Below are 47,411 nucleotides of genomic sequence, written 5' to 3' on the forward strand. Positions count from 1 at the left end.
CAGGGGAGCGCGGGCGTACGAGGCGAAGGGCCCCGTGTCCCGTCGGCGGGTGTCCGGCGTCGCGGGTCGCTCCGGGACACCGGGCACGCCGGGCGCGGGCGCCGGGGGCAGTGCGGAGACCCATGGCGGACGGCTCGGCGCGGGTGCCTCCGGCGGTTTCGGCGGTCAGGTGAGCACGGGCGCCTCCGACGGGGGTTTCCGCGGTCAGGCGAGCACGGGCGCCACGGGCCCCTCCGACAGTTACGGCGGTCCGGCGAGCGCAGGCCGCACGGGCGCCACCGACGAGGGCTTCCGCGGTCAGGCGAGCACGGGCGGCCCCGCCGCGTCCGGCACCGCCTTCGACGACAGGGCAGCCGCGAGCGGCCACCCCGGTCCGGGTGGCGCTCCGGCCTCCGGCGGGCTGCGCGGTGGTCCAGCGGTGTCCGGCGGGGCTTCCGGCTCGCGTGGGCCTTCCGACTCCGGCGGAGTTCCGACGCGCGGTGGCACCGCCGACCCTCGCGGCATCGGCGCGGCCGGCGGGGCCTTCGGTTCCGGGGACGCCCTCGCACCCGGAGGGACGTCCGGTTTCCGCTCCACCTCCGGCCACGGCGCATCGAACGACTCCGTACAAGCCTCCGCGGCCACCGACCCCGCACAAGCCTCCGCCGCCCCCGACTCCACCCCCGGCGACGAACACACCCGCGCCACCGACCCCCCGCCCGGCACCCGCCGCAAAGGCACCCCCCTGCGCGGCACCGACATCCCGCAGGGCGTGCGCAAGCGTGGCGGCCTCGGTGCGTGGGCGCGGAAGCTGACCGGCGGACGCGGTGAGCAGAGCGCGGCGCCCGGGAGCGAGGCGTACGACGAGGACGTGGCCGACGTCCCGCCCGCCCCCTCGGCCGTCACCCCGCAGCAGCCGGAGACCTGGCCCGACCCGGCGGCACTGCTGCTGACCGCGCTGGGCCCCGGACCCCGCCTCTGGGAGCGCGGACCGGACCACCCGGAGGCGCTGACGGTACGGCTGGGCACGGCGGACCGGGCGGCACCCGACGGTTCGGGACTGCTGCCCGCGGTGCCGGTGACCGCCGATCTGCGCGAGGTGGGCGCGCTGGGGCTGGCCGGCCCGCGTGCGCGGCTGGCCGGGCTGGCCCGCGCGGTGGTGGCCCAACTCGCCGCCCTGCACTCCCCCGACACCCTTGAGATAGTCCTGATCAGCGCCGACCGCTCGCGCCCCCTGGCCGAGCGCACCGCCGAGTGGTCCTGGCTGGGCTGGCTCCCGCATCTGCGCCCGGCGCACGGCCAGGACTGCCGCCTCCTCCTCGCCTACGACCGCGAACAGGCGACAGCGCGCACGGAGGAACTCCTGCGACGCCTGGACGAGACACCGCAGACATCGCAGACACCACGGGCGGCAGGGTCCAGGAGCCGACCGGGTCGCCCGGCTCAGGGACCGGGCGGCGAGGGGTCGGCGCGGCAGGACCAGGGGCGGCACACGCCCCACGACGGCCGAGGCGACACCCCGGCCGGGACCCGCGGCGCGACCCGGCGGCCCTCCTGGGCACGCGACGACGACGGTGCCGACCAGGCGCCCGGCTTCGAAGGGCCGTACACCGTCCTCCTCGTGGACGGCGACCCCGGCGGCGCCGATGTGCGCGAGGCCGTGGCGCGGCTGGCGCTGGAGGGCCCGCGGGCCGGGATCCATGCGGTGTGTCTCGCCGAGACGGCACCGGCCTCGCCCGCGTCGCCGGTGACGGAGACGTACGAGACAGCGTGCGCGGCGTCCCCGGCGTTCCGGGAGTGCGGCGCGGTCGCGCTGCTCAGCGGGGACGTGGCGACGGCGTTGCGGCTGCTGCGGGTGGCGCGGGGCGGGGCTCCCGGCGCCGAGGGCACCGTCGTGCTCAGCTCCGACAGCACCCTCTCGCCCGGCCGGACTTCCGGCCCCGCCGGCCACCCCACCCCCCAGACCCGCACCACCGGTCCCGTCGGCCATGGCACCGTCGCCGCCGTCGACGCCGTCTCCCCCGCCTGGGCGGAGCGGTTCGCGCGGGCGCTGGCACCGTTGCGCACGGACGGCGCGGGTGGTGAGCGGCAGGCGCGGGTGTCGGCGCCGTTGCCGCAGATGGCGCGGTTGCTGGACGAGTTGGGGCTGGCGCGGGCCACCCCGGCGTCGCTGATGACGCGTTGGGCGGACGCGGCGGACGACACGGAGGCGCTCGGCGGACGGGCCTGGGCCGTGCTCGGCGCCGGTCCGCGCGGCCCGGTCTGCGCGGACCTCGTGGCCGACGGCCCGCATCTGCTGATCGAGGGACCGGCGGGCAGCGGCCGTACGGAACTGCTGCGGGCGGTCGTCGCCTCGCTGGCCGCCGCCGAGCGGCCGGACCGGCTGAGCATCGTCCTGATGGACGGCCGGGACAGCGTGGGCACGGGCGGCGGCGGCCACGGCGAGGGCCTGCGGGTCTGTACGGACGTACCGCATGTCACGACCCATCTCACCGCCAACGACCCTGTGCGGATGCGGGAGTTCGCCCAGTCCCTGAGCGCCGAGCTGAAGCGGCGGGCCGAGCTGCTGGGCCGCTCCGACTTCTCGGAGTGGCACACCGGACGGGAGCTGTCGGGCCGTATGGTCACCCAGCGCGGACCCTCCGCGGGGGCCGGTGACCTCGACGCCCCGCCCAGTTCGACCATTCGTCTGCGGCCCGCCGCGGCCCGTCAGCAGACCGAGCCGGCACCGCCGTTGCCCCGCCTCGTGGTGGTCGTCGACGACCTGGACGCCCTGGTCTCCCCGGCGCTCGGCTCGCCGGGCCGGCCCTCGGCGGGCTCGGTGATGCGCGCGCTGGAGGCCGTGGCGCGGGAGGGCGACCGGCTCGGCGTCCACCTGGTGGCCGCGGCGGCCTCCGGCGGTCGTACGGCGGAGTCGGAGGCGGCCAGGAGGGCGGCCCTGCGGGTCACCCTGGACCTCCCGGCACCCGGCCCGGACGAACCGGCGCCGGGGCGCGGCCGTCTGACCTTCGCGGACGGGCGTGTCACACCTCTCCAGGCCGGGCGGGTCACCGGACGTATCCCCCGCACGGCGACCCTGCGCCCGACGGTGGTCCCCCTGGACTGGCACCGCATGGGCGACCCGCCGACCCGCCGCCCGGTGCGGGAACTGGGCAACGGCCCGACGGACCTGGCACTGCTGGCGAGCGCGCTGGAGCGGGCGGCACGCGAGGTGGCGGCCACGGAGGTCCCCTCACTGCTCTAGTTCCGGCTCGCAACGCCGGTGTCCCGTTACGACGGGGTCACGATCCCCCGCTTGACACCGCACGCGGTCTTGCCGACCCCAGGCCCCCGGCGTAGACCAGAGCCCACGGGACAGCGCTCGACGTTCGACGAGGAACGAAGAACGGGGCAGTGATGCGCAGCACGAGCAGCACCTACCGGACACGAAGGGTCACCGCGACAGCAGCCGCCCTCCTCGCGGGAGCCCTGACGCTCACCGCGTGCGGTGGCGACGACGACAGCGGCAGCGACAACGCGACCAACGGCACGGAGACCGGCGGCACCTCCGTCACGCTCCCCAAGCTCGACGGCCAGACGCTTGAGGTAGCCGCCGTCTGGACCGGAGCCGAACAGGAGAACTTCACCAAGGTCCTCAACGAGTTCACCAAACGCACCGGCGCCAAGGTCAAGTTCGTACCGACCGGCAACAACACCTCCACCTTCCTCGCCGCCAAGATCGAGGGCGGTCAGCCGCCGGACGTGGCGTTCCTGCCGCAGGTCGGTGTGTTGCACCAGTTCGCGGAGAAGAAGTGGCTCAAGCCCCTCGGCACCGAGGCCAAGGCGCAGTTGGACAAGAACTTCTCCCAGGGATGGCGTGATCTCGGGGCGGTCGACGGCCAGCAGTACGGCGTCTACGCGAAGGCCGCCAACAAGTCCCTGATCTGGTACAACACCGCGGCGTTCGAGGCGGCCGGGATCACCGAGACGCCCAAGACGTGGAAGGAGTTCATCTCCACCGCGCAGACGCTGTCCGACGCCGGCTCGCCCGCCGTCTCCGTCGGCGGCGCGGACGGCTGGACGCTCACCGACTGGTTCGAGAACGTCTATCTGTCCCAGGCGGGCCCGGAGAAGTACGACCAGCTCGCCAAGCACGAGATCAAGTGGACGGATCCCTCCGTCAAGGCCGCCCTCTCCACGCTCGCCGAGCTGTGGGGCAAGGACGAGCTGCTCGCGGGCGGTCGAAAGGGCGCGCTGGACACGGAGTTCCCGAAGTCGGTCACCCAGACCTTCACCGGTGACACCCCGGCCGCGATGGTCTTCGAGGGCGACTTCGTCACCGCGAACATCAACGCCGACACCAAGGCGAAGGTGGGCACGGACGCCAAGGTCTTCCCGTTCCCGGCGGTGGGCTCCGACTCCCCGGTGGTCAGCGGCGGCGACGTGGCCGTGGCGCTGAAGGACAGCAAGGGCGCCCAGGCGCTGCTGACCTTCCTCGCGTCGACGGACGCGGCCGAGGTCTGGGCGGCGCAGGGCGGCGTCCTGTCCCCCAACAAGGAGATGGACCAGAGCACGTACAAGGACGACGTGACCCGGCAGATCGCCAAGGCGCTCATCGACGCGGGTGACGACTTCCGCTTCGACATGTCCGACCAGGCGCCCGCGGCCTTCGGCGGCACCCAGGGCACCGGCGAGTGGAAGGACCTCCAGGACTTCCTCAGCAACCCGAGCGATGTCGCGGGCGCCCAGCGCAAGCTGGAGGCCGACGCCGCCAAGGCGTACGGGGCAAGCTGACGCCATGGCCTCCGTGGCGAATTCGACGGAGGGCGCCGGCGCACTGCCGACGCCCTCCGTGTCTCCGCGCAAGAGCGTGACGAGGACGCGGTTGTGGGTGGCGGTGCTGTTCCTGCTGCCCGCGCTGGTCCTTCTCGGCGCGCTCGTGGTCTACCCGATCGGGTGGTCGGTCTGGCGCAGTCTCTACGACGCCGGCGGCTCCAGCTTCGTCGGCCTGGACAACTACGGCGACATCTTCAGCAACGACGCGACGCTGACCGCGGTCAAGAACACCGCGATCTGGGTCGCGGTCGCCCCCGCGGTGGTCACGGCGCTCGGTCTGATCTTCGCGGTGCTGACCGAACGGGTGCGCTGGGGCACGGCGTTCAAGCTGATCGTCTTCATGCCGATGGCGATCTCCATGCTGGCCGCGGGCATCATCTTCCGCCTGGTGTACTCGGCGGACCCGGACCAGGGCGTGGCCAACGCGGTGGTGACGACCGTGCACGACACGTTCGTGGACTCCTCGGTCTATCCGAAGGCGCGGCCGAACGCGGCGGTGAGCGATCTGAAGGCCTCGGGCGGCGGCTCGTTCACCTCGACCGACACGGTGCGGGCGGGCACGCCGGCGCTGCTCCCGCTCGTCGGCATCGCCCCCACCAAGCTCCCCGGCACCCCCGAGGACGCCAAGGCGGCCACGGGTGACGGCGTCACCGGCACCGTCTGGCTGGACTTCAAGCTGGGCGGTGGCGGCACGAAGGGCCAGATCGACCCCGGTGAGAAGGCGCTGGAGGGCGTGAAGATCGAGGCCGTGAAGGACGGCAAGGTGGTCGCTTCCACGAAGAGCGGCGCCGACGGCACCTTCAATCTGCCCGGCGAGGCCGACGGGGCCCAACTGCGGCTGCCCGGCTCGAACTTCGCGGCGCCCTACAACGGCATCGACTGGCTCGGCCCGACACTGATCACCCCGGCGATCATCGGGGCGTACGTGTGGATGTGGGCGGGGTTCGCGATGATCCTGATCGCGGCCGGCCTCGCGGGGGTGGACCGCAACCTCCTGGAGGCGGCCCGGGTCGACGGCGCCAACGAGTGGCAGGTGTTCAGAAAGGTCACGGTGCCCATGCTGGCGCCGGTCCTGGTCGTCGTCCTGGTCACGCTGATGATCAACGTGATGAAGATCTTCGACCTGGTCTACATCATCGCCCCGCAGCCCAGTCAGGACGACGCCAACGTGCTGGCGCTGCAACTGTTCCAGTCGTCGTTCGGCGGCGGCGCCAGTTACGGCATCGGCAGCGCGATCGGCGTCATCCTGCTGCTGCTGGTGCTGCCGGTGATGTGGGTCAACCTCCGACGGCTGCGGAAGGAGCGTGAGCGGTGACCGTTCTCGACACGACCGTGCGCGCCAAGCGCTCGCTCGCCGCCCGGGTGGCGAGCGGGGCGGCCGGCGGGGTGATGCGGGTCTTCCTGATCGTCATCGCGCTGGTGTGGCTGGTGCCGACCTTCGGACTGCTGGTCTCCTCGTTCCGCGATCCGACCGACATCGCCACCTCGGGCTGGTGGAAGGTGTTCACCGCGCCGGGCCAGCTGACCGCGAACAGCTACGAGACGATCCTCAAGAACGACACGATCACCAGCTCCCTGTTCAACACGATCTGGATCACCGTCCCCTCGACCCTGCTGGTCGTGATCATCGGCGCGATGGCGGGATACGCCTTCGCGTGGATGGACTTCAAGGGCCGTGACACGTGGTTCATGGTCGTGGTGGGGCTGCTCGTGGTGCCGGTGCAGATCGCGCTGATCCCGCTGACCTTCCTCTTCCGCGACATCGGGATCTTCGGCGACATCATCGCCGCCATCCTCTTCCACGTCGCCTTCGGACTGCCGTTCGCGATCTTCCTGCTGCGCAACTTCTTCGCGGAGATCCCCCGGGAACTCCTGGAGGCGGCGCGCCTGGACGGGGCGGGCGAGGCGCGGCTGTTCGCGACGGTGGTCATGCCGCTGGCGGCACCCGCGCTGGCCTCGCTGGGCATCTTCCAGTTCCTGTGGGTGTGGAACGACATGCTGGTGGCGCTGGTGTTCACCAACGCCGACTCCCAGCCGCTGACGGTCGCCCTCCAGCAGCAGGTACGGCAGTTCGGCAGCAACATCGAGATCCTGGCGACCGGTGCCTTCATCTCGATGGTGATCCCGCTGGCCGTGTTCTTCGCGTTCCAGCGGCAGTTCGTGACCGGGGTGATGGCGGGAGCGGTCAAGTAGCCCGTACGACAGGCAGATTGAAGGGGCGGACCGGTCCGCCCCTTCACATCTCCCAAGAATCCCCCGTATGCAGCACAGCACGTAACCAAGTCACATCACCGGCAGTTCCCGGGCCGAACGCCCGCGCCGACTCTTGGATGTGCCGTGCCCAGGTTCAGTGTCATCGTCCCCGCATACAAGGTTCAGGCGTATCTGCACGAGTGCCTGGACTCGGTGCTCTCCCAGTCGTACACGGATCTGGAACTGATCGCCGTCGACGACTGCTCGCCGGACGCCTGCGGTGCGATCGTCGACGAGTTCGCGGCCCGGGACCCGCGGGTGCGGCCGGTGCACCTGGCCGGGAACCAGGGGCCGGGCGGCGCGCGCAACGCCGGTCTGGCGGTGGCCGGCGGTGACTACCTGGTGTTCCTGGACGGCGACGACACCCTCACCCCGGACGCGCTGCGGGCGATCGCCGACCGGCTCAAGGAGACGGGCGACCCGGACGTCCTGGTCCACGACCACGCGCTGATCGACTGGACGGGCCAGGCGGTCCGCAACGGCCTGGCCGCGCAGCTCACCGAGCAGGGCCCGGCGCCCTTCCGGCTGGAGGACCGCCCGGGGCTGCTGCGTCTGCTGACGGTGGCCTGGAACAAGGCGTACCGCCGGGAGTTCGTGGAGGAGTCGGGCTTCTCCTTCCCACCGGGCCACCACGAGAACACGCCCTGGACCTATCCGGCGCTGATGACGGCACAGACCCTCGCGACGCTGGACCGGGTGTGCGTGCACCACCGCCGGCGCCGCCAGAGCGGCGTCCCCGGCACGGGCCGCGGTCACTTCGACGCCTTCAACCAGTACGACAGGGTCTTCGCCTACGTCGACCAGCACCCCGAACTCGCCCGGTGGCGCCCGGTGTTGTTCCGCCGCATGGTCGACCATCTGTCGGCGCTCTTCACCGACCGGCACCTGCTGCCGCGCCGCGCCCGCGCCGAGTTCCTGCTCAAGGCCCGCGCCCACTACCGCCGTTACCTCACCCCGGGTCAACCCGTCCCGCTGCGCGCCCGCCTCCGCCACACCCTGGTCCGCCTGGGTCTGCATCGCACCTACCGCGCCCTGGAGCTGGCCAAGAGGCTGGGCCGCCGGACCGCCCACCGCGGCGGCCGCCTCGCGAAGGCCCTGCGAGCCGGGGCCCTCCGGCTCCACTACCGCGTCCAGCGCCGCCTCCCGCTGCGCGAGGACCACGCCGTCTTCGCCGCCTACGGCGACCGCGGCCACGGCTGCAACCCGGGCGCCCTGGAGCAGGCGTTCCGCACCCACGCGCCGCACATCCGCACCGCGTGGATCGCCGGCGCCGAGCACCACCACACCATCCCCACCGCCACCCGCCGGCTGCGCCCCGGCTCGGCCGCGTACTGGACGGCGCTCGCCCGCTCCAAGTACCTGGTCAGCAACGTCGGCTTCGACCGGCGCCTGGTCAAACGCCCGGGCCAGGTCCTCGTCCAGACCCAGCACGGCACCCCCCTCAAGCACATGGGCCTGGACCTCCAGGAACGCCCGGCGGCCGCCCGCGGCACGGACTTCGCGGACCTCCTCGCCGACGTCGGCAAGTGGGACTACCTGCTGTCCGCCAACCGCCACACCACCCTGACCTGGGAGCGCGTCTACCCGGGCACATACACGACCCTCGAGTACGGCTATCCCCGCAACGACGTGTTCCAGCAGGCGACTTCGCAGGACGTGCGCCGGCTGCGCGAGTCGCTCGGCATCCCGGAGGGCACGGTGGCGATCCTGTACGCCCCGACCCACCGCGACTACCGCCGCACCCAGCGCTGCGCCCTCGACCTGGACCGCGTCCTGCGCCGTCTGGGCCCCCGTTTCGTCGTCCTGGCCCGCGCCCACCACCGGCACGGTGGCCCCCTCGCGACGAGCACCGGCCGGATCATCGACGTCACCGACCACCCAAGCGTGGAGTCCCTGTGCCTGGCCTCGGACGCGCTGGTGACGGACTACTCGTCCCTGATGTTCGACTACGCCAACCTGGACCGCCCGATCGTGATCCACTCCGACGACCGGGAGGCGTACGAGGCGGCCCGCGGCACCTACTTCGACCTGCGCGCCTTCCCGCCGGGCGCGGTCGCGCGCAGCGAGGACGAGCTGACCGACATCTTCGCCACCGGCCACTGGCGGGGCTCCCGCTCCACCCAGCTGCGCTCGGCGTTCCGCGAGCGCTTCTGCCCGTACGACGACGGACGCGCCGCCGAGCGGGTCGTACGCCATGTGGTGCTGGGCCAGACCGACCCCGCGCCGTTCCTGCCGCTCGCCGAACGCTTCCCGGTGCCGTCCGCGGCGGCGACGGCGGAACTGTCACCCCAGCCGACCGTGCCACACCCCGCGCCCCCGTCGCCCCTCACGGAAACCGTCTGACCCCCGTCCTCACCCAGGGAACCTCCCATGCCCTCCAGCCCCTCCCGCCCCACCCCGACCCGCCCCCACACCTGGCGCCCGTCCGGCCGCCCCGGCCGCTGAGACGCCGAACCCCTGCCGCGGGCACTGGGCTCGGCCCTCGGCCGGCGCTTCGGCGGCCGCAGTCGTGGCTGGTGATGTCGTCGGCGTCCCGGGCCGGGATGCGCGGCGGAGGGTGTACGCCGGGGTCGTGGCCGTAGCGGCCTGCCTCGGGCTGCTCACGTGGGCGACGTCGGTGGCGCCGCCGACGTACGAGTGGGCGGCGCGGCACGTCGGACGCGGTGAGGTGGTGCTCACGGCCGACCGCCACGCCGCCCTGGCGCTCGCGGGGTACGGGGCGAATCTCGTCCGGCCTGGCCCTTCGACTAAGGGCCCCGAGTACCGCGGTGCCGGCGCGGGTCGTCGGGCCGGATCAGGTTCCGGTTCCGGTGACTACTCGATGACGAGCTCGACCTCGATGTTGCCGCGGGTGGCGTTGGAGTAGGGGCAGACCTGGTGGGCGGACTCGACGAGCTTGCGGCCGGTCGCCTCGTCCACGGTGTCGGGCAGCTCGACGCGGAGGACGACGGCGAGACCGAAGCCCTCACCCTGCTTGCCTATGGAGACCTCGGCGGTCACCGCGGCGTCGCTGACGTCGACCTTGGCCTGGCGGCCGACGAGACCGAGGGCGCTGCCGAAACAGGCGGCGTAGCCGGCGGCGAACAGCTGCTCCGGGTTGGTGCCCTGACCGTTGCCGCCCAGCGCGGCCGGCGGGGCCAGCTGGAGGTCGATCTGACCGTCGTTGCTGACGGCGCGACCGTCGCGGCCGTGGGTGGCGGTGGCGACAGCGGTGTAGAGCGCGTCCATGGGTTCCATCCCTCTCAAAACGTGGTGACGGGGGTGGCCGGCCCGTTCTCTTCGGTCCGGGCCGTCTCACGGCCATAAGTAGAGCACACAATTCAGTTGTGCACAACTAAATGACGAGCAAGCGCTACCCTGGAGGCATGACCACGCCTCCGCCCACCACCGACTGGCTCCGCCTCGACCAGCAGATCTGCTTCTCCCTGAACGCCGCCTCGCGCGCCTTCGGCGGCGTCTACCGCGTGATCCTCAAGGACCTCGGACTCACGTACCCGCAGTACCTGGTGATGCTGGTGCTGTGGGAGCACGGCGACCTGCCCGTCAAGCAGCTCGGCGAGCACCTGCGCCTCGACTCCGGCACGCTCTCCCCGCTGCTCAAGCGGCTGGAGTCGGCCGGCCTGGTCCGCCGAGAGCGCAGCGCCCGCGACGAGCGTTCCGTGGAGGTCCGGCTCACCGAGGAGGGCGTCGCGCTGCGCGAGCGTGCGCTGGAGGTACCGCGCCGGATCGCCGCGGCGACCACCTTCGACGTGGACGAGATCCGCGAGCTGCGGGCACGCCTCGACGAGCTGACCACGGCGCTGGACTCGGCGCAGCTGGAGGAGAAGCCGTGACGTCTCTGACGTAAAGGCGGAGGGTCACACCGCCACGGCCGTACTCCCTCCGCGGCGTGAACTCCCGCCTCACGACGGCGAGTTTGGCCCGCTCGACCGGCTCGGCCGGGGACCAGCCGCGGGCGAGGGCGGGGCGTTCGAGGACGACCCAGATCCGGTCGACACCGGCCATCCGGTGACGCAGGGCGCGGGGGCCGATCTCCGTCCCGTACAACGTGCCCGACGCCGCCCCCGACTCTCGTAGCGCGATGTCCCACGCCCGCCGGTACGCCTGCGGATAGGCCGCCGCCGAGCGCCGCCCGATCGCCGGGAGGAACAACACGGGGTCGCCGGGCCGCAGTTCACGGGCGAGGAGGGCGGAGGACGCGGCGAGGTCGTCGGGGCGGTGGGCGGCCTCGCGGTCCTCGCGGTGGTGAGGGAGGTGGTGGAGGTAGAGAAGGGCGAGGGCCAGGGCTCCGGCCAGGGCTCCGGTCCGGGCGGAAACCCTCGTACGCCCCAGCACCCCGACCAGCCGATCGGCCCCCGCCGCCACCAGCAACGGCATCCCCGCCAGGGCGTACAGCACATACCGGTCGTCGTACATCGGCCGCATCTGCGATACGACCATCAGCAGCCCCGGCGGCACCACCAGCAACGGCACCGCGACCCCCGCCAGCCGCCGGCCCGCCACCGCACCCACGGCCGCCGCCCCCACGCACCCCCAGAACACCACCCCCTTGCGCGCCACGGCGAACCCCCGCACCACCCCCACCGCGTCCCGCCACCCCGGCTCCGCCAGCCACCCCACCTGCCCGGCCTGCCCCCACGACACGACCGCCAACGGCACCAGCGCGACGCCCACCGCACCCACCGCCCACGCCCACCGCACCCACGCCCCCCGCGTCACGGCCACCGTCACCGCGTGCGCGAACACCACCAGCGCCGCCATCTCGTGCAGCAGACACGTGACGGCGAGGACCACCCCGTACGCCCACCAGGCCCCCCGCACCAGCAGCAGCGTCGCCCCCGCCACCCCCGCCGCGACGAGCGCGTACGACCGTCCTTCCTGCGCGTAGTGCCCGGTCATCGGCGTGAGCGCGTACAGCAGTCCGGCCCACAGCCCCACCCTGGGCCGTCCGGTCAGCCGTACGCCGAGGGCCGCCACCAGTCCCGCCGTCACCGCCGCAGCGCAGACCGACGGGAGGCGGAGCGCGACCTCGTCGGGGCGGACGGCGAGGACGGCGTGGACGAGGAGGTAGTACAGGCCGTGCACCGCGTCGACACCGTGCAGCAGTCGCCAGATCTGCGGCACGGAACGCCGCGCGACCTGGAAGGTGACCGCCTCGTCCCGCCACATGCCGCCCCGGTCGAGCCCCCACAGCCCGATCCCGAGCATGACGACCACGGGCACGGCCACCGCGACACGGCTTCCCCTCGTCCTCACGGGGCCGATTTTGTTATGGAAAGCACCGATTAGTGGTGTTTCACGGCCTATGGACCCATCCACGGCATCCGCGCGGCTTACGATCCGCCGTGATGAAACGCCGCCTCCTCACGATCACCGCCACCTGGCTCACCACCCGCGCGCTGATGCTGTGGCTGCTCGCCCACGACGCGCTGCCCCTGCTGGGCGGCGGCGGGGTCACCCGTGAGGTGTGGTGGCTGTATGGCCACTGGTACGGCGTCCTCGCGCACGGCGCCTTCCCGGCGCACGACACGCTGTGGCAGTACCCGCCGGGCGCGGGCCCGGTGCTGGTGTCGCCCGGGCTGCTGCCGGGGCTGACGTACTTCCAGGCGTTCGTGGCCCTCACCCTGGCCGCCGACGCGGCGATCACGGTCGCGCTGTCCCGCGCGGGCGCGCGCCCCGGCCGCAGTCTGCGCGGGGCCGTCCTGTGGACCGGTGGCCTCCCCCTCCTGCTGCATGTGCCGCTCGCGCGGTACGACGTGCAGGTCACAGCCCTTGCCGTCATCGCCCTGTTGACGTTGCCTCGCTCCACGCGTGCGTGCGGCGCGTTCGCGGCGCTGGGCGCGCTGGTGAAGGTGTGGCCGGCGCTGGTGCTGCCCGGCCTGGAGAAGGGGCGCGCGACACGGTCGGCGTGGACGTGGGCGGCGGTGACGGGCGCGTCGGCGCTCAGCGTCCTCGCGGTGCTGTTCGACAATCCCTTCGCGTTCCTGCGCCAACAGGGCGGCAGGGGCGTGCAGATCGAGTCGTTCGGCGGCACGGCGCTCGGTCTGGCCACGCACGCCGGGTGGCCGGGGTCGGTCCGCTACCAGTACGGCGCGCTGGAGTACACCGGCCCGTACGTGTCCCTGGTCGCCCGCGCCTGTCTCGCGGCCACCGCCGTCGCCTTCGCGCTGCTCCTGCTGTGGCGGCTGCGGGCCCAGCGTTGGAGCGCGGCGACGCCGTACGACGCGGCGCTGACCGCCGTGCTGCTCTTCACCGTCACCAGCCGGGTGATCAGCCCGCAATACATGATCTGGCTGCTGGGCCTGGCCGCCGTGTGCCTGACCTCACGGCACACTTCACAGCGTCCCGTCGCCGCGCTGATCGTGGCGGCGACGGCCGTCAGCGCGGTCGTGTACCCCGTCCTGTACGACCAGGTCGCGGCCGCCACCTGGACGGGCTGCGCGCTGATGCTCGTACGCAACGGCCTGCTCGCCACGGCCGCCGCCCTGTCCTTCGCCCGCCTGTGGCGCTCCACGCGTCCCGCGCCCACGAAGGAACCCGACGCGGCTTCCCACCGTCTTCCGGATCGAGCGCTGACCGCTCCCTGACGCGCAGCCACCCGTATCCCCCGCTATTCCGGAACACGACGCCATGGACCCTCACGCCCCCCAGGCCTGTGCCGTCGTGACCGGCTACGACGACGCCCCGCGCGTGCGGGCCACCGTGCGCTCCGTGCTCGCCCAGGGGCTGGCTGACATCGCCGTACGTGATGTTCCTGGACGGCGGTGACGCGCTGCTGCCCGGCGCGGTGACCGCGCTGCTGGGGGCGCGCGCGGAGGTCGCGAGCGGGTTGTGCGCGCGGCCCGCGCAGCGCCCGCTCCTGGTGCACGACACCCTCTGCGGCAACAAGCTCTACCGCACCGCCTTCCTGCACGACCACGGCATCCGCTTCCCCGAGGGCCGCTTCGCCCACGAGAACGTCGTCTTCCACGCGCGCGTGCTGGCCGCGTGCCCGGACATCGCGCTCGTGCCGGAGCGGGTGTACGTGCCGCGCGCCGCTCGGGCCGCCGACGGCCCGGCGCTCACGGAGGCCTACCGGCTGGCGTACGACATCCTGCTGGCCGCCGGGCGGGAGGAGTTGGCGCGGGCCCTGCGCACGGGGCACGGAGCGGCGGAACCGGTACCGCACGCGGTGTCCCGCTCACGGGGAGTTGTCGCGGTTGTCCGCAGGGGGCTCCGGCGCCTGATTGACTGAAGACGGTGTCCGACCGCGCACCACACGCACATCTCGCTCCATCTGACGAGGGGACGGCCGTACATGACCTGGCTGATCACCGGCGGCGCCGGCTACATCGGGGCGCACGTCGTCCGGGCGATGACCGAGGCGGGCGAGCACGCGGTGGTGTACGACGACCTGTCCACGGGGATCGCCGAGCGCGTCCCGGACGGGGTGCCGCTGGTGGTCGGCTCCACCCTGGACGCGGAGCGCGTGGCGCGCGCCCTCGCGGACCACGCCGTCACCGGGGTCGTGCATCTGGCGGCGAAGAAGCAGGTGGGCGAGTCGGTCGACCTGCCGCTGCACTACTACCGGGAGAACGTCGAGGGGCTGCGCGTCCTGCTGGAGCAGGTGACCGGGGCGGGGGTGTCCTCGTTCGTCTTCTCCTCCTCGGCGGCGGTGTACGGCATGCCGGACGTGGACCTGGTCACGGAGGAGACCCCGTGCGTGCCCATGTCGCCGTACGGCGAGACGAAGCTGGCCGGCGAATGGCTGGTCCGCGCGACCGGCCGCGCGACCGGCCTGGCCACCGCATCGCTCCGCTACTTCAACGTGGCGGGCGCGGCGACCCCGGAGCTCGCGGACACGGGCGTCTTCAACCTGATCCCCATGGTCTTCGAGAAGCTGACCGAGAACGCGCCCCCACGCATCTTCGGCGACGACTACGCCACGCCGGACGGCACCTGCGTCCGCGACTACATCCACGTACTCGACCTTGCCGACGCCCACGTCGCCACGGCCCGCGCCCTGCGCTCCTCCCCCGGCCGCGACCTCACCCTCAACGTCGGCCGCGGCGAGGGCGTCTCGGTCCGCGAAATGATCGACCACATCAACGCCGTCACCGGCCACGACCGCCCCCCGACCATCACCCCCCGCCGCCCCGGCGACCCGTCCCGAGTCGTCGCCTCCGCCGACCGCATCACCACGGAACTGGGCTGGAAGGCCAAGCACGACATCCAGGACATGATCACCTCGGCCTGGGAGGGCTGGGTACGACTGCATCCGGAGGCGGCTCGGGGGTAGGAGGCTAGGACCGCGCGAGGCTGGTGTCGCCTGCATCCAGGGGTTGACCGGGACCGCACCCGGCGAGGGCCCCGACCGCCCACTCGCGAACCGAGCGCACCTCGGCGCCGGGCTCGCCGGCCTCACCGCGGCCCGCGACGGACCGATCCGGCCCGTCGGCGACGGACGTATCGAGGTGCTCGCCCCGGAGCTCCTCGGCCTGCGCGCGGTGCCGGGCGCCCGGCGGCCCGGACCGAAGACCGGCTACAGCGCCTTCAGCGCCGCGGCCGTCCCGCGCGCCAGCGCGTCCAGATACCCCTTCGGCAGCTTAGGGCTCCGGATCACCACGGACCGCCAGTACAGCGGTCCGGAGATCAGATCGAGCGCCAGCTCGTCATCGAGTCCTGTCCGGACCTCGCCCCGTTGCTCCGCCGCCACCAGGATCTTGCTGGCGACACCCTCCTGGCCGTCCCGCAGCGCCTTCTGCACCGCTTCGGCGATCTCGGGGTTACGGGCCGCCTCGGCCTGGAGGTCCGGGAGGATCTGCGAGGCCACGGGATGGCGCAGCGCACGGGACGTCACCTCGTACAGCAGCCGCAGATCGCTCTCCAGCGCCCCGGTGTCCGGCGCGGGCAGGCCCTGCACGGCGAGCGCCGACACCACGTCGAGGACGAGGTGCAGCTTGGAGCGCCAGCGCCGGTAGACCGCGGTCTTGCCGACGCCCGCCCGGCGCGCGATCCCCTCGATGGACATCCGCGCGTAGCCGACGACCGCGAGCTCCTCGAAGACCGCCGCCCGGATGGCCTCCGTCACGTCCTCCCGGAGCACGGCGGCTCCGGCGGGTGCCCGGCGGCGCGGACGGGTCTGCGGCTCGTCGGCGTTCGTCGTCATGCGGACCAGCATAGGGCGTTACGACGATACGGTCCCGTCCCCACGCGGAACGTCACGACGAAACGGCCCCGTCCTCACGGAACGCGTCACGACGAAACGGTTGCGTTCCGACGCCGACTCGGCCTACGCTCACGTTGCGACGATACGGTCCCGTCCCGACGTAAGAGAACGTGAAGAGAAGCGTAAGGAAACGTCGGGTGCCGGACACACCCCCCAACCGAAAGCAGCGGATGTGAGCCAGGTCCTCCACACACCGCCCCCGACGGCGGCACCCCTCCCCACGCCCGCCGAAGGCGACCTCGCGGCCCTCGCCGCCCGTCACGGCCTCTCGGTCAGCGGTGCCCGACCGACCCTGTCCGAGTACGTCCGTCAGCTGTGGGCCCGGCGCCACTTCATCACCGCGTTCTCGACCGCCAAGCTCACCGCCCAGTACAGCCAGGCGAAGCTCGGCCAGGTCTGGCAGGTGATGAACCCGCTGCTGAACGCGGCGGTGTACTTCTTCATCTTCGGCGTGCTGCTGGGCACCAAGAAGGGTGTGCCGGACTACATCCCGTTCCTGGTGACGGGCGTGTTCATCTGGACGTTCACCCAGAGCTCGATCCTCGCCGGCACCCGCGCCATCTCCGGCAACCTCGGCCTGGTCCGGGCCCTGCACTTCCCGCGGGCCGCGCTGCCCATCTCCTTCTGCCTCCAGCAGCTCCAGCAGCTGCTGTTCTCGATGGCCGCCCTGGTCGTGATCCTGCTCTGCTTCGGCGTACCGGTCTCGGCGTCCTGGCTGCTGGCCGTCCCGGCGCTGATCCTCCAGTTCACCTTCAACGCCGGCGTCTCGATGGTCATGGCCCGGCTCGGCGCCAAGACCCCGGACATCGCCCAGCTGATGCCGTTCGTGCTGCGCACCTGGATGTACGTCTCCGGCGTGATGTGGAGCATCGACCACCTGCTCAGCAAGCACAACGACCTGCCGTCCTGGGTCGGCCCGGTCCTCCAGGCCAACCCGGCAGCGGTCTACATCGACCTGATGCGCTACGCCCTGATCGACAGCTTCCACTCCAGCCAGCTGCCGCACCACGTGTGGGCGATCGCGGCGGGCTGGGCGCTGCTCGCCGGAGTCGGCGGCTTCATCTACTTCTGGAAGGCTGAGGAGACGTACGGCCGTGGCTGACAACTTCGAGAACACCGCACCCGTGACCGGCGGCCTCCCCGCCACGACCGGTCTGGTCCCCACCGTCGTCGCCGACAACGTCGACATCGTCTACCGCGTCAACGGCACCGGCGCGGGCCGCGGCTCCGCGACCGCCGCCCTCAACCGCATGCTGCGCCGCAAGCAGACCGAGAAGGCGTCCGGCGTCCGCACGGTGCACGCGGTCAAGAAGGTCTCCTTCGTCGCCTACCGCGGCGAGGCGATCGGCCTGATCGGCACCAACGGCTCGGGCAAGTCGACCCTGCTCAAGGCGGTCGCCGGTCTGCTGCCGGTGGAGAGCGGCGCCATCTACACCGACGGCCAGCCCTCCCTCCTCGGCGTCAACGCGGCCCTGATGGGCGACCTGACCGGCGAGCGCAACGTCTACCTCGGCGGCCTCGCGATGGGCATGTCCCGCGAGCAGATCAAGGAGCGCTACCAGGAGATCGTCGACTTCTCCGGCATCAACGAGAAGGGCGACTTCATCACCCTGCCCATGCGCACGTACTCCTCCGGCATGGGCGCCCGGCTCCGCTTCTCCATCGCCGCCGCCAAGGACCACGACGTCCTCCTCATCGACGAGGCCCTCGCCACCGGGGACCGCTCCTTCCAGAAGCGCTCCGAGCAGCGCATCCGCGAGCTGCGCAAGCACGCCGGCACGGTGTTCCTGGTCAGCCACAACAACAAGTCGATCCGCGACACCTGCGACCGCGTGCTGTGGCTGGAACGCGGCGAACTGCGCATGGACGGCCCGACCGAGGACGTCCTGAAGGAGTACGAGGCCTTCACCGGCGACAAGACGACGAAGCCGAAGCCCAAGCCGAAGCCGAAGGCCGCCGTCTAGGACCCTTCCTGCTGGAACACCCAGGTGCGGTAGACGAGGAACCGGAACGCCGACGCCAGCACGATCGACACGGCCTTCACGGCATTCGACTCCAGCGGACCGTGAAGGCCGAGGCCGTGATAGCCGACGTAGAAGAGCCCGCTCTCCATGGCCACGCAGATCGCGCTGAAGACGAAGAACAGCACGATCTGCTGATGAGTGCGCGCGTCCCGGTCCCGGTAGGCGAAAAAGCGGAAGCCAAGGTAATTCGTGCCCATGGCGACGAGGCCGGCAAGCGCCGTCGCCACCATGGCCCGCCATGCGAGGCCGTGCAGCAGCACATTGAAGACGGCGAAGTTCACCACGACGCCGCTGCCGCCGACGACACCGAAGTGCACCACTTCGCGGACGCCGACACGCTCCTCGACAAGGTTCACAGTCACGGCACAAGGCTTAGCCGCAAACGGTAAGCCTTCCCCTTGCCTTTGCCTAAGGCAGGCCAAGAAAAGGGCGCCCTGAGCCATCGCGGCTCAGGGCGCCCTTCTTGTCGTACGGCCTACGAATGCGTCCGCAGCAGCGTGCGCATGGTCCGCATCGCCACCGACAGGTTGGCGAGGTCGAACGACTCCGAGCCCTGGATCTCCTCCAGGGTCGAGCGCGCCCGGCCCAGGATCGCCGCGTTCTTCTCCTCCCACGCCTTGAAGCGCTGCTCGGGAGTCGAGGTGCCGTTGCCCACCGCGAGGACGTCCGCGGTCAGCGCCGAGTGGGCCGCGTAGAGGTCCTCACGGATGGAGGCACGGGCCATGGACTGCCAGCGGTCGGCGCGGGGCAGCTCGATGATGCGGTCCATGAGCTGGGTGATCCGCAGCCGGTCGCCGAGGTCGTAGTAGACCTCCGCGACATCCAGCGGCTCGCGGCCCATCCGGTCGGCCACCGAGACGATGTCGAGCGTCGGGAAGGCGGAGGAGAACCCGGCCACACGCGTGGCGAGTTCGTCCGGGACGCCGGCTCCGGTCAGCTCGTCGTAGATCCGCTGGTACCACTCCAGATCCGCGCCCCGCAGCAGCTTCGGCAGCTGCGACCAGACCTGCTCGACGCGCTCGGCGAAGAACTCGACGGTCTCGGCGAGCTGGAGCGGCTGCGGCCGGTTGTTGAGCAGCCAGCGCGTGCCGCGCTCGACGAGCCGGCGCGAGTGCAGCCGGATGCGGGTCTGTACGGCGGCCTCGACCTGGTTGTCGAGCGCCTCCACCCCGTCCCACACCACGGCCGAGCGGAAGATCGCGCGGGCCGCGGTCTGCGCCCGGACGATCTCCTCGAGGGAGGCACCGGTCTCCTCGCGCAGCCGGTGCAGATACGTCGTACCGCCCGTGTTGACCGTGTCGTTGACCAGCACGGTCGTGATGATCTCGCGGCGCAGCGGGTGGGTGTCGATGTGCTCGGCGAACTTCTCGCGCAGCGCGCTCGGGAAGTAGGCGTCGAGCAGACCGCGCAGATACGGGTCGTCCGGCAGCGAGGTGTGCAACAGCTCGTCGGAGACCGTGATCTTGGTGTACGCCAGGAGGACGGCGGTCTCCGGGCCGGTCAGGCCCTGTGCGGCGCCCAGGCGTTCACGGATCTGGCGGTCGGTGGGCAGGAACTCCAGAGCCCGGTCCAGCAGGCCCGCGCGCACCAGGTGGCGCAGATAGCGCTGCTGGGCGTGGAGCATGTCCTTGGACTGGGCGAGCGCGTTGGCGATGGCCGTGTTCTGGGCGTAGTTGTTGCGCAGCACCAGCCGGCCGACCTCGTCGGTCATCTCGGCGAGCTGCTTGTTGCGCTGCTTGACGGTCATGTCGCCGTCCGCGACCAGGCCGTTGAGCAGGATCTTGATGTTCACCTCGTGGTCGGAGGTGTCCACGCCCGCGCTGTTGTCGATGGCGTCGGTGTTGATCTTCCCGCCGGTGAGCGAGAACTCGATCCGGCCGAGCTGGGTGAGTCCCAGGTTGCCGCCCTCGCCGACGACCTTGACCCGCAGGTCGGCGCCGTCGACCCGGATCGGGTCGTTGGCCTTGTCGCCGACGTCGGCGTGCGTCTCGGTGGAGGCCTTGACGTAGGTGCCGATGCCGCCGTTCCACAGCAGGTCCACCGGTGCCTTGAGGATGGCCTTCATCAGGTCGGCCGGCGTCATCTTGGCGACCTTGCCCTCGATGCCGAGGGCCTGGCGGATGTGCGCGTTGACCGGGATGGCCTTGGCGCTGCGGGGGAACACCCCGCCACCGGCCGAGATGAGCTCGGAGTCGTAGTCGGCCCAGCTGGAACGCGGCAGCTCGAAGACGCGGCGGCGTTCGGCGTAGGAGGTGGCCGCGTCCGGGTTCGGGTCGATGAAGATGTGGCGGTGGTCGAAGGCGGCGACCAGGCGGATGTGCTCGCTGAGCAGCATGCCGTTGCCGAACACGTCACCGGACATGTCGCCGATGCCGACGACCGTGAAGTCCTCGCTCTGGGTGTCGACCCCCAGCTCCCGGAAGTGCCGCTTGACGGACTCCCAGGCACCGCGCGCGGTGATGCCCATGCCCTTGTGGTCGTAGCCCGCGGAGCCGCCGGAGGCGAAGGCGTCGCCGAGCCAGAAGTTGTACTGCTCCGCGACCCCGTTGGCGATGTCCGAGAAGGTCGCGGTGCCCTTGTCGGCGGCGACCACGAGGTAGGTGTCGTCCTCGTCGTGCCGGACCACGTCGGCGGGCGGCACGACCTCGCCGGCGACCATGTTGTCGGTGATGTCGAGCAGCGCCGAGATGAACGTCTTGTAGCTGGCGATGCCCTCGGCCAGCCACGCGTCCCGGTCCACGCCCGGGTCGGGCAGCTGCTTGGCGACGAAGCCGCCCTTGGCGCCGACCGGCACGATGACGGTGTTCTTCACCATCTGCGCCTTGACCAGGCCGAGGATCTCGGTCCGGAAGTCCTCACGCCGGTCGGACCAGCGCAGACCGCCTCGCGCGACCTTGCCGAAGCGCAGGTGCACGCCCTCGACGCGCGGCGAGTAGACCCAGATCTCGTACGCCGGGCGCGGCGCCGGCAGGTCCGGGATCATCTGCGGGTCGAACTTCATGGACACGTACTCGTGCGGCTTGCCGCCGAGCGCCTCCTGGAAGAAGTTCGTGCGCAGGGTCGCCTTGATGACGGTCAGGAAGGAGCGCAGGATGCGGTCCTCGTCGAGGCTCGCCACCTGGTCGAGCGCCGCGTCGACCTCTTCGAGGAGGGCGTCCACGATCTCGTGCCCGGCGCGCTGCCGGTCCGGCGACATCCGCGCCTCGAACAGGGAGACGAGCAGCCGGGTGGTGTGGACGTTGTTGCGGAGGGTGTCCTCCATGTAGTCCTGCGAGAAGGTCGAGCCCGCCTGCCGCAGGTACTTGGCGTACGCCCGCAGCACCGTCGCCTGCCGCCAGTTCAGCCCGGCGCTCAGCACGAGGGCGTTGAAGCCGTCGTTCTCCGCCAGGCCCGTCCAGGTCGCCTCGAAGGCCTCCTGGAAGCGCTCGCGGCCGTCGTCGCCCAGGTAGTCCCCGGCGCCGTTCTGCGACCTGGGCATGCGCAGCCCGAAGTCGTAGATCCAGGCGACGCTGCGGTCCGAGCAGCGCAGCTCGTAGGGCCGCTCGTCGATGACCTCGACGCCGAGCCGGTTGAGGACCGGCAGCACGGCGGACAGGGTGATCGCGGCGCCCTTGCGGTAGATCTTGAAGCGGCGCTCCTCGGGGGCGGCGCCGACCGGCTCGTACAGGCTCAGCGCGAAGTTGTTCTCCTCGGTGAGCTTCTCCAGGTGGACGAGGTCGGCGACCGCGGAGCGCGAGGTGTGGTCGGCCTTGTAGCCCTCGGGGAAGGCGTTGCCGTACCGGCGCAGCAGTTCGGCGGCGCGCTCCTCGCCGAGTTCGTTGTTGAGCGCGTCGGAGAAGCCGTCGGCCCAGGAGCGGGCGGCCTCGACGAGGCGGGCCTCGATGCGCTCCTTGTCGAGGTCGGAGAGCTCCGGCAGCTCGGTGCCCTGCGGGACCCGGACCACGAAGTGCAGCCGGGACAGGATCGACTCGGTGTTCCAGGCGGTGAAGTCGACGCTGATGCCGCCCAGTTCCTCCTTGAGGATGTCGATGATCCGCAGCCGGACACCGGTGGTGTACCGGTCGCGCGGCAGGTACACGAGCGCGGAGTAGTAGCGCCCGTACTCGTCCTGGCGCAGGTAGAGCCGCAGCCGTCGGCGCTCCTGGAGGTAGAGCACGGAGGTGACGATGGACTGGAGCTCGTCGGGCGGGGTCTGGAAGAGCTCGTCGCGCGGGTACGTCTCCAGAATCTGGAGCAGGTCGCGCCCGTCGTGGCTGTTGGGCGAGAAGCCGGCGCGCTGGAGCACCTCGTCGACCTTGCGGCGGATGACGGGGACCCGGCGCACGGACTCGGTGTAGGCGGCGGAGGAGAAGAGCCCGAGGAAGCGCCGCTCACCGACGACATTGCCCTCGGCGTCGAACTTCTTCACGCCGATGTAGTCCAGGTACGACGGCCGGTGCACGGTCGCCCGGCTGTTGGCCTTGGTCAGCACGAGGAGCTTGTGCTCGCGCGCCTTGGCACGGGCGTCGGCGGGCAGCCGCTCGAAGGAGGGGCTGACGGGGTGGCTCTCGTCGTCGGCGTGATGCGGGTCGGAGCGCAGGATGCCGAGGCCGGTGCCCGGCACGGCGGCGAGGGAGTCGTCGTCGCGGAGCTGGTACTCGCGGTATCCGAGGAAGGTGAAGTGGTCGGCGGCCAGCCAGCGCAGCAGCTCGCGGGCCTCCTCGATGTCCTGCTCGCGCAGGTCGGAGGCGACGGGCTCGGCGGGCAGCTCCTCGGCCATCCGCAGCGCCGCGTCCCGCATCTTCTCCCAGTCCTCGACGGCCTCGCGGACGTCGGACAGGACGCGCAGCAGATCGGCGGTGATCTGCTTCAGGTCCGCCCGGTCGGTCTCGCGGTCGATCTCGACGTGGATCCAGGACTCGGTGTGCGCGTCGTGCGGAAGCTCGCCGCTGGGCCGCTGGGCGAGCACCTCGATGAGCCTGCCGGTGAGATCGCGCCGGACGACCACCTGGGGGTGGATGACGACATGGATGCCGCGCCCCTGCCGGGTCAGCTCATTGGTGACGGAGTCGACGAGGAAGGGCATGTCGTCGGTGACGACCTCGACGATCGAATGAGTGCACGCCCATCCGTTCTCCTCCACGGTGGGCGTGAGGACCCGCACACTGGCCGTGCCCTGCGGCCGGTTCTCGGCCAGCCGATAGTGGGAGAGAGCGGCTCCGAAGACATCGATCGGGTCACGACCGGTGAGGTCCTCCGGGGCGGTGTGCAGGTAGTAGCGCTGGAGGAACGCGAGCACGGTCTCCCGGTCTGGGGTGCCCTCGTCCGTGGTCCCGGTCGGTAGGTGCCCCCCGACCGGGCTGTTCTCAGCTACCCGGGCGGCCCTCTCGAGCAGCTCGGCCTTGGCTTCGTCCAGCTTGGTCTGCATTGTCCTCTGGCTCCTGTCGCGCGCCGTTGCGTGACGTTGAAGGAAGTACGGTCTCTTCCCCTGGGACGTGACGCCGTGACGCGGGGTGTCCGGTCTGCTCCGACGCTATGCCGCAAGGTGAGATGAGCGGGGGGTTATCAGCCATTCTTGGCACGCCCGACGGGTGTGACGCTGCTCTCTGCGACGCCGCTCCAGGGGATGTGCGCGGCGCCCCGGGGGCCCATGTGCCCCCGCCCCGCCCGCGAAGACCAGCGACCGCCGCCCGGTCACGGATGTGGTCCGTGCTCTCCGGGCGCAGGGCAGGGGCAACGATGCCCCCGCGAGCTATCGCGCTGATCACGCCACCAAGGCTATCGCTCCTTACAGGGGGCCCGTCATGAGCCGTATGTGTACAAAACCGGGGGTAGAACTTTGACGTTCTGCACAGGGGCGGGGAGCGTCGCGCCGTGCGGTGGGTGTCATCCGGGGCGGTGCTGCCCGCGTCCTCGGGCCAATAGCGACCGGCCCCCTTGGCAAGGGCCCGCTCCGGATGCACGTTGCCGACATGACAGCCAAAATCCTGATCGTCACCGGCGACGCAGCGGAGTCACTGGAGGTCCTGTACCCCTACCAGCGCCTCCGTGAAGAGGGCTACGACGTCCATATCGCGGCCCCCGCCCGCAAGAAGCTCCGGTTCGTGGTCCATGACTTCGAACCCGGCTTCGACACCTACACCGAGAAGCCCGGCTACACCTGGCCCGCCGATCTCGCCTTCGCCGAGGTCGACCCCGGTCAGTACGCCGCGCTCGTCATCCCCGGCGGCCGCGCCCCCGAGTACCTGCGCAACGACCCGGAGCTCCGCAAGATCCTCAAGTCCTTCTTCGACGCGGACAAGCCGGTCGCCCAGATCTGCCACGGCCCCCTGCTCACCGCCGCGATCGACGGCCTGCGCGGCCGCCGCGTCACGGCCTACCCCGCGCTGGAACTCGACATGCAGGCGGCCGGCGCGACCTTCCAGGACGCCGAGGCGGTCGTGGACGGCACGCTGGTCTCCTCCCGGGCCTGGCCGGACCACTCCCGGTGGATGCGCGAGTTCCTGACGATCCTGCGGGCGAAGGCGCCGGTGACGTGAGGGGGCGCCGGTGAGGTAGTCGTCCGACCGCGGCTCGGTGTGAGGTCCTTGGACGGGCCCACTCCATGTAGCTGCGGGCAGTCGCGCCGCCCCGCAGCTACGCCGCCAGCCGCTCCGCCTCCACCACGGCTTCCGCCAGGGTGTCCACCACAGGCACCCCCACCGCCTCCAGACTGGCCCGGCTGTGCGAACCCCCCGTGTACAGCACGGCCCGCGCCCCCACATGCCGCGCCGCCACCGCGTCGTCGGCCGCGTCCCCGATCACCACGGTCCGAGCGGGGTCCACTCCCGCCGCCCCCGTCAGTTCCGCGAGGTGTCGCGTCATGTGCTCGGCCTTGCTGCCCCCGGAAGGCCCGGTCCGGCCGTCGACGCGTATGAAGTGCGCCTCGATCCCGAACCCCCGGACCAGCGGGACCAGTTCCTCGTGCCCGTACATGCTGAGGATCGACTGGCTGCGCCCCGCCGACCGCCACCCCGCGAGCAGCTCGGCCGCACCGACCGTGAGCCCGCAGCGGACCCGATGCTCGGTGTAGTACCGGTGGAAGGTCTCGTCCATGACGAGCCACTCGGCCTCGGTCGGCAGCCGCCCCAGCAGCCGCTCGTAGAACTTCGGCACCGGCACGCAGTACAGCGCCCGATACCGCTCCATCGTGATCGGCTCCAGCCCCAGCTCGGCGAACGCCGCGTTCGTCGCCCCGATGATCGCGTCATTGTCGTGGAACAGCGTCCCGTTCCAGTCCCACACAATGTGCGCGCCCGTTTGCTTCCCCATGCCAAAAAAATGTACCCGCCGCCACTGACAATCAAGAGGCCCACAGGTCACACAGGCACGGCCGGCCCCTCAGTCGCCCAGCCCGACCAGGTTCGGGATCTCCTGCGTGGCGAACCAGAGCAGTTCGTGGTCCTCGGCCCCGTCCACGACGAACTGCGCGTCGTCGTCCCCGCCGTCCGCCGCCGCGAGCGCCTCCGCGGCCGCGGTCACGTCCGGGCCGGCGTCACTCGCGTCGACATGCACGGCGGCCGCCTTGCCCAGCGGTACGGCCCGGTCGACCCGCACCTCGCCCAGCGCGGCCGGGTCGAGTCCTCGGTCGGGGTCGGCGACCGCCGCGCCGTCGGGCACGTCGACGGCGACGACGACCCGGCGCCGTACCGCCTCGGGGTCGGCAGCGAGCAGCCGCAGCGAGGCGAGCGCGGCCCGGTTCAGCGCCGCGTACTCCAGTTCCTCGATGTCGTCGGAGAGGTACCACTCGCGCAACGCGGGCGTCACGGCGTAGGCGACGAGCGGTCCGGGCCCCAGCTCGCCCGTCTTGTACGCCTCGGCGAGACCGGAGAGGGTCAGGGGGACGTAGACGCGCATGGGCTGCCGCTTTCGTGGTCGGAGGGCGGGCTCGGAGTGCTCCGCGAGGGCCTCGGTGAGGGCCTTCAGGATACGTGCGGGCGTCCCCTTTCGAGTCCCTGCCTCTACGTCTGCAGGCGTCCACCCCGGTCCGGGAAGTCACCCGGCGAGCCCCCGGGGTCACGGCCCTCAGCCCGCCTCGATCACTCGGATAAGTGAACATTCCGGCCCCTCGACCCGGCCCCCGCACGCCTTGCCGCTGCCCGTCGCGACCCCGTACAAGATCCCCAACACGAAAGTTACCGCCCGGTACGACTCCGGGCTCAGCGAACGGGGACCCTCATGAACAAGGTCATGACCAGGGCACAGAACCGTCCGGGCACCCGCCCCCCGGGCCGCCGTGACACCCGCCGCCCGGGCACCACCCCGCCCCGCACCCCCACCGGCGGCACGACCCGTACGGCCGCGGACGACAGCCGCCCACCGGGCTCCCGGACCGGCGCCGGCCCGCGCACCGCCCCCGCCGACAACCGCCCGCCGACGCCCCGCCCGGAGGCCCGCCACAGGCCCGTCCCCCAGCCCCGCCCCACCGACCTCTTCGCCGACCTCCTCCTCGCGGTCCTCAGCGGCCAGCGCCCCGTCCACTCGATGCTCCGGCACACCGTCGGCCAGGCCTACGACGAACTCGCCGTGCTCGCCGAACGCGGCCCCCTGCGCACCCACGGCACCCGCCCCGTCGTCCGCGACATCGGCTACTACGTCCCCCGCGACGGCGCGGTCGAGGCCTTCGCCCGCATCGGCGCCGGCGACCAGCTCCGCGCCATGGCCTTCCGCCTGGAACTGGGCCGCGACCGCCGCTGGCGCTGCGCCGCGGTGGAACTGGGCGGGCCCAGGGGCAACCGCACGGAGGACGTCTGACACCCCCCGGAGCCACACGCACGCGGCCGAACACGAAAGGACCGGGCCACCCCAGGTGACCCGGCCCTTCACACCACTACAGCGTCACAGACACCGTCACTTCTTACGGCGCCGCCCACGCGACTGCTTCCGCCGCTCCGCGCGAGTGAGACCATCCGCCTCGGACCGCACCGGCTCGTCGTCGTCGGCGAACTCACCCTCGACGACGCCCCCCTCACCGTCCACGGTCGGCGCGGAGAAGTGCAGATCCCGGCGCTGCGGAGCGTCGAGCCCCTTCGCCCGGATCTCCGGACGCGCACCCGCCTGCGCCGGCACCGAGTCCTGCTTCTCCAGCGACGGCGCCGCGTCCTGGACCGGGACCTCCTCGACCTGCTGCTCGACCTGGACCTCCAGGTTGAACAGGTAGCCGACGGACTCCTCCTTGATGCCCTCCATCATGGCGGTGAACATGTCGAAGCCCTCGCGCTGGTACTCGACCAGCGGGTCCTTCTGCGCCATCGCGCGCAGGCCGATGCCCTCCTGGAGGTAGTCCATCTCGTAGAGGTGCTCGCGCCACTTGCGGTCCAGGACCGACAGCACGACCCGGCGCTCCAGCTCACGCATGATCTCGGAGCCGAGCTGCGCCTCACGCGCCTCGTACTGCTCGTGGATGTCGTCCTTGATGGACTCGGAGATGAAGTCGGCGGTCAGCCCGGCACGGTCGCCGGCCGCGTCCTCCAGCTCCTCGACGGTGATCTTCACCGGGTAGAGCTGCTTGAACGCGCCCCACAGCCGGTCGAGGTCCCAGTCCTCCGCGAAGCCCTCGGCGGTCTCCGCGCTGATGTACGCGTCGATCGTGTCGTTCATGAAGTGCTGCACCTGCTCGTGCAGGTCCTCGCCCTCCAGGACACGGCGCCGCTCGCCGTAGATGACCTCGCGCTGGCGGTTGAGGACCTCGTCGTACTTCAGGACGTTCTTACGCGTCTCGAAGTTCTGCTGCTCGACCTGCGACTGGGCGGACGCGATCGCGCGCGTGACCATCTTGTTCTCGATCGGCACGTCGTCCGGGACGTTCGCCATCGACATCACGCGCTCGACCATCTGGGCCTTGAACAGACGCATCAGGTCGTCGCCGAGCGACAGGTAGAAGCGGGACTCGCCCGGGTCGCCCTGACGGCCGGAACGACCGCGCAGCTGGTTGTCGATACGGCGCGACTCGTGCCGCTCGGTGCCGAGGACGTAGAGCCCGCCGAGCTCCTTGACCTCCTCGAACTCCGCCTTGACCGCCTGCTCGGCCCGCTCCAGGGCGGCGGGCAGGGCCGCGGCCCACTCCTCGATGTGCTCCTCGGGGTCGAGGCCGCGCTGCCGCAGCTCCGCCTCGGCGAGGTCCTCGGGGTTGCCGCCGAGCTTGATGTCGGTACCACGGCCGGCCATGTTGGTGGCCACGGTCACGGCGCCCTTGCGGCCGGCCTGGGCGACGATCGTCGCCTCCCGGTCGTGCTGCTTGGCGTTCAGCACCTCGTGCTGGACGCCGCGCTTGCTGAGCTGCTGCGAGAGGTACTCGGACTTCTCGACCGACGTCGTACCGACGAGGATCGGCTGGCCCTTCTCGTGCTTCTCGACGATGTCGTCGACGACCGCCTCGAACTTCGCGACCTCGGTGCGGTAGATCAGGTCCGACTGGTCCTTGCGGACCATGGGCCGGTTGGTCGGGATCGGGACGACACCGAGCTTGTAGATCTGGTGGAACTCGGCGGCCTCGGTCATCGCCGTACCGGTCATGCCGCAGAGGCCGGGCTGTTCCTTGCCGTTGTGGTCGTGGCGCTTGTAGAGGCGGAAGAAGTTCTGGAGGGTGATCGTGGCGAGTGTCTGGTTCTCGTCCTTGATGTCCACCCCTTCCTTCGCCTCGATCGCCTGGTGCATACCCTCGTTGTAGCGGCGGCCGGCGAGGATACGGCCGGTGTGCTCGTCGACGATCATGACTTCGCCGTCCAGGACGACGTAGTCCTTGTCCTTCTTGAAGAGCTCCTTCGCCTTGATGGCGTTGTTCAGGTAGCCCACCAGAGGGGTGTTCACCGACTCGTAGAGGTTGTCGATGCCCAGCCAGTCCTCGACCTTGGCGACGCCCGACTCGTGGATGGCGACCGTGCGCTTCTTCTCGTCGACCTCGTAGTCGCCGGTCTCCTCGATGCCCTTGAGCGGGTTGCCGGCCTCGCCCTTCTTCAGGCGGGTGACCAGCTTGGCGAAGTCGCCGTACCACTTGGTGGCCTGGTCGGCCGGGCCGGAGATGATCAGCGGCGTACGGGCCTCGTCGACCAGGATGGAGTCGACCTCGTCGACGATCGCGAAGTTGTGGCCGCGCTGGACGAGCTCCTCCTTGGACCACGCCATGTTGTCGCGCAGGTAGTCGAAGCCGAACTCGTTGTTCGTGCCGTACGTGATGTCGCACGCGTACTGCTCACGGCGCTGGGCGGGCGTCATGTTGGCGAGGATGCAACCGACGTTCAGGCCCAGGAACTTGTGGACGCGGCCCATCATCTCGGAGTCGCGCTCGGCCAGGTAGTCGTTGACCGTGATCAGGTGGACGCCCTTGCCGGACAGCGCGTTCAGATACGCGGGCAGGGTGCCGACGAGGGTCTTGCCCTCACCGGTCTTCATCTCGGCCACGTAGCCGAGGTGGAGGGCCGCGCCGCCCATGATCTGCACGTCGTAATGGCGCTGGCCGAGCGCGCGCTTGGCGCCCTCGCGCACGGTGGCGAACGCCTCGGGCAGCAGGTCGTCCAGCGTCTCACCATCGATGTACCGCTGCTTGTACTCATCAGTGAGGGCCCGCAGCTCGGCGTCGGAGAGGTCGACGAAGTCCTCTTCGATGGAGTTGACCTGGTCCGCGATGCGGTGCAGCTTGCGCAGGATCTTGCCTTCGCCTGCACGCATGATCTTCGAGAGGACGGACACGGGGGTAAGTCTCCTTGCCGGTCGGGCCTGGGACGGTCGGTTTCCATTTGACTTGACTGAGCAACGGCCATCGTATGCGAGGACCCGGCCGCGCCGGGAGCCTGCCGAGGACGCCGACCGTCCGGTGCTTCAAATCTCCGTCAAAGGGGACAACGGACGGAGGTCGCGGATGGTGCCGCGTTCCTCCGACGATTTGCGCGAAGTGTGATCACCCGCTCACACAGCGCAAAAAGATGGCGTCCACGCCCGCATCCCGAGCAGAATCGGCCGATGGAACCCGTCACGCTCACCACCGGCCGCCTGGTTCTGCGCACCGTCGGTCCCGACGACACCGACGCCGTGTACGCCGCCGCCCAGGACCCCGAGATGCAGCGCTGGCTCTCCCAGTTCCCCTCGCCCTATCTCCACGAGCACGCACAGGCCTTCACGGAGCAGTTCGCCCCCGACGGCTGGGCCGACGACTCCATGTTCACCTTCGGTGTCTTCCTGCCCTCCGGCGAACTCGTCGGCATGCTCGGCATCACCATGCGCTCCCTCGGCGTCGCGGAAATCGGCTTCTGGGCCGCCAAGGAACACCGCGGCAACGGCTACATCACCGAGGCCACCACCACAACCGCCCGCTGGGCCTTCACCGCCCTCGCCGTCGACCGCATCGAATGGCGCGCGGAAGTGGGCAACACCCCCTCCCGCGCGGTGGCCCGACGCGCCGGCTTCACCTTCGAAGGCACCCTGCGCTCCGCGGTCAACAACAAGGGCGTACGACGGGACTGCTGGGTGGGTTCACTGCTCCCGTCGGACCTGGGCCTGCCGTCGACGGCCCCGTACTTGCCGGCCCCCTCCTAGCCGGCGCAGCCTGCGGGCATGCGTGCCGCCTGGGCGCCGTGCGAACAAACCCCCAGCTCACCCCCCACTGTCAGTCCCACCTCCTATCGTGCGGAAGCATGACGACCCCGCGCCCCACCGCAGCGCTCTCCGCAGACGAGGCCCGCCGCATCGTCCTCCACGCCCAGGGCTTCCTCGGCACTCCCAACCGCAAGGCCGGCGTCCGCGGCATCCTCCGCCACCTCGGCGCGGTCCAACTCGACACCATCTCGGTCCTGGCCCGCTCCCACGAACTCATCCCGTACGCCCGCCTGGGAGCAGTGGGCCGCAAGACGGTCGAGAACGCCTACTGGGCGACTGCACCCCTTGGCGCGCCTCCGGCACGACCCCACGCCTTCGAATACTGGTCCCACGCCGCCTGCATCCTCCCCATCGAGGAATGGCCCCACTTCGCCTTCCGCCGCCGCGCCTACAGGAACCGCCCGCACTGGAACCACGCCCTCCCGGACGGCACCTACGACCAGGTCATCAAGCAACTCCGCACCGAAGGCCCCCTCACCGCAACAGAGTTGGGCGGGGCGAAGAAGACCAGCGAATGGTGGGACTGGTCCGGCACGAAGGTCGCCGTGGAACGCGCGCTCATGTACGGCGAGGTGGTCTGCGTGGAGCGCCGCGGCTGGAAGCGCGTGTACGACCTGGCAGAACGCGCCGTACCGAAGGACCTGCTGCACGACGACCTGGACGACACCGAGTGCCTGCGCACCCTGGTCCGCCTCGCCGGCCAGTCCCTGGGCGTCGGCACGCGCGCGGACATCGCCGACTACCACCGCCTCAAGGGCGAACAGGTCGACGCGGTGATCGCCGACTCGGGCCTGGTCCCGGTCACGGTCGAGGGCTGGGGCAAGCCCGCCTGGGCCGACCCCGCGGCCCTGGAGACCCCGCCGCGCGGCCGCCACCGTACGACCCTGCTGTCGCCCTTCGACTCCCTGATCTGGGAACGCGCGCGTACGGAGCGGATCTTCGGCTTCACCCACCGCCTGGAGGCCTACGTCCCCAAGCCGAAGCGGGTGTACGGCTACTTCGCGATGCCGGTGCTGGCCGGCGGTCGTCTGGTGGGCCGCGTGGACCCGGCACGCGAGGGCCGCACCCTCGTCGCCCGGCAGGTCACCCTGGACGGCCCGAAGGCGGTTCCGGCGGTGGCGCAGGCACTGGTCGAGGCGGCGAGCTGGGTGGACTGCACAGACGTACGCGTGGAGCGGGTGGACGCACCCGAACTGCGCGAGCCCCTCGTGAAGGCACTAGCGGATCTCTAGGATCTTCTCCCGCATCGCATAGACGACGGCCTCCATCCTGGAGTGCAGCTGCAGCTTCTCCAGGATGTTGCGCACATGGTTCTTCACGGTGTTCTCGGAGATGAACAACTCCTTGGCGATATCGCGGTTGTTCATACCGGTGGCGACGAGTTTGAGAACCTCCAGCTCCCGGTCCGTCAGCCGCGGCGCGGGCACAAGTCGGCGTTCGTCCGTCCGCTGGATCATCGACTTGAACTCGGTGAGCAGTTTCGACGCCATGGAAGGGCTGATCTGCGACTGCCCGTCGGCCACCGCGCGAATGGCGGTGGCCACCTCGTCGGTGGAGATCTCCTTGAGGAGATAACCGGTCGCGCCCGCCTTGATCGCCTCGTAGAGGTCGGCTTCCTCATCGCTGATCGTCAACATGATGATCTTGGCGCTGGGTGCCACCTCCTTGATGGAGGTGCATGCCTCGATACCGCCCCGCTTGGGCATCCGCACGTCCATCAGGACGATGTCGGGCAGCAGATCGGCGGCCTTGTCCACGGCCTCGGCGCCGTCGCCCGCCTCGCCCACGACCTGGATGTCCTCCTCGGCCGCGAGCACGATCTCGAGTCCCCGTCGGAAGAGGGCATGGTCGTCGACGACCAGGACACGGATGGGCTCCTTGCGTGGTGAGCCCGCGTCCGATCCCATGCCGACGACGCCGTCGCCGGCATCCCCGTCATGCATCGGTCCGAAGCTGTCCGCCATCGTTCCTCCCCCTGAAGGCTGTGGCTGGTCATGTGCCATCGCCAACCCAAGGCAACGGCCCACCGGTTGGGCCGATGCGGCCATGATTTCATGCCCGCACGACACTGCGGTGACAGAGCCGGGCGCGAAGTGGTCGCACACCGGTGCCCCTGGGGGCGCACACGCGCTCCAGGGGCACCGCTCAGCCGTCAGCCGGGCGCGTCAGCCACCCAGCGTGCCACCGGCCGCGGGAGGCTGCGCCTGGGCGACCATCGGGTCCGTGCTGAGGTGGATGACGCCGTAGTCGTAGGCGTGCCGCCGGTAGACGACACTCGGTTCCTTGGTCTCGGAGTCGACGAACAGATAGAAGTCGTGCCCGACCAGCTCCATCTCGTAAAGAGCCTGGTCAAGGGTCATCGGGGAGGCGACGTGGGTCTTCTCGCGGACGATGAGGGGGCCTTCGCCCTTCACTTCCAGCGAGCCGATCTTCTTGGTGGGTACGCCGTCCGGCTCCTGGTCGTGGACCGGGTGGCCGTTCCCGTTGAGCGTCGCAGCGCCCGGGACGTGATCGGGGACCTCGGCCGCCGTGAGCCGGCGCGTGCCGCGACGGGAGTAACGCTTGTCGTGCTGCTTGCGCAGCCGGGCGTCGAGCTTTTCCGCCGCCAGGTCGAGCGCCGCGTACGGATCACTTGCTGCCGCCTCCGCCCGGATCACCGGACCGCGGGAGCGGAGCGTGATCTCCACTCGGTCACAGCGGTCGGCCTGTCGGGGGTTCGGCTCCTTGGACACCTCGACGTCGAGGCTGATCACCTTGCCGTCGAGCTTCTGGATCTTCTCCAGCTTCAGCTTCTCGGCCACGTGCTTGCGGAACCGCTCGGGCACCTCGGTCTTGCGGCCCTTGACGACGATGTCCACGCAGAACTCCGTTCCCGGATCACTCCGCGCCACTGGCGGAGCATCTCCCTTTTGCACCAGGTCCCGGTGAGCCCCGGAACCTCGGACTCGGTGACGTCCACCTCCTCCCCCGTGGGCAAGATCTCCACTCCACCGGGGCGGGTGATTGTGAAAAACCCGCGGCACGGCAATCGGATATGAGAGGTGTGGCCTGCGCCTTTCCTCACAACCGAACATATCTCGCCCGGACGGATGTCGTCACCCTCTACCGCGGCGTACCTCCGTTCAGGTGAAATGGCCCTCTCATTACCTGCAACGATGCAAGTTTCCAGTCAGTTCCGGTTTATTTCGAAAGAACCCGGCGCCGCCGCGACCACAGCCGCGCAGATGACGTCACCGGCACGGTTGGTCCGCACCATTCCGGGCCCACCGCCCATGTCCGCCTCCGCCGATCGATTCCTCCGTCCCCCTCTGCCTTCCCGAGCAGCCGTGCCGTACACAGCCGTTACGGCTGAGCCGTACGAGACCGAGCCACCGTCACGCCCCCGCGCGACCGCCGCCCGCACGGCACGCGCCGCCTCCCTCAGGGACGCGCCCGTCGTCATCAGGTCGTCGACGAGCACGACCGGACCGCCGAGCAGCAACCGCTCCCCACCGGGAACGACCGCGAGCGCACCCGCGAGATTCTCCAGCCGCTCCCGTGCATCGAGCCCGGCCTGATCAGCCACGGCCCGCCGCTGTCGCAACACACCGACCACCCGCGCCGCCACCCCGCCACGCCGCAGCTCCCCCGCCGCCGCGAGCGCGATCCGCCGCGCCGGATCATGCCCCCGAGCCCCCACCGTCCGCCGCGCGGACGGCACAGGGACGAGCAGCACGCCCCCATCCCCCGCGCCGCCGGCTACCGGCACACACCCGGAACCGTCTCCCGCCGGCCCCACGCCAACCCCGGCAACCCCCGCAGCACCACCCACAGACCCCGCCCCGCCGCCCCCGGCTTCCCGGCCACCGGCCGACGCCGAACCACCGCCACACCCCGCCCCGGCGCCAGCCCCTGCCAGGCCTCCAAACGCTCCACCGGCCACTCCAGGCCCCTCGCCGGACCACCCCGGACCAACGACACGGCGCCCCCGCACAGCCCCTTCAGAGCCCCACCCAGACCCCGCAGAGCCCCAGTCAGCCCGCGCCGGCCCAGCGCCCGGCCCCGGCACCGCACCGCAGCCCTCCGCCGAACCCCCGGCCCACGCCTCCCGCAGCCCCGCCCGCACGGCCCCCGCCAGAGCCACACCCAGCGGCGCCGCCAAGGTCAGTGCGCCACGTTCCTTGTGCGCCAGCAGCACCGCCCGCACCTCGTCGGCGTACCGCGCAGCCGCATGCACCGCCGGCAGCCCCGCAGGCTCCGGCTCCGGTCGCACCCGGCACGGCACGGTCCCGCTCAGGACGGCACGGCACTCCGGACAGAGCACCGTGCGAGCCCTCCCGCAGCCTCCGCACTCGGCCGGCAGCACCAGATCGGTGAGGTCCTGCCACCACCCCCGCATGCCCACCACTGTGCCAACGCCGACGCCGCCCGGCCACCCCTGTGGACAACCCCCTGTGGACAACTCCCGGCAGCGCTCGTGACCCGCTCCGGAACCGCCCGCACCGACCCGGACCACACCGCCCCGGGCCGGCCCGGGCCACCCCTATCCGGGATAGACCGGCGCCGTCCCGTCCTTCACCACCTGCTGCCACTTCGACCCGGACAGGAGCCGGACGATGCCGTCCTCCTCCGAGTACGCCATCAGCGGCTGCTGCTCGTCCTCGGACGAGGCCAGGGCCTTCACACCCGTCAGCGCGGCGGGCGCCGACCCCACCGGAGTGGAGCCGTCGACCTGGACGTACGCCATCTGCTGCACGCCACCGACCTCGCGTCCCACCACCACGAGCCGGCTGTCCCCCGCCCACGACATGGCGGTGACCTCCACCAACTGCGGTGCCACCGAGCGAGGTTCGACGACCGCGATGGGCTTCTCCCCGCTCGCCTTGTCACCCCGTTCGATCCGTCCGACGAAGAGCGACTTCTTGCTGCCCTTCTCCACGATGAGCGCGATCCGCACCCCGTCGGCGGCCATCCGCACCGCGTCGATACGTCCGTCGAGCCCCGCGGTGTCGACCTCGATGGGCTCGCCCGCGCCCTTCTTCAGAAGCAGCAGCCGAGGGTGGCGGGGATCGCGGTCGGCCACCCACAGGTCGCCCTCGCCGTCCCAACTGGGCGTGGTGAGCCGGTCGTTCTCGGTCTTGCCGTCACTGCGCAGGACCGGCTCGCCGAGCGAGGCCCCCGACACCAGCGACCCGACATACAGCGCGCTGCCGTCGCGGGAGACCCCGGCCGCCTTGCGCTCGTCCCGGGACACCGCGGCCGACCGCAGCTCCTTCTCGCCCTCGCCGAGCGCGCCCGGAACCGCCGCGAAGCTCTCCGGGTTGGTGCTCCCGCTCGCCAGCCGGACAAGGCGGTGCTTGCCGTCGATGAAGTACTGGTAGCCGTCCTTCGCGATCTGGTGCACCACCGTGTTCTCGGCGACGCTCTCGTCGACGGGGTCACACAGCTGTGTGCCGTCGGAGCGCTGAAGTTCGACCGAGCTCACCCCGGTGGGGGTCAGGTCCCGCAGCGTGAACAGGAGCTGGGCGGCCATCTCCTGGCACTTCTTCGAACCGACCCGGTCCGCTTTGGCGTTCAGCGGCACCGCCAGCCGGTTCTGGTCGTCGGGCGTCAACTGGCTGACGCCCTTCTTCAGCGCCGTACCGGTGGGGAAGCTCGACCGGACGACCGGGTTCAGCCAGCGTGAGGGACCGGCGAGCAGCAGACTCACGGTCTGCGTCATCGGGTCGACCTTCTTGCGCACATAGACGGGGTCGGCGACGGCCACCGGCTGGCCGTCCGACTCGGTCGAGGAGTTCGAGGCGAAGTAGTACCTGTTGACCGACGTGTAGTTGCGCAGGAAGTCCGACTTGCCCATGACCACGCCCGGGGGCGGCTTGTCGATGCGCCACTGCTTGGACTTCTTCTCCTGCACGAGGTGCAGCGACGTGTCGTACTGGCCGGCGGCGGGCGAGTACACCTGCTGCCCGTCCACGGTGGCGACCTTCTTGCCGGTCAGCGAGAACACGGCGTCGGACGACTCCCCTCCGCCGCTCGAACGCTGCTCGGACGAGTCCGGCCCGTCCGCGAGCACCGTGAGCGACGACTCGGGCTTCCACGTACGCGCGACGTCCTCGGTCAGATACTTCCGCGCCGTCTCGAAATCGGGGTCGTCGCTGGTCAGCGCTTCGAGGAAGCCGTCCACGATCTCCGGCGCGTCGGCGTTCTCCCGGGGCAGCAGTGCGAAGACCCGCACCTGCGAGTCCTGCCGCGGAGTGGACTCCACCCCGCGCAGATCCCCGCTGTCCGGCATCGAGGCACACCCCGCCAGCAGTACGGCGCCGCACGCGACCGACACCACCGTGCGCACCGGTCCCCGCCGGCCGCCCCCCACGCGGTCAGCGCCCACGACTTGCCTCCCCTTGCTTGTTCCGGTCCTCCGGACCGCCGTTGCGGGCATCCGAGGACCGCGAGTCCGCGACGCCCGTGTCGCCCGCGGGCCGCGCTCCCCCGGTGGGCCGCGGGACCACGCGCGCGCCGTTGCCGGGCAGCGCCGTCGGATCCGCGGTGGGGGCGGCGGGCGACCTCGGCGCCAGGGGCGCCGGCTCGCTCGATGTCTGCACCGGCACAGTGGCGCGCTTCTCGCCGTCCCCCGCGTGCGGCAAGCCGGCGTCATTAAGTCCACGATTGCGGCGCGAGTTCTTGGGCTCCAGCGGTATCGGCGAGCCCCGCAACGGCTCGTCCGCCGTCCTGGGCAGCGTCAGCCGGAACTGCGAGCCACCGCCCGGCTCGCCCCACGCCTGGAGCCAGCCGCCGTGCAGCCGCGCGTCCTCCAGGGCGATGGACAGCCCCAGACCCGTACCGCCGGTGGTACGCGCGCGTGCCGGGTCGGCCCGCCAGAAGCGGCTGAAGACCCGGGTCGCCTCACCGGGCTTGAGCCCTACGCCGTAGTCGCGCACCGCGACCGCGACCGCCCCGCCCGCCGCGGCCAGCTTGACCACGACGTCCTTGCCCTCGCCGTGCTCCACGGCGTTGACGACGAGATTGCGCAGCACCCGCTCCACACGCCGGGCGTCGGCCTCGGCGACGACGGGCTGCTGGTCGCCCAGGACCCGTATCCGCGAGCCCTTGCGCTCGGCGAGCGGCGCGGCCCCGCTCACGACCCGCTGCACGACCACCCGCAGATCGATCGGCTCCGCCTCCAGCGCCGCCGCACCCGCGTCGAACCGGCTGATCTCCAGCAGGTCGGCGAGCAGCGACTCGAACCGGTCCAACTGGTCGGCGAGCAGTTCCGCCGACCGCGCGGTCACCGGATCGAAGTCCTCCCGCGCGTCATGGATGACGTCAGCGGCCATGCGTACGGTCGTCAGCGGCGTCCGCAGCTCGTGCGACACGTCGGACACGAACCGCCGCTGCATCCGCGACAGGTCCTCCAGTTGCTGGATCTTCAACTGAAGGTTCTGCGCCATCTTGTTGAAGGCCTCACCGAGCCGGGCGATGTCGTCCTCACCGGTGACCTTCATACGTTCCTGAAGCCGCCCCGCGGACAGCCGCTCGGCGATCCCGGCCGCCATCCGCACCGGCGTGACGACCTGGCGCACCACCAGCCAGGCGATGGCCCCGAGGAGTACGACGACGAAGAGCCCGGCCGTCGCCAGCGTCCCCTTGACCAGGCTCAGCGACTTCTCCTCCTGCGTGAGCGGGAAGAGGTAGTAGAGCTGGTACGGCTCGTTGTTCGGGTCGTTGACCTGCTTGCCGATGATCAGCGCGGGCTGCGACTCCTGACCGTCGGTGTACACGATCCGGGTGTAGCTCTGGGCCGGGAGCAGGCTGCTGTCGACGCGGTCCCGCAAATCCTGGGGCACGCTCGTCGTCGGAAAGACGTTGCCGGAGGCACGCGGACCGCGCCCGCCGCTGTCTCCGCCGGCGGGCAGCGTGACGACGTCGAAGGCACCCTGGCCACCGCTGGCGAGGGACTCCACGAGGTCGCCCATCCACTGGCTGACGTTCTGGTTGCTACGCCCGTCCGCGCCCGCGGCGTCGTCGCCGCCCGCGCTCACCGCCGCGTCGGCCTTCTGCTTGGCCACCGAGAAGCCGCCCGTGGCCTGACTCTGCGACGCCTTCACCTTGGCGTCGAGCAGCCCGTTGCGCACCTGCCCGATGACGACGAAACCGAGCAGCAGCACCACGCCCAGCGACATCAGCAGCGTGGTGACGACGACCTTGAGCTGGATGTTGCGCCGCCACAGCCGCATGACGGGCAGCAGCGGCCGGCGTACCCAGCGCATGAACAGCCTCAGGACCGGGCTGCCCTGGACTCCGCCCTGCAGCAGCCCGCCCTCGAAGAAGCGTCCCCAGCGGGAGCCCGACGCCTTCCGGCCGACAGGCCGCTCCGCACGGACCCCGGTCCGCCCGGGCGACGAAGCGGCACTGTCTCCGGACATGTCAGCTGGGTCCTGCCTTGTATCCCACCCCACGGACGGTCACCACGATCTCGGGCCGCTCCGGGTCCTTCTCGACCTTGGAGCGCAGCCGCTGCACATGCACGTTGACCAGACGGGTGTCGGCTGCGTGCCGGTAACCCCACACCTGTTCGAGGAGCACCTCACGGGTGAACACCTGCCAGGGCTTGCGCGCCAGCGCGACCAGCAGGTCGAACTCCAGGGGTGTCAGCGCGATCGACTGCCCGTCCCGCTTCACGGAGTGACCGGCCACGTCGATGACAAGGTCGCCGATGGCGAGCTGCTCGGGCGCCGGCTCCTCCGACCTCCGCAGCCGCGCCCGGATACGGGCGACGAGCTCCTTCGGCTTGAACGGCTTCACGATGTAGTCATCGGCACCCGACTCCAGGCCCACGACGACATCGACGGTGTCGCTCTTCGCCGTGAGCATCACGATCGGCACCCCGGACTCCGCCCTGATCAGGCGGCACACCTCGATGCCGTCCCGACCGGGCAGCATCAGGTCCAGGAGCACCAGGTCGGGCTTGGACTCACGGAACGCGGCCAGCGCCTTGTCGCCGTCGGCTACGAAAGACGGCTCAAAACCTTCACCACGCAGCACAATGCCGAGCATCTCGGCCAGTGCGGTGTCGTCGTCGACGACAAGGACTCGTCCCTTCATAAACGCCATCATCCCATTCTCATAACAGTGACAGAGGCGCTGGTGAGCAGGGTCACTGGCCCGTGACGATAGTCGTACTGGGTCGTCACTGTCTGCCCCCGTCCGGCGACGTCGATGTCAGTAACGGCTGTCAGCTACCCAGCGTAGGCGCAGCCTGACCCCATGGTCGGCCCCGCGGCATTCGGCCGCGGGCAGCGCCGACCACGGAACCCCTAGCCGATCGTCACCTCGCGCGACCTGGCACACAGCTCTTCCAACGCCTCGGCCGTCACCGGCGAGACCACGCCCTCCTCCGTGACGATCGCCGTCACCAGCTCGGGCGGCGTCACATCGAACGCCGGGTTGTACGCCTGCGTCCCCAGCGGCGCCACCGGCATCCCGCCCCCCGCTCCGGTCACCGGCACCTGCGGCGCGGCGACCTCGGTCACCTCGAACCCGGGGCGCTGCTCGACCTCGATGGACGCCCCGTCCGGCGTGTCCGGATCCACCGTCGTCACCGGCGCCACCACGATGAACGGCACATGGTGGTACCGCGCGAGCACCGCGAGCGGATAGCTCCCCACCTTGTTCGCCACCGACCCGTCGGCCGCGATCCGGTCCGCCCCGATCAGCACCGCGTCCACCTCACCCGCCGCGAACAGCGATCCCGCCGCGTTGTCGGTGAGCAGGGTGTACGCCATCCCGCTGCGCGCCGCCTCGTACGCCGTCAGGCGAGCGCCCTGAAGCAGCGGACGCGTCTCGTCCACCCACAGGCGCCTCAGCCGCCCCACCCGATGCGCCGCGAGCGCGACCGCGAACGCCGTTCCCTCGCCGCCCGACACCAGCGAACCGGTGTTGCAGTGCGTGAGGATCCGGTGCCCACCGCCGGGCAGCAACTCGTCCAGCAGCGCCAGCCCGCGCTCCGCCATCCGTGCACTGGCCTCGGCGTCCTCCTGATGCAGCGCCCGCGCCGCGGCCAGCGCCGCCACCGCGGCCTGCCCCGCGTCCCCGCTCTTGGCGAGCGCGGCCCGGTACGCGGACTGCGCCCGCCGCACGCCGACGGAGAGGTTCACCGCGGTGGGCCTGGCCCCCGCGAGCCCCGTCGCGGCCTCGTCCACGTCGAAGCCGCGCGCGGCGGCGAGCGCGACGCCGTACGCCCCCGCGATGCCGAGCACCGGCGCCCCGCGCACGGCGAGCGAACGGATCGCCTCCACCAGCGCGGGCGCGTCCGTACAGACCAGCTCGACCTCCTCGGCCGGCAGCCTCGTCTGGTCCAGAAGGACCACGACGGGGCCTTCGGGTGGCTCTTCCCAGCGGATCGTCGGTATCTCGGTCGGCTTGCTGTCCTCGCCGGATTGCGCGTACTGATCAGCCATGCGGTCAGTCTGCCCCTTGTCCGGCGGACAATTGAAGGTGTGCAGCCGATACCGTGCCCGGTCCCCCGGCGACCACCCCATGGCACGATGGCTGCCAACCTGCCGCCGCGACCGCGGACGGGCACCGTGAAGGAGCGACGATGAAAGACACTCCGGGCTGGGCCTCGCCCGGATCTGCCCCCTCCGACGGGCAGGAGCCCGGTGCGTCCGGCCCCGCCGAGCCCGCAGACCGCCCCGGCCCCTCGGACCAGCCCGGCACGGACCCTCAGGGCCCCGGCTCGAAGTGGTCCAAGGAGCAGCCGCCACCCGCCCAGTGGTCCGCACCGACCGGACCGGCGAACCCCGGCCAGACCCCGCCACCCCCACCGCCCGGCCCGGGCTGGGGCGCCCGTCCCCCGGCCGGTCCCGGCGGTCCCGGTCAAGGCGGATACGGCGGGTACGGCGGCTGGGGAAGCGGCTGGGGCGGCCCCCCGCCGGCGGCCAAACCCGGTGTGATCCCTCTGCGCCCCCTCGGCGTGGGCGAGATCCTCGACGGCGCGGTCTCCACCATGCGCACCTACTGGCGCACGGTCCTGGGCATCTCCCTGACCGTCGCGGTCATCACGCAGATCGTCGTCATCCTCCTCGAAGGCCTGGTCCTCAACGACGCCAGCACCGCGGCTCTCGAAGACCCGAGCGCCAGCGTCGACGAACTGACCCGCGCCCTGGGCGACGCCATGCTCAGCACCGGTGTCGTCTTCCTGATCTCGCTGATCGGCACGATCGCGGCAACCGCCCTGCTCACGACGGTCACCAGCCGCGCGGTCCTCGGCAAGTCGGTGACCACCGGCGAGGCCTGGCGCGACGCCCGACCTCAGGTGGCCAAGCTCTTCGGCCTGATCTTCCTGCTGATCCTCATCGCCTTCGCCGTCGTCGCGGTCGGAGCCCTGCCGGGCATCCTCGCCGTCGTCGCGGGAGCCGGCGACGGGGGAGCGGCCCTCGCCGTCCTCGGCAGCCTCGCCACCGGCGTCGTCGCCCTGTGGCTGATGGTCCGCTTCTCCCTCGCCTCGCCCGCGCTGATGCTGGAGAAGCAGGGCATCCTGAAGTCGCTGAGCCGCTCCGCGAAGCTGGTCCGCGGCTCCTGGTGGCGTGTCTTCGGCATCCAGCTGCTCGCCACGCTCATCGCCAACATCGTCGCCTCGATCGTCGTCCTCCCCTTCGCCTTCCTCGCCTCCGCACTCGACGGCGAGGGCTTCACCGGTCTGGTGAACAGCGGAAGCGATCTCGGCTGGACGTTCCTCATCGTCAGCGGCGTCGGCTCGGTGATCGGCGCCATGATCACCTTCCCGATCACCGCGGGCGTCACCGTGCTCCTCTACATCGACCAGCGCATCCGCCGCGAGGCCCTCGACCTCGAACTCTCCCGCGCGGCCGGCGTCCAGGACCACGGCTCCGGCACTCCCGGCCCCACGCCCGGAGGCTGATGCGGTGAGCCTGACGGGGGGAGTTCCGGCATCGCTGCCGGCGATGCCGAGCGCGGTCGTGCGCGCCGGCGACACCTTCGTGCTGTCGCTGTCGCGCTCCGGCGACGACCCGCCGCTCACCGTCCCGCGTGATCCCGCACGCGAGGCGGCGCGACGCGAGCTGTCCAAGCGCCTGTACCACGAGAACGACCCCGGCTGGTTCCAGCGTGCCCTCAACACGTTCTGGGACTGGGTCGACAAACTGTTCGGCACAGCCGCGACCGCGGCCCCCGGCGGAACGCTCGGCCTGGTCGTCATCATCCTGGCCGTCCTCGCGGTCCTGGGCGCCCTGTGGTGGCGCCTCGGCACCCCGCGCCGCGAACCCACCTCCTCCGCCGCCCTGTTCGACGACCGCCCCCGCAGCGCCGCCGAACACCGCGCGGCCGCCGAGGCACACGCCGCCCAGGGCCACTGGAACCAGGCCGTCCAGGAACGGATGCGGGCCATCGTCCGCTCCCTGGAGGAACGCGCCCTCCTCGACATCCGCCCCGGCCGCACCGCCGACGAGGCCGCGGCGGAAGCAGCCCGCGCCCTGCCCTCCCGCGCGGACCGACTGCACACCGCCGCCCGCGACTTCGACGACGTCACATACGGTGGCCGCAGAGCGAGCGAGCAGTCGTACCAGCGCATCGCCGAACTCGACCGCGACCTGGAACGCACCAGGCCCCAGCTCGCGAGCAGCACCCACAACGCGGCCCCCAACACCCGCCAGGGAGCCGCCGAATGACCACCGAGGCCAGCCTCCCGCCCACCTCGGCCTCGCCCACCGCACGCCAGGTATGGACCCGCACCCGAGGCATCGCACTGGCCCTCGTCGCCCTCCTGGCAGCGGCCGTCACGATCGCCGTGATGCGCTCCGACGCCCGGCACGGCAACCTCGACCCGCGCTCCGCCGATCCCTACGGCAGCCGCGCCGTCGCCGAACTCCTCGCCGACCGCGGGGTGTCCACGCGCGTGGTCACCACCCTCGACGAGGCACGCGCCGCCGCCGGCCCCGACGCCACCCTCCTGGTCGCCCTCCCCGACCTGCTGACGGAGCGTCAACAGACCGGCCTGCACTCCGCGACCGCCGAATCCGGCGGCCGTACCGTCCTCGTCGCCCCCGGCAGCGCGTCCGTCGGACGGCTCGCCCCCGACGTCACGGCAGACCCCGCCACCAGCTCCGACTCCACGCTCGAGCCCGACTGCGACCTGCCCGCCGCCCGGCGCGCGGGCGCCGCCGACACCGGCGGTATCCGCTACACCACCACCCACCTCGACGCCGACGAGTGCTACCCCAGCCAGCGCCTGGCCACCCTCCTGCGCGTCCCGGCGACCGGGGGCGGCGACACCGTCGTCCTCGGCGCGCCCGACATTCTCCGCAACGACCGCCTCGACGAACAGGGCAACGCCTCCCTCGCCCTCCAACTCCTCGGCTCCCGCCCCCATCTGGTCTGGTACCTCCCCTCGCTCTCCGACACGTCGACCGCCGACGACGAACGCAGCTTCTTCGACCTGCTCCCCTCGGGCTGGCGCTGGGGCACCCTGCAACTCTTCGTCGCCGCAGCCCTGGCCGCCCTCTGGCGGGCACGCCGACTCGGCCCCCTCGTACCCGAGAAACTCCCCGTGGCGATCCGCGCCTCCGAAACCGTCGAAGGCCGCGCCCGCCTCTACCGCAAGGCCAACGCCCGCGACCGCGCGGCCGCCGCTCTCCGCTCCACCACCCGCACCCGCCTCGCCCCCCTCGTAGGCGTCCCCGTCGCCCAGGCACACGCGCCCGAAGCCCTGCTCCCCGCTCTGTCCGCGCATCTCCGCAACGACGGACAGACCCTGCCCACGCTCCTCTTCGGCCCGCCACCCAGCGACGACGCAGCCCTCGTCTCCCTCGCAGACCAACTCGACGCCCTCGAAAGAGAGGTACGCCGTTCATGATGGCCCCGACCACTGACAACGCCGGGTACCCCGGGGATCCGGACACCGCCCGGGCCTCCCTGGAAGCCCTGCGCGCCGAGATCGCCAAAGCCGTGGTCGGCCAGGACCCCGCCGTGACCGGCCTTGTCGTCGCCCTCCTCTGCCGCGGACACGTCCTACTAGAAGGAGTCCCTGGGGTCGCCAAAACGTTGCTCGTCCGCGCCCTCGCATCCGCACTAGAACTCGACACCAAGCGCGTCCAGTTCACCCCCGACCTCATGCCGAGCGACGTGACGGGCTCCCTCGTCTACGACACCCGCAGCGCCGAGTTCTCCTTCCAGCCCGGCCCGGTCTTCACCAACCTCCTGCTCGCGGACGAGATCAACCGCACGCCCCCCAAGACCCAGTCGTCCCTCCTCGAAGCGATGGAGGAACGCCAGGTCACGGTCGACGGCACCCCCCGCCTCCTCCCGGACCCCTTCCTGGTCGCCGCGACCCAGAACCCGGTCGAGTACGAGGGCACCTACCCCCTGCCCGAAGCCCAGCTGGACCGTTTCCTCCTCAAACTCACCATCCCCCTCCCCTCCCGCCAGGACGAGATCGACGTCCTCACCCGCCACGCCGAGGGCTTCAACCCCCGCGACCTGCACGCCGCCGGCATCCGCCCGGTGGCAGGCCCCGCAGACCTGGAAGCCGCCCGAGCAGCGGTCGCGAAAACAACGATCTCCCCCGAGATCACGGCCTACGTCGTCGACATCTGCCGCGCCACCCGCGAATCCCCGTCCCTCACTCTCGGCGTCTCCCCCCGAGGCGCCACGGCCCTCCTCGCGACCTCCCGCGCCTGGGCCTGGCTGACGGGCCGCGACTACGTCATCCCCGACGACGTGAAGGCCCTCGCCCTCCCCACCCTCCGACACCGCGTACAGCTCCGCCCGGAGGCCGAAATGGAAGGCGTGACACCCGACTCCGTCATCCAGGCGATCCTCGCCCACGTCCCCGTCCCCCGCTGATGGCACTCACCGGACGCGCCGCACTCCTCGCGGCCCTGGGCTCGATCCCCGTCGGCATCTGGGAACCCGGCCTGACGGGCCTCCTCGCCGTGAACGCCCCCCTGGCCCTGGCCTGCGCCTGCGACTTCGCCCTCGCGGCCCCCGTACGCCGCCTGGGCCTGACCCGCTCCGGCGACACCTCCGTACGCCTGGGAGAGACCGCCGACGTCACCCTGACGGTCACCAACCCGTCCAACCGCCCGCTCCGCGCCCACCTCCGCGACGCCTGGCCCCCCAGCAGCTGGCTCCCCGGCACAGAGACAACGGCCTCCCGCCACCGCCTCACCGTCCCCGCGGGCGAACGCCGCCGCCTCACCACCCAGCTACGCCCCACCCGCCGAGGCGACCGCCAGGCCGACCGCGTGACAATCCGCTCCTACGGCCCCCTCGGCCTCTTCTCCCGCCAGGGCACCCACAACGTCCCTTGGACGGTCCGCGTCCTGCCCCCGTTCACCAGCCGCAAGCACCTCCCCTCCAAGCTCGCCCGACTACGCGAACTCGACGGCCGCACCAGCATGCTCACCCGCGGCGAGGGCACCGAATTCGACAGCCTTCGCGAATACGTCCCCGGCGACGACACCCGCTCCATCGACTGGCGCGCCACAGCCCGCCAGTCCGCGGTCGCCGTACGCACCTGGCGCCCCGAACGCGACCGCCACATCCTCGTCGTCCTCGACACCGGCCGAACCTCAGCAGGCCGTGTGGATGACGCCCCACGCCTCGACGCCTCCATGGACGCGGCCCTCCTCCTGGCAGCACTCGCCTCCCGCGCCGGCGACCGTGTCGACCTCCTCGCGTACGACCGCCGGGTACGCGCCCTGGTCCAGGGCCGCACAGCACGTGACGTCCTGCCGTCCCTGGTCAACGCGATGGCGACACTCGAACCTGAACTCGTCGAAACAGACGCACGCGGTCTTACGGCCACTGCGCTCCGAACGGCGCCACGCCGCTCCCTGATCGTGCTGCTCACAACCCTCGACGCCGCCCCGGTCGAAGAAGGACTGCTTCCCGTCCTCTCCCAACTCACCCAGCGCCACACCGTCCTCGTGGCATCCGTGGGCGACCCCCATGTCTCCCGCATGGCCCAAGCCCGTGGAAACACCGACGCCGTCTACGCGGCCGCATCTGCCGCACAAGCACAAAGCGAACGTCATCGCACCGCGGAACAGCTCCGACGTCACGGTGTCACCGTCGTCGACGCGACGCCGGATGAGCTGGCGCCGGCACTGGCGGATGCGTATCTGGCTCTCAAGACGGCGGGACGTCTGTAATTCAGCACTCGACTCGAAACGAGAAGGGGCGAAATAGAGCTGGTGAAATAGAAAAAGGCCCACGCCTGATGGCGTGGGCCTTTTCTAAAAATTGTTCGGCGGTGTCCTACTCTCCCACAGGGTCCCCCCTGCAGTACCATCGGCGCTGTAAGGCTTAGCTTCCGGGTTCGGAATGTAACCGGGCGTTTCCCTCACGCTATGACCACCGAAACACTATGAAACTGTCGAACCATGCCACACCGTATGCGAGGCATACGGGGCTGTTCGTGGTTTCAGAACCAACACAGTGGACGCGAGCAACTGAGGACAAGCCCTCGGCCTATTAGTACCGGTCACCTCCACCCATTACTGGGCTTCCAGATCCGGCCTATCAAC

Annotated in this window: 33 protein-coding genes, 2 rRNA genes and 2 pseudogenes (1 of these 37 running past the window's edge); 20 read left to right on the forward strand and 17 right to left on the reverse strand. The window is 71.1% G+C overall.

Going from position 1 to position 47,411, the window contains the following annotated elements; all coding sequences use genetic code 11:
• From ACFY0U_RS05075 to ACFY0U_RS05095, 5 genes are all read left to right on the forward strand, one after another.
• Positions 1-3,223, forward strand: the 3' portion of a protein-coding gene (locus ACFY0U_RS05075; RefSeq protein WP_388630467.1) for an FHA domain-containing protein. 809 nt of this gene lie to the left of the window's left edge; the window shows 3,223 of its 4,032 coding nt (coding positions 810-4,032); its start codon lies beyond the left edge, outside the window; its stop codon occupies positions 3,221-3,223.
• A 152-nt stretch (positions 3,224-3,375) separates the two neighbouring features.
• Positions 3,376-4,752 (forward strand): ABC transporter substrate-binding protein, encoded by a 1,377-nt coding sequence (locus ACFY0U_RS05080; protein ID WP_388630267.1) that lies wholly within the window; start codon positions 3,376-3,378, stop codon positions 4,750-4,752.
• 4 nt (positions 4,753-4,756) lie between these two features.
• The gene (locus tag ACFY0U_RS05085) at positions 4,757-6,109 is read left to right on the forward strand and encodes a carbohydrate ABC transporter permease (RefSeq protein ID WP_388630270.1); all 1,353 of its coding nucleotides are present in this window, start codon (positions 4,757-4,759) and stop codon (positions 6,107-6,109) included.
• Positions 6,106-6,987 (forward strand): carbohydrate ABC transporter permease, encoded by an 882-nt coding sequence (locus tag ACFY0U_RS05090; RefSeq protein WP_388630273.1) that lies wholly within the window; start codon positions 6,106-6,108, stop codon positions 6,985-6,987. The genes ACFY0U_RS05085 and ACFY0U_RS05090 overlap by 4 nt, the downstream gene beginning before the upstream one ends.
• 144 nt (positions 6,988-7,131) lie before the next feature.
• Positions 7,132-9,390 (forward strand): CDP-glycerol glycerophosphotransferase family protein, encoded by a 2,259-nt coding sequence (locus ACFY0U_RS05095; RefSeq protein WP_388630276.1) that lies wholly within the window; start codon positions 7,132-7,134, stop codon positions 9,388-9,390.
• A 471-nt stretch (positions 9,391-9,861) separates the two neighbouring features.
• On the opposite strand, the gene ACFY0U_RS05100 is transcribed toward ACFY0U_RS05095, so the two are convergent.
• On the reverse strand, positions 9,862-10,275 hold the full coding sequence (locus tag ACFY0U_RS05100; RefSeq protein ID WP_388630279.1) for an organic hydroperoxide resistance protein: 414 nt from the start codon (positions 10,273-10,275) through the stop codon (positions 9,862-9,864).
• A 137-nt stretch (positions 10,276-10,412) separates the two neighbouring features.
• Between ACFY0U_RS05100 and ACFY0U_RS05105 the strand changes: the two genes are divergently transcribed.
• The 4 genes and pseudogenes from ACFY0U_RS05105 (at position 10,413) to galE (ending at position 15,325) form a co-directional block, all read left to right on the forward strand.
• Positions 10,413-10,880 (forward strand): MarR family winged helix-turn-helix transcriptional regulator, encoded by a 468-nt coding sequence (locus tag ACFY0U_RS05105; protein WP_388630282.1) that lies wholly within the window; start codon positions 10,413-10,415, stop codon positions 10,878-10,880.
• Positions 10,881-12,395: 1,515 nt separating this feature from the next.
• Complete coding sequence (locus tag ACFY0U_RS05110; RefSeq protein ID WP_388630284.1) at positions 12,396-13,634, forward strand: glycosyltransferase 87 family protein; 1,239 nt, start codon at positions 12,396-12,398, stop codon at positions 13,632-13,634.
• A gap of 43 nt (positions 13,635-13,677) precedes the next feature.
• A pseudogene (locus ACFY0U_RS05115) lies at positions 13,678-14,182 on the forward strand (transferase); the annotation flags it as partial.
• A 162-nt stretch (positions 14,183-14,344) separates the two neighbouring features.
• Complete coding sequence (gene galE, locus ACFY0U_RS05120) at positions 14,345-15,325, forward strand: UDP-glucose 4-epimerase GalE (protein ID WP_388630287.1); 981 nt, start codon at positions 14,345-14,347, stop codon at positions 15,323-15,325.
• Between the two features lie 243 nt (positions 15,326-15,568).
• Here the strand turns inward: galE and ACFY0U_RS05125 are convergent, their stop codons facing one another.
• The gene (locus tag ACFY0U_RS05125) at positions 15,569-16,207 is read right to left on the reverse strand and encodes a TetR/AcrR family transcriptional regulator (protein ID WP_388630290.1); all 639 of its coding nucleotides are present in this window, start codon (positions 16,205-16,207) and stop codon (positions 15,569-15,571) included.
• Between the two features lie 220 nt (positions 16,208-16,427).
• Here ACFY0U_RS05125 and ACFY0U_RS05130 point away from each other — a divergent pair, with 220 nt between their 5' ends.
• Complete coding sequence (locus tag ACFY0U_RS05130; protein ID WP_388630293.1) at positions 16,428-17,357, forward strand: ABC transporter permease; 930 nt, start codon at positions 16,428-16,430, stop codon at positions 17,355-17,357.
• 22 nt (positions 17,358-17,379) lie between these two features.
• Positions 17,380-18,219, forward strand: a complete 840-nt coding sequence (locus ACFY0U_RS05135; RefSeq protein WP_388630470.1) for an ABC transporter ATP-binding protein — start codon at positions 17,380-17,382, stop codon at positions 18,217-18,219.
• On the opposite strand, the gene ACFY0U_RS05140 is transcribed toward ACFY0U_RS05135, so the two are convergent.
• Positions 18,216-18,641, reverse strand: a complete 426-nt coding sequence (locus ACFY0U_RS05140) for a GtrA family protein (RefSeq protein WP_388630296.1) — start codon at positions 18,639-18,641, stop codon at positions 18,216-18,218. The two genes, ACFY0U_RS05135 and ACFY0U_RS05140, sit on opposite strands and share 4 nt — an antisense overlap.
• Positions 18,642-18,754: 113 nt before the next feature.
• The gene (locus ACFY0U_RS05145; RefSeq protein WP_388630299.1) at positions 18,755-23,686 is read right to left on the reverse strand and encodes an NAD-glutamate dehydrogenase; all 4,932 of its coding nucleotides are present in this window, start codon (positions 23,684-23,686) and stop codon (positions 18,755-18,757) included.
• A 544-nt stretch (positions 23,687-24,230) separates the two neighbouring features.
• Here ACFY0U_RS05145 and ACFY0U_RS05150 point away from each other — a divergent pair.
• A complete protein-coding gene (locus ACFY0U_RS05150; RefSeq protein WP_388630302.1) occupies positions 24,231-24,797 on the forward strand; it encodes a DJ-1/PfpI family protein in 567 nt (188 codons plus the stop codon).
• A gap of 97 nt (positions 24,798-24,894) precedes the next feature.
• Here the strand turns inward: ACFY0U_RS05150 and ACFY0U_RS05155 are convergent, their stop codons facing one another.
• On the reverse strand, positions 24,895-25,569 hold the full coding sequence (locus ACFY0U_RS05155) for an HAD family hydrolase (RefSeq protein WP_388630305.1): 675 nt from the start codon (positions 25,567-25,569) through the stop codon (positions 24,895-24,897).
• Positions 25,570-25,638: 69 nt separating this feature from the next.
• Entirely contained in the window at positions 25,639-26,154 is a 516-nt protein-coding gene (locus ACFY0U_RS05160; RefSeq protein WP_388630307.1) for a DUF6912 family protein, read from the reverse strand.
• A 321-nt stretch (positions 26,155-26,475) separates the two neighbouring features.
• Between ACFY0U_RS05160 and ACFY0U_RS05165 the strand changes: the two genes are divergently transcribed.
• The gene (locus tag ACFY0U_RS05165; RefSeq protein ID WP_388630310.1) at positions 26,476-27,051 is read left to right on the forward strand and encodes an Rv3235 family protein; all 576 of its coding nucleotides are present in this window, start codon (positions 26,476-26,478) and stop codon (positions 27,049-27,051) included.
• 96 nt (positions 27,052-27,147) lie between these two features.
• Here the strand turns inward: ACFY0U_RS05165 and secA are convergent, their stop codons facing one another.
• Complete coding sequence (secA, locus tag ACFY0U_RS05170; RefSeq protein ID WP_388630313.1) at positions 27,148-29,985, reverse strand: preprotein translocase subunit SecA; 2,838 nt, start codon at positions 29,983-29,985, stop codon at positions 27,148-27,150.
• 270 nt (positions 29,986-30,255) lie between these two features.
• Between secA and ACFY0U_RS05175 the strand changes: the two genes are divergently transcribed.
• Entirely contained in the window at positions 30,256-30,828 is a 573-nt protein-coding gene (locus ACFY0U_RS05175; protein ID WP_388630316.1) for a GNAT family N-acetyltransferase, read from the forward strand.
• A 98-nt stretch (positions 30,829-30,926) separates the two neighbouring features.
• On the forward strand, positions 30,927-32,120 hold the full coding sequence (locus ACFY0U_RS05180) for a winged helix-turn-helix domain-containing protein (RefSeq protein ID WP_388630319.1): 1,194 nt from the start codon (positions 30,927-30,929) through the stop codon (positions 32,118-32,120).
• Here the strand turns inward: ACFY0U_RS05180 and ACFY0U_RS05185 are convergent.
• From ACFY0U_RS05185 to mtnA, 8 genes and pseudogenes are all read right to left on the reverse strand, one after another.
• A complete protein-coding gene (locus tag ACFY0U_RS05185; RefSeq protein ID WP_171148136.1) occupies positions 32,106-32,852 on the reverse strand; it encodes a response regulator transcription factor in 747 nt (248 codons plus the stop codon). The two genes, ACFY0U_RS05180 and ACFY0U_RS05185, sit on opposite strands and share 15 nt — an antisense overlap.
• A gap of 201 nt (positions 32,853-33,053) precedes the next feature.
• Entirely contained in the window at positions 33,054-33,746 is a 693-nt protein-coding gene (gene hpf, locus ACFY0U_RS05190; protein WP_388630322.1) for a ribosome hibernation-promoting factor, HPF/YfiA family, read from the reverse strand.
• A 311-nt stretch (positions 33,747-34,057) separates the two neighbouring features.
• Positions 34,058-34,786: a ComF family protein gene (locus ACFY0U_RS05195; protein ID WP_388630473.1), complete on the reverse strand. Its 729-nt coding sequence runs from the start codon at positions 34,784-34,786 to the stop codon at positions 34,058-34,060.
• Positions 34,787-34,969: 183 nt separating this feature from the next.
• A pseudogene (locus tag ACFY0U_RS05200) lies at positions 34,970-35,266 on the reverse strand (ComF family protein); the annotation flags it as partial.
• A gap of 144 nt (positions 35,267-35,410) precedes the next feature.
• Entirely contained in the window at positions 35,411-37,255 is a 1,845-nt protein-coding gene (locus ACFY0U_RS05205) for an LpqB family beta-propeller domain-containing protein (RefSeq protein WP_388630325.1), read from the reverse strand.
• Positions 37,245-39,290, reverse strand: a complete 2,046-nt coding sequence (mtrB, locus tag ACFY0U_RS05210) for an MtrAB system histidine kinase MtrB (RefSeq protein WP_388630328.1) — start codon at positions 39,288-39,290, stop codon at positions 37,245-37,247. Before mtrB ends, ACFY0U_RS05205 begins: the two co-directional genes overlap by 11 nt.
• Before the next feature lies 1 nt (position 39,291).
• The gene (mtrA, locus tag ACFY0U_RS05215) at positions 39,292-39,981 is read right to left on the reverse strand and encodes a two-component system response regulator MtrA (RefSeq protein WP_199812060.1); all 690 of its coding nucleotides are present in this window, start codon (positions 39,979-39,981) and stop codon (positions 39,292-39,294) included.
• Positions 39,982-40,181: 200 nt separating this feature from the next.
• A complete protein-coding gene (gene mtnA / locus ACFY0U_RS05220; protein WP_388630333.1) occupies positions 40,182-41,324 on the reverse strand; it encodes an S-methyl-5-thioribose-1-phosphate isomerase in 1,143 nt (380 codons plus the stop codon).
• Positions 41,325-41,464: 140 nt separating this feature from the next.
• On the opposite strand from mtnA, the gene ACFY0U_RS05225 reads away from it, so the two are divergent.
• Genes ACFY0U_RS05225 through ACFY0U_RS05245 form a run of 5 tightly spaced genes read left to right on the forward strand, consistent with a single transcriptional unit; the run spans position 41,465 to position 47,036 of the window.
• Positions 41,465-42,787 (forward strand): hypothetical protein, encoded by a 1,323-nt coding sequence (locus ACFY0U_RS05225; RefSeq protein ID WP_388630336.1) that lies wholly within the window; start codon positions 41,465-41,467, stop codon positions 42,785-42,787.
• A 43-nt stretch (positions 42,788-42,830) separates the two neighbouring features.
• Complete coding sequence (locus ACFY0U_RS05230; protein WP_388630476.1) at positions 42,831-43,553, forward strand: DUF4129 domain-containing protein; 723 nt, start codon at positions 42,831-42,833, stop codon at positions 43,551-43,553.
• Positions 43,550-44,737, forward strand: a complete 1,188-nt coding sequence (locus tag ACFY0U_RS05235; protein WP_388630339.1) for a DUF4350 domain-containing protein — start codon at positions 43,550-43,552, stop codon at positions 44,735-44,737. Before ACFY0U_RS05230 ends, ACFY0U_RS05235 begins: the two co-directional genes overlap by 4 nt.
• A complete protein-coding gene (locus tag ACFY0U_RS05240; RefSeq protein WP_388630342.1) occupies positions 44,737-45,726 on the forward strand; it encodes an AAA family ATPase in 990 nt (329 codons plus the stop codon). Before ACFY0U_RS05235 ends, ACFY0U_RS05240 begins: the two co-directional genes overlap by 1 nt.
• Positions 45,726-47,036, forward strand: coding sequence for a DUF58 domain-containing protein (locus ACFY0U_RS05245; RefSeq protein WP_388630344.1), 1,311 nt, complete (start codon positions 45,726-45,728; stop codon positions 47,034-47,036). The genes ACFY0U_RS05240 and ACFY0U_RS05245 overlap by 1 nt, the downstream gene beginning before the upstream one ends.
• A 93-nt stretch (positions 47,037-47,129) precedes the next feature.
• Here the strand turns inward: ACFY0U_RS05245 and rrf are convergent.
• A 5S ribosomal RNA gene (gene rrf, locus ACFY0U_RS05250) occupies positions 47,130-47,246 on the reverse strand.
• A gap of 92 nt (positions 47,247-47,338) precedes the next feature.
• Positions 47,339-47,411, reverse strand: a 23S ribosomal RNA gene (locus ACFY0U_RS05255); the annotation flags it as partial.

This window comes from Streptomyces sp. NPDC001536, assembly GCF_042894505.1.
Taxonomy (GTDB): Bacteria; Actinomycetota; Actinomycetes; order Streptomycetales; family Streptomycetaceae; genus Streptomyces.

Coding starts and splice junctions, on each gene's coding strand:
- ACFY0U_RS05245 (WP_388630344.1), top strand. CDS start 45,726: ATGGCACTCACCGGACGCGCCGCACTCCTCGCGGCCCTGGGCTCGATC.
- ACFY0U_RS05225 (WP_388630336.1), top strand. CDS start 41,465: ATGAAAGACACTCCGGGCTGGGCCTCGCCCGGATCTGCCCCCTCCGAC.
- ACFY0U_RS05125 (WP_388630290.1), bottom strand. CDS start 16,207: ATGCTGGTCCGCATGACGACGAACGCCGACGAGCCGCAGACCCGTCCG.
- ACFY0U_RS05235 (WP_388630339.1), top strand. CDS start 43,550: ATGACCACCGAGGCCAGCCTCCCGCCCACCTCGGCCTCGCCCACCGCA.
- ACFY0U_RS05185 (WP_171148136.1), bottom strand. CDS start 32,852: ATGGCGGACAGCTTCGGACCGATGCATGACGGGGATGCCGGCGACGGC.
- ACFY0U_RS05180 (WP_388630319.1), top strand. CDS start 30,927: ATGACGACCCCGCGCCCCACCGCAGCGCTCTCCGCAGACGAGGCCCGC.
- ACFY0U_RS05110 (WP_388630284.1), top strand. CDS start 12,396: ATGAAACGCCGCCTCCTCACGATCACCGCCACCTGGCTCACCACCCGC.
- ACFY0U_RS05150 (WP_388630302.1), top strand. CDS start 24,231: ATGACAGCCAAAATCCTGATCGTCACCGGCGACGCAGCGGAGTCACTG.
- galE (WP_388630287.1), top strand. CDS start 14,345: ATGACCTGGCTGATCACCGGCGGCGCCGGCTACATCGGGGCGCACGTC.
- ACFY0U_RS05105 (WP_388630282.1), top strand. CDS start 10,413: ATGACCACGCCTCCGCCCACCACCGACTGGCTCCGCCTCGACCAGCAG.
- ACFY0U_RS05100 (WP_388630279.1), bottom strand. CDS start 10,275: ATGGACGCGCTCTACACCGCTGTCGCCACCGCCACCCACGGCCGCGAC.
- ACFY0U_RS05240 (WP_388630342.1), top strand. CDS start 44,737: ATGGCCCCGACCACTGACAACGCCGGGTACCCCGGGGATCCGGACACC.
- mtrA (WP_199812060.1), bottom strand. CDS start 39,981: ATGATGGCGTTTATGAAGGGACGAGTCCTTGTCGTCGACGACGACACC.
- ACFY0U_RS05230 (WP_388630476.1), top strand. CDS start 42,831: ATGCCGAGCGCGGTCGTGCGCGCCGGCGACACCTTCGTGCTGTCGCTG.
- ACFY0U_RS05085 (WP_388630270.1), top strand. CDS start 4,757: ATGGCCTCCGTGGCGAATTCGACGGAGGGCGCCGGCGCACTGCCGACG.
- ACFY0U_RS05145 (WP_388630299.1), bottom strand. CDS start 23,686: ATGCAGACCAAGCTGGACGAAGCCAAGGCCGAGCTGCTCGAGAGGGCC.
- ACFY0U_RS05080 (WP_388630267.1), top strand. CDS start 3,376: ATGCGCAGCACGAGCAGCACCTACCGGACACGAAGGGTCACCGCGACA.
- ACFY0U_RS05165 (WP_388630310.1), top strand. CDS start 26,476: ATGAACAAGGTCATGACCAGGGCACAGAACCGTCCGGGCACCCGCCCC.
- ACFY0U_RS05155 (WP_388630305.1), bottom strand. CDS start 25,569: ATGGGGAAGCAAACGGGCGCGCACATTGTGTGGGACTGGAACGGGACG.
- mtrB (WP_388630328.1), bottom strand. CDS start 39,290: ATGTCCGGAGACAGTGCCGCTTCGTCGCCCGGGCGGACCGGGGTCCGT.
- mtnA (WP_388630333.1), bottom strand. CDS start 41,324: ATGGCTGATCAGTACGCGCAATCCGGCGAGGACAGCAAGCCGACCGAG.
- ACFY0U_RS05175 (WP_388630316.1), top strand. CDS start 30,256: ATGGAACCCGTCACGCTCACCACCGGCCGCCTGGTTCTGCGCACCGTC.
- ACFY0U_RS05160 (WP_388630307.1), bottom strand. CDS start 26,154: ATGCGCGTCTACGTCCCCCTGACCCTCTCCGGTCTCGCCGAGGCGTAC.